A 56902-nucleotide genomic window follows, 5' to 3' on the forward strand; every position below is an offset into this window, starting at 1 on the left:
GACACATCCAACCCCTGCCTCACGGCGCGTGCGACAACACCCCGGCAGGCTCCGACTCCCGCCCTGGCGGGATAGGCCGGTAGTGCGCAGGCGACACATCCAACCCCTGCCTCACGGCGCGTGCGACAACACCCCGGCAGGCTCCGACTCCCGCCCTGGCGGGATAGGCCGGTAGTGCGCAGGCGACACACCAACCCCTGCCTCACGGCGCGTGCGACAACACCCCGGCAGGCTCCGACTCCAGCCCTGCCGGGATAGGCCGGTAGTGCGCAGGCGACACATCCAACCCCTGCCTCACGGCGCCTGCGACAACACCGCAGCAGGCTCCGACTCCCGCCGTGGCCGGACAGTCCGGCAGCGCTCAGGCGGGACACTCCAACTGCTGCTTTCACGGCGCGTGCGACAACACCCCGGCAGACTCCGACTCCCGCCCTGGCGGACAGGCGGGCGGCGCGCAGGCGACACATCCAACCCCTGCCTCACGGCGCGTGCGACAACACCCCGCCAGGCCCCGACTCCCGCCCTCGCGGACAGTCCGGCAGCGCGCGGGCGACAAACTCCAACTGCTTCCCTCACGGCACTTGCGACAACACCCTGGCAGGCTTCCCGCCGCCGCCCAGCCGACCTACGGCGTGACAGCCAGCCCGTACGTGATGCCCGTCGGCGCCGGATCCACGTGATCCAGGTCCGGCGTCCGCTCGTACTCGTCCCACGCCAGCATCCGATCCAGCTCCCGCCGTACCGCCGGCAGCACCTCGGTCACGCTCACGTCCCGCCCGAGTTCCTTGGACAACGTCGTCACGTCCGCGTCCGAGATCCCGCACGGCACGATCCGGTCGAACCAAGCCAGATCGTTGTCGCAGTTCAGCGCGAACCCGTGCATGGTGACGCCCTGCGCCACCCGGATCCCGATCGCCGCGATCTTCCGCTCCCGCCCACGGTCGTCGGCCGGAACCCACACCCCGCTGCGCCCCTTGACCCGCCCGGTCCGTACGCCGAGCTCGGCGCACACCGCGATCAAGGCCTCCTCCAGCCGCCGCACGTAGTCCACCACGTACACGTGCGACGCCAGCTTCACGATCGGGTACCCCACGAGCTGCCCCGGCCCGTGCCACGTGATCTTCCCGCCCCGGTCGACGTCGACCACCGGCGTACCGTCCACCGGCCGCTCGTGCGGCTCGGTCCGCTTGCCGGCCGTGTAGACCGGCGGGTGCTCGAGCAGGATCACCGTGTCCGCGCCGGTGCCCTCGGCAACCGCGGTGTGCAGCCGCCGCTGCTCCTCCCACGCCTGCTCGTAGTCGACCGCCTCGGCGCCGAACCCGGCCTCCACGTACTTGATAGCTCTCACGCCTTCGAGTGTATGTCTCACCCTCACTCCGACGTCGCGCACCATCCACAGCCCCCGACCACCAGGGCTTGCTGTGGATAACTTCGCGGCCGTCGGTGACGATTCGTGCACCCTCTTGGCATGGCACTCGACGACATCGCCGGCTACAGCTTGCGCCGGAAGCTCGGGTCCGGATCGGCCGGCACCGTCTGGCTGGTCCGCGACCTCGCCTCCGGCCGCCACGCCGTGCTCAAACGAATTCCCGCCCCGACCATCACCAACCCGACGGTCTTCGAACGAGACCTCACCACCCTGCTAGCCATCGACCACCCTCACATCGCTCGCCTGATCGAAGTCCGCCAGTCCGAGTCCGACTGGCTCCTCTTCGGCCAGCACGTCCCCGCCGGCAACCTGACAGCCCTCCTCGGCCGGAGAGGCGACCTCGCTCTAGGCGAGCTGGTCACGCTCATCAGCCCACTGGCCGAAGCCCTATCCCTTCTTCACCACAAAGGCCTCCACCACGGCCGCCTGACCCCAGCCAACATCCTCTTCGACGCCGACGGCCGTCCCGTCATCACCGACACAGCCCTCCGCTCCCAAGACCCCACCACCACTCAAGCCGACGACCTGACAGCCCTTGCTGCCCTCACCCAACTTGCCGCCGGCACCACCACCCCGTTCCCCGCGAGCCTCTTCACCGACACCGCGGCCCCAGCCCTCGCCCGCAAGGTGCTGGACCTCTCCCCACCCACCCCTCTCAACCTCGCCTTCCCCGACCACTCCACCTCCGATCCCCAGCCCGCTCGATCCCGCCCCCTTCTCACCCCAAGGCCGGCCCCCGCCCCGACCATCCCCGCCCAGACCATCCCAACCCCGACCATCCCAACCCTGACCGCGCCTGGCCCGACCGCCCAAGCCCCAACCGCCGGTCCCAGCGTGATCCCCACCGTCCATCCCCGCCGCCCGCAGAACCGCCGCAAGCCCCGCCGAGACACGACCCGCCGAGCCCGCCGCGACAACACCACGCGCCTCAACCAGATCCTCGCCAACACCACCCACCGAGCAACCCGCTCGCACCGAACGGCGTACGGAATCCTCGCCGCCTCAGCCCTAGCGGCCTTGGTGGTCACAGCCCTGGCCCTGACCACTCTCGGCATCCTCGACACCCCCACCACCAACCCAGCCGCAGCCGCACCCCCGTCGCCAACCCCCACCAAAGCCACCACCCCAACCCCAGCCAAAGCCGCCACACCAACCCCAGCCGAACCCCCAACCTCAACCCCAGCCGAACCCCCAACCTCAACCCCAGCCCCCACAGCCCCGCCCTCACCCAACTCCAAAGCCTGGCAACAAACCCTCCAAACCCTGGACCAACGTCGAGCCCACGCCTTCTGGACCCTCAACCCCGCCGAACTCGACGCCGTCTACCAACCAGGCAGCCACCCCTGGACAACGGACCGAGCAGCCCTGGCCACCTACCAAGCCCAAAAGATCCGAATCGCCAACCTCCGCTTCCACATCGAGCACCTCACCCAAGAACCCACCCCCGGCCCCACCGTCACCCTCCGAGTCACCGACCGGCTCATCTCCGCCACAGCCCTGACCCCCACCGGCCGAACCCAGCTCCCACCCGGCCCACCCACCACCCGCCGCATCACCCTCGCCCCTACCGGCAAGACGTGGCGCATCACCACCATCACCCCCGCCTGATCCCCTTCAAAACAAGGCTTTTCTCTCAAAACTGTCGGCGCCCTCCAGGAGACTGATCCGTATGCCGTACTGCGACGAGCGACCCCCGTGGTCCATGACCGGCAGCGAACTGCTGTCGGCGCTCGACGCTGCCCAGACCGAGATCACCCGACTGCAGACGTACCGCCTGCAACTCCTAGCGGCCCTGGACACCAACGGTCACGCCGCCGAGATCGGCGCGCGGGACACGATCCAATTGATCTCCGTCCGCCATCGTCTGGACCCCACCGAAGTCCGCCGTGACCTCCGCCTGGCCACCGCCCTGCCGAAGTACTCCGAAGTCCAAGCAGCCCTCAGCACCACCGAACCCTCGAGCCCGGCACTGCACGTGGCCCAAGCCGAATCCATCGTCACCACCCTCGAACGCATCCCTGCCGCGGCGAAGGTCCCCGTCGAGACCCTCCAAGTCGCCGAACACGAACTCGTCAAAGCCGCCCAAACCCTCGCCCCCGCCGACCTGCGCAAACTCGGCAAACATCTCCGTGACACGCTTGACACCGACGGGCCCGAACCCGCAGAAGCCCGCGCTCTCGCCGCAGAAACCCTCTGGCTCAGGCGCGGTGAACTAGGCGTCGAGTTCGGCGGCTACCTGGCCGGCGACAACGCCGAGCTGTTCCACACCTTGATCTTCGCCGGCGCCAAGCCCCACCAGACCCCCGACGGCGCCCGCGACCCCCGCAGCCGCGGCAAACGCCAAGCCGACGCCCTGACCGCCATCCTCACCACCGCAGCAGCCACCGGGACAGCAGCCCCAGCCCACGGCCACATCAAACCCCACATCACCGTCACCATCGCCCTCAACGACCTGACCGCGGGCACCGGCACCGGCACCCTCGCCTCAGGCACCACCCTGTCCACCAGCACCATCCGCCGCCTCGCCTGCGACGCCGGCATCATCCCGATGGTCCTCGGCTCCAACTCCGAACCCCTCGACGTAGGCACCGAACACCGCTTCGTCACCCCAGCCATCCGCCAAACCCTCAACACCCGCGACAAAGGCTGCGTCATCTGCCAGGCCCCCACCGCCATCTGCGACGCCCACCACCTCACCCACTGGGCCGACGGCGGCCCCACCACCGTCACCAACCTCGCCCTCCTCTGCAAAGCCCACCACATCGACGTCCACCAAGGCCACTGGACCATCACCATGCACCAAGGCCATCCCCAACCCACCCGCCCCACCTGGGCCGACAAACCCAAACCCCCGTGACGCAGACAACCCCAACCCCTCGACGAGCGCCCACTCCACCCAGCCCGCTCGAGGGCACTCCATCCTGCCCACCCACCGCTACACCACCCCAGACCCCCGGCCCCCGCCCGTGAGCCATTTCCAGCGCCCCCCAACGCATGCACTGTCTCCCGGCCCCCTAGCCCTGCGCCACCCACGGCAGCAGCACCGCCTCGTCACCAGCCTTGGCTTCTTGGGCCAGCGGGGCGCCTTCTTCGCCGAGAGCTTGCCTCAGGCAACCAATGCGGCACGGTCCGGGCGCCGCTCCCGGACACCGGCAGCAGTCCCCATCAGAATCACCTGCCGATTCCTGTACCGCCCCGGACAGCACCAACCACCGCCCACGCCAGGGGATCAACCTCCGGCATCGGAACCGTCCACGCTAGGGAGCCGCGTCCGGCACGGGCCGCCCACCTCACGGGCGTCACGTTCTGGACGAGCACCACTTCCCCTCTGGTGGCCAGGCCTCGGCACACCTCCGACACCAGAGTCAGCATCGGCGCAGCCTTTCCTGCGGGCATCGCCTATGGCGTCGGCATCAGCCCTGCCACGGTGCAGCCGACGGCATCAGCATCACCTCCAGCACTGGCTGCCTTCATACCACCACCGCCGCGACGCTGCCCACGCGCCGCGGTGGCGCGCTTGGCCAGCAACCGGCGGTCGGTCTGAATGCGGCCAGTCCGATGAGGCCGGCCGTACTGGCGGCACGTCTGGTAGCAGGACGAGCCCCGCGGTCAGCGCGGCGTCCATCTGGTGATGGAGACCGTCCCGACGACCAGCCGAACCACCGGCGTACGGCGAGGAACGTCAGGCGCGCCTCGTCCTGCCCGCTGAGCACCTGCAGGTCGACGTCGCTCTCGGTCCGGACCCGGTCGAACACGGACATCTCGCTCGGTGCCTCGCGCAGCGCGGAGGTCGCGAACGCGAGCACGGACTCGCAGCCCTTGTGCTCGGCCAGCTCGGCCCGGGGTGCCGTCCGCGGCAGCCGCGCTCGGCTGGCAACCGGCGGTCGATCTGCGGCGGGACCAGCGCGACGAGGCCGATCGGCGCTGGTGCCGCGGCCCGCAGCAGCACCGGTCCCGCATCACCTGCGTCGGCTTCCGTACCGACAACGCGCGTCACCCCTCGCACCGATGACCGGTGGTGGACCTGCGCTGCCGGTCACGGGGGCAACTCCGGCGGCCGGCAGCGACGCCACCGCGCCAGCGCGCGGCGCGGGAGGGAAAGGCTGTTAGTGGGTGAGGGCTGCTGCGACGGCTAGTTGCGGCGTTGGGTGGGTGAAGGTGAAGCCGGTGGTTTGGAGGGTGGTGGGGAGGGTTCGTTTGCTGCCCAGGAGTTCCCAGGCGAACTCGCCCAAGAAGGTGGTGAGGGCCTTGGCGGGGACGGGGATCAGGGCGGGGCGGTGGAGTTGGGCGGCCAGGGACTTGGTGAGGGCCTGGTTGGTGATGGGGGTGGGGAGGGTGATGTTGACCGGGCCTTCGACGGTGTCGTTTTCGGCGGTGTGGCGGACGGCTCGGAGCCAGTCGGTGAGGGAGACGACGGGGAAGTACTGGGTGCCGGGGCCCAGGCGGCCGCCGACGCCTAGGCGGAAGGGGAGGGCGAGGAGTTGGAACGCGGGGGCCTGGTGGGCCAGGACTACGCCGGTGCGGAGGGTGGCTACTCGGCAGCCGGCCTCGCGGGCGGGGTCGGCTGCGCCTTCCCAGACTCGAACGACGTCCGCGAGGAAGCCTTCGCCGAGGGGAGACGCTTCGGTGAGGAGGTCGTCGCTGCAGTCCATGCCGTAGCCGCCGATGCCGCTCTGGGTGAGGAAGACGGGCTTGCGGTCGAGCTGGGCGGCTGCTTCGGCAAGGGTCGCGGTGGTGCGGACGCGGCTCTCGCGGATGGTCTTGCGGTACGTCGGGGTCCAGGGGCGGCCGATGTTCGCGCCGGCGAGGTTGATGAGGACGTCGGCGCCGGCGAGGGCCTGGGTGTCGAGGCGGCCGGTGGCGGGGTTCCACTGGAGCTCGTCAGGGGAGGCGGGCGAACGGCGTACCAGGCGGGTGACTTGGTGGCCGTCGGCAACGAGATCGCGGGCGAGCGCCGTACCGAGGAAGCCGGACGCGCCGGCCAGGACGTACTTCACGCGAACCTCCGGGGGAAGCTGAAAGGCGAGGGACAAGGAAAGTCAGGCGGGTGGGGACGAAGCGGTGGCTGCTCAGGTGGGAAGCGCACGTCCGGTACCGGTTCGGGGCCGATGGGCGGCGGTATCGAAGCAGCTGTTCGGTCGGTGGTCGGGCGCGCCCTGGTGGGCCTCGCCGGCGAACCGGTCGAGCTCAACTCGCCTTGGAGCACCCCGCCAGGGCGACTTCGCTGCCGTGAGTGGACCGGCGACCAGGGCCGGCTCGACGATCTCGAGCTCACGACGTACGTCGGCGGGTAGGTGGAGGGGGAAACGCAGCCGACCCGCTGCGGGCTGGGAGGCCCGAGCGGGTCGGCTGTGGTGCTGCTCGCCGGAGCGGATGACGGCTGGTGCCGCTGGACACGTCACCGGCCGCCGTTCAGACGTCGAACTGGGCTCGGCGTCGTCTCTGGATCAGACGTCGAACTGGGCTTCTTCCAGGCGGGTCTTGACTGCCGTCAGGTAGCGGGCGGCGTCGGCGCCGTCGACCAGGCGGTGGTCGTAGGTGAGGGCCAGGTAGACCATCTGGCGGATCGCGATGGTTTCGCCGAGCTCGGGGTGGGTGATGACGACCGGGCGCTTGACGACCGCGCCGGTGCCGAGCATGCCGACCTGGGGCTGGTTCAGGATCGGGGTGTCGAACAGGGCGCCGCGGCTGCCGGTGTTCGTGATCGTGAACGTGCCGCCCGCCATCTCGTCCGGCAGCACCTTGTTGTTGCGGGTGCGGTCGGCGAGGTCGGCAATCTTCTTCGCCAGGCCGGCGATGTTCAGGTCGCCGGCGTTGTGCACGACCGGGACCATCAGGCCCTTCTCGGCGTCGACGGCGATGCCCAGGTGCTCGGCGGCGTGGTACGTGACCTCGCCGGCCTCCTCGTTGATCGAGGCGTTGAGCTTCGGGTACTGCTTCAGCGCGTCGATCGCGGCGAGCGCGAAGAACGGCAGGAAGGACAGCTTCACACCCTCGCGGGCGAAGAACTCGTTCTTCTTGGCGTTGCGCAGCTTGGCGATCTCGGTGACGTCGACCTCGACGACCGTGGTCAGCTGGGCCGAGACCTTCAGCGAGTTCACCATGTGGCTGGCGATCGCCTTGCGGATCCGGCTCATCTTCTCGGTCGTACCGCGCAGCGGGCTGACCGGCGCCTTGGCCGCGGGGGCCGCTGCTGCCGGGGCTGCTGCCGCAGGGGCCGGGGCGGCCTTCGCAGCCTCAGCGGCGGCGATGACGTCCTGCTTGCGGATGCGGCCGCCGACGCCGGTGCCCTGGACGGCGCCGAGGTCGACGTTGTTCTCCGCGGCGAGCTTGCGGACCAGCGGGGTGACGTAGTTCGGGCCCTCGGAGGAGGAGCCGTTGGAGCTGGCGGCCGGAGCCTGGGCTGCTGGAGCCTGCGCGGCCGGGGCCTGGGCGGCGGGCGCCTGGGTCGGCTGCGGGGCGGGGGCTGCCTGGGGGGCCGGGGCCTGAGTGGGGGCCTGGGCCGGCGGGGCCTGCTGCGGGGCCGGGGCCGGGGCCTGGGCAGCCGGCGCCTGGGCGGCGGGAGCCTGAGCCGGGGCGGCCTGCGGGGCGGGGGCCTGGGCGGCCGGGGCCTGCTGGGCCGGGGCCTCTTCCTTCGGGGCTTCCTGCTTCGGGGCCTCGGCCGGGGGGTCCTGCTGCGGGGCTTCCTGGGCGGGGGCCGCGTCGGCGGAACCGACGACGGCGAGCTCGGCGCCGACCTCCACGGTCTCGTCCTCGGCGACCTTGATCTCGAGGAGCTTGCCGGCGACCGGCGACGGGATCTCGGTGTCGACCTTGTCGGTGGATACCTCGAGGAGCGGCTCGTCGACGGCTACGTCGTCGCCGACCTGCTTCAGCCAGCGCGTCACGGTGCCTTCGGTGACGCTCTCGCCGAGGGCCGGCAGGGTGACGGAGGTGCCACCTGAGCTGGGTGCCGATGCGGCCGGGGAGGCCGCGGGGGCTGAGGCCGCTTCGGCCGAGGGAGAGCTGGAGGTGTCGTCGCCCGAGGCCTGCGCCTGCGGCGCGCCCGAGGCCTGCGGCGCGGCCGAGTCGGCCTGCTGCGCGGCCGGGGCCTGCGCCTGCGGCTGGGCCTGCGCCTGGTCTACGGCTGGCGCCTGCTGGCCGGCGGGAGCCTGCGCCTGCGGTGCGGCCTCCTGGGCGGGGGCCTGCTCGGCCGGAGCGGCCTGCTCGGCCGGGGCCTCGGCCTGGGCCGGGGCGGAGTCCGCGGACTCGCCGGAGGTCTCGCCGGCGTCGCCGATGACGGCGAGTTCGGCGCCGACCTCTACGGTCTCGTCCTCGGCGGCCTTGATCTCCAGGAGGGTGCCGGCCACGGGGGAGGGGATCTCGGTGTCGACCTTGTCGGTCGAGACCTCCAGCAGGGGCTCGTCGACGGCAACCGTGTCACCGACCTGCTTGAGCCAGCGGGTGACGGTTCCTTCGGTGACGCTCTCCCCGAGGGCCGGCAGGGATACAGAGGTCGGCATGACGGTCGTTGCTCCTTCGTCGATCGGTCTCGAAGTCAGCCTACGGTGCCGCCGGAACGGGGCGCCGCCGGGTCACGGCGGACACGCCCGTTGCGGCGCACCACCAACTTACTCGTGGAAGTGCAAAGGCTTTCCGGCCAGCGCCAGGTGCGCTTCGCCGAGGGCCTCGTTCTGGGTCGGGTGGGCGTGCACGAGCGGCGCGACGTCGGCCGGGAACGCCTCCCAGTTGTAGATCAGCTGGGCCTCGCCGATCAGTTCGCCGACCCGGGAGCCGACCATGTGCAGGCCGACCACCGCGCCGTCCTTGGCCCGGACCAGCTTCACGAACCCCTGGGTCTTCAGGATCTGGCTCTTGCCGTTCCCGCCCAGGTTGTAGTTCAGGATCTCGACCTCGCCGTACGTCGCGCGCGCCTGCTCCTCGGTCAGGCCGACGGACGCGACCTCCGGCTCGGAGTAGGTGACGCGCGGGATGCCGGCCTCGTCGATCGGGGCCGGGTTCAGCCCGGCGAGGTGCTCGGCGACGAAGATGCCCTGCTGGAAGCCGCGGTGCGCGAGCTGCAGCCCGGGCACGATGTCGCCGACGGCGTACACGCCCGGCACGCTGGTCTGCAGGTTCTCGTCGACGGTGACGAAGCCGCGGTCGAGCGCGACGCCGACCTCCTCGTACCCGAGCCCGGCGGTGTTCGGCCCGCGGCCGACCGCGACCAGCAGCAGCTCGGCCTCGATCACCTCGCCGCCGGCGACGGTCACCCGGACGCCGTTGTCGGTGACCTCGACGGACTCGAACAACGTACCGGTCTTGAAGCCGATCTTGCGCTTGCGGAACGCCCGCTCGAGCGTCTTGCTGCAGTCGGGGTCCTCGGCCGGGACGAGGCGCGGCAGCGCCTCGACGATCGTCACCTTGGTCCCGAACGAGGTCCACGCGCTGGCGAACTCGACGCCGATCACGCCGCCGCCGAGCACCACCGCGGACTCCGGCACCCGGTCCAGCGTCAGCGCGTGCTCGCTGGCGATCACCCGGTGGCCGTCGAGCTCGAGGCCGGGCAGCGAGCGCGAGTACGAGCCGGAGGCGATGATCACGTTCTTGCCCGTGTACGTCGTACCGCCGACCTCGACCGTGGTCGGGGAGGTCAGCCGCCCCTCGCCCTCGATCACGGTGATGCCGCGGGACTTGATCTGCCCCTGCAGGCCCTTGAACAGCCGGTCGACGACGCCGTCCTTGTACTTGTTCACGCCGCCCATGTCGACGCCCTCGAGCGTCGTCCGGACACCGAACTGCTCGCCCTCGCGGGCGGAGTCGGCCACCTCGGCGGCGTGCAGCAGCGCCTTGGTGGGGATGCACCCACGGTGCAGGCAGGTCCCGCCGAGCTTGTCCTTCTCGACGAGGGCGACGGACTTCCCGAGGACGGCGGCGCGCAGCGCGGCGGCGTACCCGCCACTGCCTCCGCCGAGAATCACCAGGTCGTAGGTCTGCGTGCTGTCTGCCGTGGTCGTCACAGGTTCCTCCGTGGGTCAACAGGTCGGCGGGCGGCCCCGGGTCGCGGAGTTCCGGCCCGGCGTCATCTTGTCACCGAGCCGGCGTCACGTCGTGCCCGGGCTCGCCGTACGGCGGCCGGCTGTTTGCGGGGGTGTCCGCTGAGGACGGCGCCCGGTGGGCCGGTGTCCGGCGAGGAGCCGCCGGCCGTTCCGAACTTCTTCGGCAGGCGCCGCGTCGTACTCAGCAGCCCGTACGACGGGCCGTCCGGAGGCGGGGGTCCTCGGGGGACCGGACGGCTCGGGAACCACGTGGCGCCGCGGTCGCGGCCGTCCCCGCCAGGGGACGGCCGGCAGCGAGGGGTGGCCGCGGCGGCGCGTGGTGGGCGGGACCGTTGGATCAGGCACGAATTTGCGGTGATAGGGGACACTTTGTCCATGAAGTGGTTCGGTCGCCGGAACAAGCCCGGCACGTTGCGCAAGTCGGACAGCCCCGACCAGGCGCATCTGCGCGAGTTCGTCCAGACGCGCCAGGGCGTCGAGGGGTTCGTCGAACCGCGCACCGCGGTGACCGAGTACACCTTGCTGCTGGTCGCGGTCGACGGCGAGTGGACCCGTCGCCGGGTGCCCTCGGTCGAGTGGGCGCACACCTTCCTGAACAAGCTGGGCATCCCGTCGTACGACGCCGCCGTGGTCGGGTACCCGCCGCGGATGCGCGAGTACAACGCCCGCCAGAAGAAGAACGGGCTGGCCTGACCGGCTGGTCGAACGCTCCGGCTGACGGATCCCCGAGGTGCTGCTGCGCCTCGCAGGCGCCGTTCGTTCAGCTAGAGCCTGTCGGATCCCGCTAGAGGCCGACGGATCCAGCTAAAGGCTGTCGGATTCAGCTAGAGGATCGGCACGCGCCGGCGGGTCGTCGCGACCAGGTCGGCGTCGACCGTGCCCAGCAGCAGGCCGGTCTCCGAGCCCAGGCGTGCGTTCACCCGTCCCAGTGGGTCAGCCAGCACGCTGCGACCGATGCCCAGTGGATCGGTCCCGGCCGGGGGAGTCCACGCCTGGTCGCACGCCAGCAGCCAGGCCTGCGCGTCCGACGCGCGGGCGCGCGTCAGCAGGTCCCATTGCTCCTCCTTGCCCGGCCCGGCACCCCAGGACGCCGGTACGACGACCAGCTCGGCGCCGAGCCGGCCCAGCGCGCTGAACTGGTCGGCGAACCGCAGGTCGTAACAAGTCGCCAGCCCGACCGTCAGCCCTCGGAGCTCGAACGTCACCAGCTCCTTGCCGGGAGCCACCAGATCCGACTCCCGCGAGCCGAACGCGTCGTACAGGTGGATCTTGCGGTACGACGCCTCCACGCCCGGCCCGGTCGCCAGCAGCGTGTTGAACACCCGTCCGTCGTCAGACGGCTCGAACAGTCCCGCGACGACGACCACGCCGGTCTCCTCGGAGACCTTGCGCAGCGCGTTCGCGAACGGCCCGTCGAGCGGCTCCGCCACTGCGCAGGTCGCTGCCGAACGCCGCCAGCGTGGCCTCCGGCAGCGCGACCAGCTGAGCGCCCGCGTCAGCGGCCCGGCGTACGGCGTCGGTCGCAGTGGCCAGATTGGCGACCGGGTCGGCGCCGGCCAGGAGCTGGGCGGCGGCCACCCGCAGAGGACGTCACAGAACCTCCAAAGCTGTATACGTTGAGTATGCAAGTGCAGCTGATCCACGACGGCACGCTGGCGCCGCTCGCCGCGGCTTGGGATTGAGATGAAGGCCGAGCACGAGTTCTTCGCGGTCGACCAGGTCCCGTGGACCTACGCCGGGAACGGCATCACCCAGCGGGTCCTGAGTGAAGGACCCGAGGACAATCTCACCCGGATCGCCCGCTGGGCTCCGGGCACGACAACCGACGAGGTGATCCGCCACGAGTACTTCGAGGAGGTGTACCTGCTCGAGGGTTCGCTGACGGATCTCACCCTGCGGAAGACTTTCAGCGCCGGTCAGTACGCGGCGCGCAGGCCGGGGATGCCCCACGGCCCGTACAGCACGGAAGAGGGCTGCACCATGCTGGAGATCCGCCACCCGGCCGGGTAGCGGATCTCCAGTCAGCTCAGCTGGCCGCAGCGGCGAGTTCTACCAGGGTGCGGACCGAGTAGCCCGTGCCGCCGGTGGGGGTGTAGCCGGAGGGGCCACCGTCGTTGAAGGCGGGGCCGGCGACGTCGAGGTGGACCCAGTCGATGCCTTCGGCAACGAAGTCGCCGAGGAAGGCGGCGGCGGCCAGGGCGCCGCCCCAGGCCTCGCCGGTGATGTTGGCCAGGTCGGCGACCTTCGAGTGCGAGCGCAGCTTGTCCAGCATCTCGGACGGGATCGGCAGCGGCCACATCGCCTCGCCGGCGGCGAGCGCGGCGTCGACGACCCGCTCGCGGGCGGTGTCGGTGTTCGCGAACGCGCCGGCCACCTTGGTGCCCAGGGCAACGACACAGGCGCCGGTCAGCGTCGCCACGTCGACGATCAGGTCGGGCGCGTCCTCGGAGGCGCGGACCAGCGCGTCGCCCAGCACCAGCCGGCCCTCGGCGTCGGTGTTGAGCACCTCGACGGTCTTGCCGCCGTACATGGTCAGTACGTCGGACGGCCGCGCCGCCGAGCCCGACGGCATGTTCTCGGCCATCGCGGCGTACGTCGTGACCTGCACCGGCAGTCCGAGCCGCGCGATCGCGATCGTCGCGCCGACGACCGCGGCGGCGCCCGCCATGTCGGCCTTCATGCTGATCATGCCGGACGCGGTCTTCAGCGACAGGCCGCCCGAGTCGAACGTGATGCCCTTGCCGACGAAGGCCAGGTGCGTGACCGGCTTCTTCGGCGTGTAGCTGAGCCGGATCAGCCGCGGCGGGTTGTCCGAGCCCTGGCCGACGCCGAGGATGCCGCCGTACCCGCCCTTGGCCAGGGCCTTCTCGTCGAGCACCTCGACCTTGACGCCGTACTCCTTGGCGAGCTTCTGCGTGTGCGCCGCGAACTCGGCCGGGTGCAGGTCCGAGGGCGGCATGTTCACCCAGTCGCGGACCTGGTGGACCGCGTCCGCGACGATCTGCGCGCGCTCCAGCGCGGCCTTGGCGTCCTTGTTGCGCGCCAGGTCGGTGAGCAGCGTCAGGTTGCCCGGGGCGTCGGTCGGGGCCTCGGACTTGTAGGCGTTGAAGGAATAGCGGCCGATCAGCGCGCCCTCGGCGACCGCGCGGACGCAGTCGGCGTCCGGCGTCGGCAGCGCGAAGGCGACCGACTGCGCGGTCTTCGCGGCCCGGACGCCGACACCGGCGGCGGTGCGCAGGTCCTCGGTCTTCAGCGCGCCGTCCGGCGCCGCTCCCAGGCCGACCGCGATCAGCGTCGCTGACTTGCCCGGCTTCGGGCCGGGAACCTTGGTGACCTCGCCGGCCTTGCCGGTGGCTCCGAGCCCGGACAGCACCTCCACCAGCCGGCCGTCGTAGGCGGCGTTCAGCGACTCGGTGCCGGCCGGCAGCGCGACGCCGCCGTCGAGCTTGACGACACCGATGACGACGACGTCGGTCTTGACGCCGGCCGCATCTGACTTGCTCAGGGTGATGGTGCTCACGAAATCCTCAGTCCTCCTTGACCGGATGGCAGGGTGCGCCGGTCGTGACGGTACGTGCGTGCTGCCCCAGCATGCTACGTGGCAGCGGCGCGCGCGACGCGTGCCACACCAGCGAGCCTGCCCCATCGGGCTGTCCCGCGCCGGTGCGCCGGTCAGGTAGGTTCCGCTGCATGACCAGCTTGAAGAAGTCCCCGCTGCACGAGCGGCACGTCGCCCTGGGAGCCAAGTTCGCCGAGTTCGGCGGCTGGGAGATGCCCCTGGAGTACGGCGGGGTGGTGGCCGAGCACACCGCGGTCCGGACCTCGGTCGGCGTCTTCGACGTGAGCCACCTGGGCAAGGCCACGGTCAAGGGACCGGGCGCCGCGGCGTACGTGAACTCCTGCCTGACCAACGACCTGGGCAAGATCGGTCCCGGCCAGGCGCAGTACACACTGTGCTGCGCCGAGGACGGCGGGGTGGTCGACGACCTGATCGCGTACCTGCACGCGGACGACGACGTGTTCCTGATCCCGAACGCGGCGAACACCGCCGAGGTCGTACGGCGGCTGGCCGAGCAGGCGCCGGACGGGGTCGTGGTGACCAACACCCACGACGACTACGCGATCCTCGCCGTCCAGGGCACGCACTCCGACGACGTCGTCGCCGCGATCGGGCTGCCGACCGGGCACGACTACATGGCCTTCGCCGTCGCGGACTTCGCCGGTACGCCGGTGGTGGTGTGCCGGACCGGGTACACGGGTGAGCGCGGGTACGAGCTCGTCGTCCCGAACGACGCCGCCGTCGCGGTGTTCGACGCGTTGCTGGCCGCGGGGGAGCAGTACGGGATCGTGCCGGCCGGACTGGGCGCGCGGGACACGCTGCGGACCGAGATGGGGTACCCGCTGCACGGCCAGGACATCTCGCCGCAGATCACGCCGGTGCAGGCGCGGTCGGGCTGGGCGGTCGGCTGGAAGAAGGAGCACTTCTGGGGCGACGCCGCGCTGCGCGCCGAGAAGGAGGCCGGCCCGAAGCGGGTCCTGCGCGGCCTGCGTGCTGTCGGCCGGGGCATCCCGCGCCCGCACATGACGGTCGCCGGCGCCGACGGTCCCGTGGGTGAGGTCACGTCCGGCACGTTCTCCCCGACCCTGAAGAAGGGCATCGCCCTGGCGCTGCTCGACGCGGCGATCAAGGAAGGCGACCAGGTGACCGTCGACGTCCGCGGCCGCCAGGAGCCGTTCGAGGTCGTCAAGCCGCCGTTCGTCACGGTCAACGTCCGCCAGGACTGAGCAGTACCAGCCGACAGGGCCATCTCCCCGGTCGTACCAGCCGGGGAGAGGTCTGGGGATGCTCGGAAGGCGCAATGACCACTCTCGGTGATCGTCGACCGAGCGGGCGGATTCCTGCACTGTCCGTGACAATCTGGCACAAAATGGCCATTGTCGGTGCTGTGCCGCCGCAATTTGTGGATGATCGGTCGCGGAGCGTGAACATTCGTGCCAAATGTACCGCCCCGGTACTCGTTCCGGTAACGATTTGTACACTGCTGCCGGAACCGGCTGGTTTGGTGTCGGACTGTCGGGCAGGCTAGCGCGCGGTTGTGGCGCAGGTCGTTGTCAAGGCATTTCGGCTGCAGGTTGTTCCACCATCCAGGGCCTGGCCCGGTCTACAGACCGTGGCCGGTCCCGTCCCGGAATCTGGCTGACAGAGCTGACGGAGTTTGCATGAGCATCGGTTCACCCGACTCGACCGTAGGTGTCGAGGACCACCCGTCGTCGGCGGAGCCCGTCCGCGACGCGACTGTGGCGCACGGGAAATCGCCGACGCGGATCGCGATGGACCGGCTCCGCAAGGACCGGGTCGCGATGATCTGCGTGGGCGTGGTGCTGTTCTTCATCCTGATCGCGATCTTCGCGCCGCTTCTGGCCAAGCTCGAGGGCAGCGACATCAGCACGTTCACCCCGGACCTGGTCGACGAGTACGGCTTCCCGACCATCGGCATCACCCCCGACCACTGGTTCGGGGTCGAGCCGAAGACCGGCCGCGACAACTTCGCCCGCTGGGTGTACGGCGCCCGCCCGTCGCTGATCGTGGCGTTCGTCGCGACGCTGTTCGGCACCGTCGTCGGCGTGGTGATGGGCCTGCTGGCCGGCTTCCTCGGCGGCTGGGTGGACCGGCTGATCTCGTGGATCATCGACTTCGTCCTGAGCCTGCCGTACCTGCTGTTCGCGATCGCGATGGTGCCGATCGTGGAGAACATGCGCGGTGGCTCGTTCAACCTGACCCCCGACGAGCAGGCCTCGACCCGGTTCTTCGTGCTGATCTTCGTCCTGTCGTTCTTCGGCTGGGCCGGTCTGGCGCGGATCATCCGCGGTGAGGTGCTGTCGCTTCGCGAGCGCGAGTTCGTGCTGGCGGCGAAGGCGATCGGTGTGCCGACCCGTCAGGTGCTGTTCAAGGAGCTGCTGCCGAACCTGGTCGCGCCGATCGTGATCTCGGCGTCGCTGGCCCTGCCGGCGTACGTCACGGCCGAGGCAGGGCTCTCGTTCCTGGGCGTGGGGCTGATCGAGCCGATCCCGTCGTGGGGTCAGACGATCGCCACCGCGACCAACTGGTTCAAGGCCGACCCGCTGTACCTGTGGCTGCCGGTGCTCGGCATCACGGCCCTCGTACTGGCCCTCGCCCTCCTGGGCGATGCGGTCCGCGACGCCTTCGACCCGAAGACTCGCCGGTAGCCCGGCGTTGCCCCAGCGGCAGAAAAGGAGAAACACAACAATGCAGTGGAAGCGGATCACCGCTGTCGCGGCGACGGTCATGATGGCCGCCGTGGCCTGTGGCACCCCGTCGTCGAACAGCGGGAGCGGTAACGGAAACACGGGCGACGCGGGCAAGGCGCAGGAGAAGGCGACCGACCCGACCCTGAAGGGCCCGGCCCCCGAGGTCGAGGGCGCGAAGAAGGGCGGCACCGCGACGGTGCTGTCCGACGTCACGCCGAGCACCTTCGACCCGACCAACATCTACTACACCGACGGCAACCAGATCGGAAAGCTGATGTACCGGGCGCTGACCCAGTACAAGCTGGACGACAAGACCGGCAAGCCGGTCCTCGTCCCCGACCTCGCCGAGGACCTGGGCACCAAGTCGGCCGACGGCCTGACCTGGACGTTCAAGCTCAAGCAGGGCATCAAGTACATGGACGGCTCGCCGGTCAAGGCCGCCGACTACGCGTACGCGATCAAGCGGTCGTTCGCCCACGACCTGTACGACGCCGGACCGACGTACCAGCTGCAGTTCTTCAAGGACGGCGAGAAGTACAAGGGTCCGTACGCCGACGGTGACAACTACTCCGGCGTCGAGACCCCGGACGAGTCGACCCTGGTCATCCACCTGGCGAAGAAGTTCGACGACCTTCCGTTCTACGCGGCGTTCCCGATGTTCACGCCGATCCCGAAGGCCAAGGACACCAAGCAGTCCTACGACCAGAAGCCGATGGTGACCGGTCCGTACATGGTGGAGGGCTACACCGCCGGGACCGAGCTGAAGCTCACCAAGAACCCGAACTGGGACCCGAACACCGACCCGGTGCGGCACCAGTACGTCGACAAGTGGGACTTCAAGTTCTCGCAGGACCTGCTCAAGGTGCAGCGCCAGGTGCTGGCCAGCAACGGGGCCGACGCGAACGCGCTGAACTACTCCAACCTGGACGCCAGCCTGGTGCCCGAGGTCAAGGACCAGAGCCAGATCATCCGCGGTTACTCGCCCTGCACGATCGTGCTCGGCATGGACACCCGCAAGATCCCGCTCGAGGTCCGCAAGCTGATCGCGCAGGCCTTCCCGTTCGACAGCTGGCGCAAGGTCCGCGGTCTGACCCCGGACAGCGCCATCCCGGCCTCCACCATCCTGCCGCCGGCCGTCCCGGGCTACGAGAAGTTCGAGCTGCCGGGCCTGACCGGAACCGGTAAGGGCGCCGAGGACCCGGCCGTCGCGACGGAGATCAAGGGCAAGCTCAAGGAGCTCGGCAAGGAGAACTTCGAGCTGAGCTACTACTACTCCAACGACGACAAGATCCGTCAGCAGCAGAACCAGCTGTGGACCCAGGTCTTCACCGCGGCCGGGTTCAAGGTCAAGTCGGTCGGTGTGCCGAAGGCCAAGATCCGCAGCCTGACCAACGACATGAACGCTCCGGTCAACATCGGTCAGGGCCCGGCCGGCTGGTGCTCCGACTGGCCGTCCGGAACCAGCTGGTTCCCGGTGCTGTTCCGGTCGGACGCCGTCGCGCTCAACAACAGCATCGGCATGATCCAGGACAAGGCGCTGGACACCGAGATCGACCGGGTCGCGGCGCTGACCCCGGACGAGCAGCTGAAGGAGTGGCCGAAGATCGACAAGAAGATCCTCCAGGACTACCTGCCGGCCGTTCCGCTGTACTACAGCGCGAGCGCGTTCCCGGTCGGCAAGAACATCGGTCACGCCATCAACGACGTGACCCAGGGCATGCCCGAGTTCACCTCGATCTACCTCAAGCAGCCCTGATCCGGCTCGCCGGGCCGTCCAGGCCCGGCGGACCAGCAAGCTCCGGTTCGCCGGAGCACCTAGCAGTCTGATCATCTGATGGTGGGGTGGTGACCGAACCTCGGTTCGGTCACCACCCCGATCGGTGAGGAGAAAACCCCCGTGCTCTACTTCGTGGCGCGCCGGCTGGTGAGCGCGCTCAGCGTGGTACTGGTCACGCTTATCGCGACCTTCACGCTGTTCTTCGTCGCCCCGACCGACCCGGCCGCGGCGATCTGCGGTGAGCGCAACTGCACCCAGGAGCGCTACAACGAGATCAAGGAGAACCTGCACCTCGACAGACCCAAGGTGCAGCAGTTCGCCGAGTACACGGCGGGAATCTTCGCCGGGCGGACCTTCGAGACCGCCGGTGTCGTGCAGAAGTGCAACGCGCCCTGCCTGGGCTTCTCGTTCAAGAACGACCGTCCGGTCACCCAGATGCTGAAGGAGCGGCTGCCGGTCACGGTGTCGCTCGTCGCCGGGTACGCCGTACTGGTCCTGACCATCGGCGTCTTCGTCGGCTCGATGGCCGCGAAGAGACGCGGCAGCGTGGGGGACCGGGTGCTGATGACCAGCACGCTGGTGCTCAGCTCGGTGCCGTACTACATCGTCGCGCTGATGGTCTCGCTCTACCTGACGATCCTCTACCCGATCCTGCCGCGCGGTGGGTACACGCCGCTGACCGACAACCCGGCCAAGTGGTTCCTCGGCCTGCTGACGCCGTGGCTGGTGATCGGGTTCTACAACTGCACGCAGTACGCGCGCTACTCGCGGGGCTCGATGGTCGAGACGCTGAGCGAGGACTTCATCCGGACCGCCCGGGCCAAGGGCCTGTCGGACCGGAAGGTGACCTACAAGCACGCGCTGCGCTCGGGCCTGATCCCCGTCATCACCATCTTCGGTCTGGACATCGCCGGCAGCCTGGCCGGCGCGATCTTCACCGAACGCATCTTCGACCTTCCCGGCCTGGGCAACCTGGTGCTGGAGAGCCTGCAGACCTACGACCTGCCGGTGATCATGGGCACCGTGCTGATCGCGTCGGTGATCCTGGTCGCGATGAACTTCCTGGTCGACGTGGCCTACAGCATCGTCGACCCGCGGGTGAGGCTGTCGTGAGCACACCCACCAACGAACCTGGGCCGACCGGCGACATCGGAAAGGCAGGACCCGCCATGAGCGACAACGCGGCCGACGCCAAGCGCGGGCCGTCGATCGCGACCCGCGAGCGCCGGCAGGCATCGCTCAACCCGAGCGGTGAGACGCCGTACCTCGAGGTCACCGACCTGACGGTCAAGTTCCCGACCGCCGACGGCCTGGTCAGCGCCGTGAACGGCCTGACGTACGCCGTACCGCTGGGCCGGACGCTGGCGATCGTCGGCGAGTCCGGCTCGGGCAAGTCGGTCTCCAGCATGGCCGTGATGGGCCTGCACGACCGCAAGCGGACCCGGATCACCGGCTCGATCAAGCTCGGCGGCGACGAGATCGTCGGCCTGCCCGAGAGCGACCTGATGAAGGTCCGCGGCGACGCCGTCTCGATGGTGTTCCAGGACCCGCAGTCGTCGCTGCACCCGCTCTACACGGTCGGCAACCAGATCGCCGAGGCGTACCTGGTGCACCACAAGGTCTCCAAGGACGTCGCCAAGAAGCGCGCCCTGGAGATGCTCGACCTGGTCGGCATCCCGAACCCGATCCGCCGGTTCAAGCAGTACCCGCACGAGTTCTCCGGTGGTATGCGGCAGCGCGCGATGATCGCGATGGGCCTGGTCAACGACCCGAAGCTGGTGATCGCCGACGAGCCGACCACCGCGCTCGACGTCACCGTGCAGGCGCAGATCCTGGACCTGCTGAACAACCTGCAGAAGGAGTTCGGCTCGGCGATCGTGCTGATCACGCACGACCTCGGCGTGGTCGCCGAGATGGCCGACGACGTCCTGGTCATGTACGCCGGCCGCTGCGTCGAGTACGGCACCGCCGCCGACGTCCTGGCCCAGCCGCGGATGCCCTACACGTGGGGCCTGCTGGAGTCGATCCCGACGGTGTCGGCGGCCGCCGAGCGGCTGCGCCCGATCAAGGGCCTCCCGCCGAGCCTGCTGAACCTGCCCAGCGGCTGCTCGTTCAACCCCCGCTGCCCCTACAAGGACCGGGTCAAGGGCGAGCGCTGCACCACCGAGCTGCCCGAGCTGCTGCCGGTCGACGGCGCCGGCGCGCACACGTCCCGTTGCCACCTGCACGACAAGGCCTCGATCTACGAGGCCGAGGTCGCACCGAGACTGGGCTGAGGAGAGAGATGAGCAACCCCGTGCAGGACGCAAATCCAGGGGCACCGGCCACCACCACGCCGCTGCTGCAGGTCCGCGACCTCAAGATGCACTTCCCGATCAAGGAGGCCGCCGGGCTGGGCCGGACCCGCAAGGTGGTCCAGGCCGTCGACGGCGTCAGCTTCGACCTGGCCCCGGGCGGTAGCCTGGGCCTGGTCGGCGAGTCCGGCTGCGGCAAGTCGACCACCGGGCGGATGATCACCCGGCTGCTGACCCCGACGGCCGGCCAGATCCTGTTCAAGGGCACCGACATCGCCCGGCTGAAGGAGCGCGACCTGCGCCCGTTCCGCCGGGAGCTGCAGATCGTGTTCCAGGACCCGTACAGCTCGCTGAACCCGCGGCAGACGGTCAGCAACATCATCAGTACGCCGTTGCGGGTGCACAACCTGGTGAAGAAGGGCAAGGAGCTCGAGCGCGTCCAGGAGCTCCTGGAGCGGGTCGGCCTGAACCCCGAGCACCACAACCGCTACCCGAACGAGTTCTCCGGCGGTCAGCGCCAGCGGATCGGCATCGCCCGGGCGCTCGCGGTCGAGCCCGAGGTGATCATCGCCGACGAGCCGGTCTCCGCGCTGGACGTGTCGATCCAGGCACAGGTGATGAACCTGATGGAGGACCTGCGCCGCGACCTGGGCATCGCCTTCGTCTTCATCGCGCACGACCTCGGCGTGGTCCGGCACTTCTGCGACACGGTCGCCGTGATGTACCTGGGCAAGATCGTCGAGCAGGGCCCGCGGGAGCAGATCTACACCGCTCCGCAGCACCCGTACACGCAGGCGCTGCTGTCGGCCGCTCCCGACCTCGGCACGATCCGCGGCGTCCCGCCGAAGGAGCGGATCCGGCTGGTCGGGGACGTCCCGTCGCCGATCGACCCGCCGAGCGGCTGCCGGTTCCGTACCCGGTGCTGGAAGGCGGAGGACATCTGCGCCACCCAGGAGCCGCTGCTGGAGATCAAGCCGCGCTCGGCCGGCGGGCAGACGGTCGCCTGCCACTTCGCCGAGCCCAAGGCTGATCTGACCGCAGCCACTGCGTGAGTCTCTGAAGCCCCGGCCTGCCTTCGGCGGCCGGGGCGGCGTGAGTTTCTGAAGCCTCGGCCTCGCCTTCGGCGGCCGGGGCTTCAGTCTTTTTCGGGGCTGGGCCGAGGGCCCGTGAGGTCAGGCCTGGGGCAGCAGCCGCGGAGTGATCACGTGCAGGTAGTCCTGCCCGCCGGTCAGTACCGCGGGCTTTCGGCCGCCGGTGTACGACATGGTGAGCTCTTCCGTGCCGAACGAGTTGATCGCGTCCAGCAGCAGTTGCGCGGTGAAGGCGACCGTCAGCGAGTCGCCTGAGCCGGTGATCGGGAGGGTCTCGGCGCCGGACGCGTCGTCGCCGGAGCCGGCGTACACGCGGACCGAGCCCACGCCGTACTCGAGCCAGATCGGCGTCATCCCGTCGGCGACGACGCTCAGCCGCTTCACCACGTCGCGCAACGCGATCCGGTCGACGGTCGCGCTGATCGGGGTCTCGTCGGGGACGATCCGCCGGTACGGCAGGTAGGGCCCGCTCAGCGTGCGCACCCAGGCCGACCGGTCGTGGTTGCGCAGCAGCAGGGTCTCGTCGGCCAGCGACAGCAGCACCTGCCCGCCGTCGGCGGCGAACGCGCGCGACAACTCGCCCAGCGCTTTCGCGGGCACCAGTACGTCGAACGGCTCGACCGGCGAGGTCAGTCCGACCCGTGCGATCCCGAGCCGGTACCGATCGGTGCTGGCCAGCTCGACGCTCTCCCCGGCGAAGCTGAGGTTAATCCCCGCCAGTGCAGGCACCACATCGTCCCGAGCGGCAGAAACTCCCACCTGTCCCACCGCCAGGGCGAACTCACCAGCATCAACAACCGTCTGATGTTCTTCTTCAGGTGAAGTGCTCGCCGGATACTCGGCCACCGGTAACAAGGGCAGAGAATAAACAGCATCTCCACACCGCACGACGAATCTGTTGTCTGCCGCAGTGAGCGTAACCGGCCCGGGCGGCAGGAGTTTGGTGATCTCGGCGAGCATCCGCCCCGGCACCAAACAGGTGCCCTCGGCATCTACCTGGCAGTTCAGCCTCACCTGCGCAGCCATGGCGTGGTCCGTGCCGGCGACCGTCGTACCGTCCGCGTCGGCACAGAACAACAATCCGAGCAGCACCGGTGTACTGGTGCGGTGGGGGAGTCCTCGGGCGACCCAGCCGATCCCGGCGGCCAACTCCTGCTGGTCTGCTACGAGCTTCACGCGCCGCAGCCTAGGAGCGGCCGCGGCGCGGGAAACCTTCAGCTAGCTCGAATGTCCGTGCCGGAGCTCGTCCCGCTCCCGCGCGAACCGCACCGACTCGAACGCGACCAGCCCGGCCAGCAGCGCCGCCAGTACGCCGACCTGCCCGAGCGCCGGCACCTTCGCCACCGCGAACACCGCGACCACGCACAGCGCGGCCGTGATCAGCCGGCTCCACCCGACCGTGGCCGTCGTCCGGTACTTGAACCCGACGTGGCCCAGCAGGTAGAACACGACGCCGAAGAACAGCGCGTACAACCCGATGCCCTTGAGCGGGTCGTCGAGGTGGTGGTGCTCGGTGTCGCCGACGTACTCGAGCACCTTCTTCAGGCCGAGCGCCAGCAGCACGATCCCGGCGACCATCGGGAAGTGCAGGAACGTGTACGCGTCGCGGGCCAGCTTCGGCCGGGTCTCCGGCGGCTCGTTCGCGAGCGCGTGCTCGCCGTAGTGCACGGTCGCGTCGAAGTAGATCCACCACAGCGCCGCGGAGACGCCGAGCCCGAGCAGGGACGCGATGACGATCGGCCACGAGATCGGCAGGTCGGTGACGCCGACGCCGATCGCGACGATCGACTCGCCCAGCGCGATGATCACGATCAGCCCGTGCCGCTCGGCGAAGTGGGCGGCCGAGCGGAACCGCCAGCCGCGCGCGTCGATCAGGTAGGTGCCGCCGTAGTCCGCGGCCAGCGCCGCCGCCCACAGCAGCGTCTGGGTCCGGCCGTGGAACTGCGACGCGACCAGCAGCAACGCCGTACCGGCCAGCATCGAAGGCGCGAACCGGAGCAGCGTCCGGCGCAGCGTCTTGTCGCCGTCCGCGATCAGCCAGAACAGCACCAGGTGCAGCGCCCGGAACGCGAAGTACGCGATCGCGATCACCACTGGCCCGGGCAGCCCGCCCGGCAGGTCGTGGAACGCTTCCGGGATCGCCAGCGCGATCATGAACATCGCCGCCATCGCCAGCAGCAGCACGGTCCGGACCGAACCCTCGTCGGCCTTCACCAGGTTGCACAGCCAGGAGAAGCCGATCCAGCTCCACCACAGCAACCCGATCAGCAGCACACCCCGAACGACACCGTGCCAGGTCAGGTCGTGTGCCATCAAGGCGGTGATCTGGGTCAGCGCGAAGACGAAGACCAGGTCGAAGAAGAGCTCGAGCGTGGTGACCGACTGGTCCTCGGAGGTGGCCTGCGCCTTGATCGGCGGCCGTCGTGTGCTCATGGCCGCCATTCTGCCTGCGCGGGCGGTTATCGGAAGGCGATAACGCCCCTTCCGGTACGCCGGGCGCGCCGACACCATCGGACCCACCATCGCAGACCCCGAAAGGTTGTGGCCACGGTGAAGGCAGTGCGCGTCCACGAGTACGGCAAACCACCCACCCTCGACGACATCCCCGACCCGGTCGTGCAGGGGCCGCTGGACGTGATCGTGAAGGTCGACGCGGCCGGCGTCTGCCGGACCGACCTGCACATCATCGAAGGCCAGTGGGCCGACAAGTCCGGCGTGGAGCTGCCGTACGTGATCGGTCACGAGAACGCCGGCACCGTGCAGGAGGTCGGCGCCGCGGTGTCGACGGTCGCGCCGGGCGACAAGGTGATCCTCCACCCGCTGGTGACGTGTGGACTGTGCCGCGCCTGCCGGGCCGGCGACGACGTGCACTGCGCGGACTCGCGCTTCCCGGGCATCGACACCGACGGCGGCATGGCCGAGTACCTGCGGACGTCGGTCCGCTCGATCGTGAAGCTCGACGACGGGCTGGCGCCGGCCGACGTCGCCGCGCTCGCCGATGCCGGCCTCACGGCGTACCACGCGGTCCGCAAGGCCGTCCCGCTGCTGCACCCGGCCGACCGGGTCGTGATGATCGGGGCCGGCGGGCTCGGGCACATCGGGCTGCAGTGCCTGGTCGCGATGACGCCGTCGCGGGTGACGGTCGTCGACCGGTCGCAGGAGGTGCTCGACAAGGCGCTCGCGCTCGGCGCGCACGCGACCGTGCTGAGCGACGGCAGCCAGGTCGAGCAGGTACTCGAGCAGACCGGCGGCGAGGGCGCCCAGGTCGTGCTCGACTTCGTCGGCGAGAACGGCACCGAGGCCGACGGCGTCGCGATGACCCGCAACTCCGGCTCGTACTTCGTGATCGGGTACGGCGGCACGATCGACGTCCCGACGATCGACGTGATCTCCCGCGAGATCAACATCGTCGGCAACCTGGTCGGCTCGTACAACGACCTGGCCGACCTGATGGAGCTCGCCGCGCAGGGCCGCGTCCGGCTCGCCACCCAGCAGTACTCCCTGAACGACGCGCTGACCGCGCTGGACGACCTGGACGGCGGCCGGGTCCCCGGCGGCCGCGCCATTCTCACGAGCTGAGGAGCATCCCATGTACAGCAAGGACGGCAACAGCTACTTCATCGTCGACAGCCACGTGCACGCGTGGGACGCGACCCCGGCCAACCAGGCGAACCGGTACGGCGAGGGCTTCATCAACTGCTTCTACGACTACCACCGCAACCTGTCGCCGGCCGACAAGGTGTGGACGCTGGAGGAGTTCCACAAGCAGTCCGAGGAACGGATCGTGAAGGACCTGTTCACTGACGGGTACGTCGACAAGGCGATCTTCCAGCCGACGTACCTGACCGACTTCTACGTCAACGGGTTCAACACGACCGAGCAGGACGGCGTACTGGCTGAGAAGCACCCGGACAAGTTCATCGTCAACGGGGCCTGGGACCCGCGCGACGGCGAGGCCGGTCTGGACAAGCTGGCCGAGCTGTCGGAGCGGTGGAACCTGCGGGGGGTGAAGCTGTACACCGCGGAGTGGAAGGGCGACTCGAAGGGCTGGAAGCTGACCGACCCGTGGTCGTACCGGTACCTGGAGAAGTGCGAGGAGCTCGGGATCCGGAACATCCACATCCACAAGGGCCCGACGATCTACCCGCTGAACCGGGACGCGTTCGACGTCGCGGACGTGGACGACGTCGCGTCGGCGTTCCCCGGGCTGAACTTCATCGTCGAGCACGTCGGCCTGCCCCGGCTCGAGGACTTCTGCTGGATCGCGACGCAGGAGCCCAACGTGTACGGCGGTCTGGCGGTCGCGATGCCGTTCATGCACACCCGGCCGCGGTACTTCGCGCAGATCCTCGGGGAACTGCTCTACTGGATCGGCGAGGACCGGATCACGTTCGCCAGCGACTACGCGATCTGGACGCCGGCCTGGCTGATCGAGCGGTTCGTCGACTTCGGCTACCCCGCGGACCTGACCGAGTACCCGGAGCTGACGGTCCAGGCGAAGAAGAAGATCCTCGGGCTGAACGCGGCCAAGCTGTACGACATCGAGGTCCCCGAGGAGCTCCGGCTGCCCGAGTCCGCGGACGGCGCGGTCGGGTCCGAGCCGGTGCCGGTGGCGTGATGATCGAGGAAGCGCTGGCAACGGTCAGAGATCCGGAGCTCGACGCTCCGATCACCGAGCTCGGCTTCGTCTCCCACATCGCGGAGAACGACGGTGAGGTGGAAGTCGAGCTGCGGTTGCCGACGTACTTCTGCGCGCCGAACTTCGCCTACCTGATGGTCGCCGACGCGTACGACGCGGTGGCGGCCGTGCCCGGGGTGAAGAAGGTGGTGGTCCGGCTCGAGGACCACTTCGCCTCCGACGAGATCAACTCCGGCGTCGCCGCGTCCCGGGGCTTCGAAGGCTCGTTCCCGGGCCTGGCCGACGGTGAGCTGGAAGAACTCCGCCGGACCTTCCGCCGCAAGGCCCACCGAGCCTGCCAGGAACAGGTCGCCAGCCGCCTGCTGAAGGCAGGCTGGACCATGCTCACCCTCGCCGACACCACGCTGGGTGAGGCACGGGCCGCCCTCACTGGCGCAAGGCTGGGGGAGGCGCGGGTGGCCGTGACCGCGACAACGATTGGCGAGGCGGAGGCGGCGCTGACCTCCGTCCGCCCGGCCGGCGAAGCCAGGCCTTCGCCGGGCGCGCTTGCCCCTCCCCCCTCCTCCTCCGGCGCGGCGTCAGCCGCGCCGGAGGAGGAGCAGGCGGAGATCGAGTTCGAGCGTCTGCGGAGGCGGCGAGCCGAGCTCGGGCTGTCCAGCGGACCTGAAGCTGCGCTGCTCGTGCAGGACGACGGGACTCCTATTACTGCGGTGGACCTTCCTCTGCAGCTGCGGATGGCGAAGACGACGCGGATCAGCATCGAGGGGAACTCGGGGCTGTGCCGCGGGCTGCTGAGTGTCCGGTACGGGCTGCCGCGTCCGCCCGGTGTCGACCAGGCGGCCGGGTGACGGCCACTGAGGTGCCGTCCGAGCGTGGTTCCGGCGCTCGGGCGGCACGGCGAGGTAGTGCGACGGCTCTGGTTTCAGGGCAGGCTGTCAGGGTGACCATGCCCGCGCAGCCCTTCGACCCGCCCGCGGTGGCCGCCACGCCCGCGGCCGGGACCGTGCAGTCGGTGTCGCGGGCGCTGAAGGCGATGGAGTTCGTGGCCGCCAGCCGCGACGGTGTCACCGCCAAGGAGATCGCCGCGCACCTCCAGCTCGCGCTGCCCTCGGCGTACCACCTGCTGGCGACGCTGACCGAGTCCGGCTACCTGGTGCACCTGGCGCAGGACCACCGCTACGGCCTCGGCTACCGGGTCCGCCTGCTTGAGCAGGGGCTGGAGCGGCAGCTCGAGGTCCCGCCGCTGATCGCGTCCGCCGTACGCCGCCTGCACCTGGAGGCCGACGCGGCGGCGTACTACGCGGTCTACCGCGAGGTCGACGTCGTGATCGCCCACGTCGTCGACTCCGAACGGCGCCCGCGCGTGCAGGTCCTCGACATCGGCTTCCACGAGGCGACCCACGCGACCGCGTTCGGCAAGGTGATGCTCGCCGCGATGACCGAGCAGGCCCGCAACGCCTACCTCGACCGGGTCGGCCTGCGGCAGTGCACCACCAGCACGATGACGGACCGGCCGACCCTCGAGACCCATCTCGACAAGGTCCGCCGCTCCGGCGTGGCGCTGGAGATCGGCGAGTTCCAGGACGGCCTGTCCTGCCTGGCCGCGCCGGTCCGCTCGTCGGCGGGCGCCGTCCTGGCCTCGGTCGCCATCTCGCTCCCGTCGGCCGACTTCGCCGCCCGCCGCTGGGCGCTGGAGCGCGCCGTTCGGCGTGGTGCGCTGGTGGCGACCCGGGCGGTCAACGCCCTCTAGCGCGGGGCACGGGCGCTCGGCGTACAGGGAGCGGGCGGCGGCGCCCGGCGTACAGGCGACGGGTGGTGGCACCGGCGTACAGGCGACGGGCGGCGGCACCCGCCGTACAAAGGAAACCGACCGCGACTCCCGGGCGGGGGAGTCGCGGTCGGTTCGTTGGAACGGCGGGCTGCTGCCGATGCAGGGGATTCAGACAGCAGCCCACCGGGTCACTAGGCCCGGCCGTGCGCCTGACGGCTGCGGCGGCTGAGCGAGTCGATCGTCACCGCGACCAGGAGCACGCCGGCGGTGACCATGTAGCGGACGCTGGAGTCCAGGCTGAGCAGCGCCAGGCCGTTGGAGATCGACATGATCACCAGCGCGCCGAGCAGTGCCGAGTACGCCGAACCGCGGCCGCCGAACAGGCTGGTCCCGCCGATGACGGCGGCGGCGATCGCGTTCAGGTTCGTGTCGCCACCACCGCTGCTCTGGTTCACCGCGACCAGCCGGGCCGCGGCGAGCAGCCCGCCGACGGCGGCGAAGGTCGAGCAGGCGGCGAACACCGACAGGTAGATGAACCGGACGTTGATACCGGCCCGGCGAGCGGCTTCGACGTTGCCGCCGACGGCCATCACCGAGCGGCCCCAGCGGGTCTTGCGGATCGCGAAGTCCGTCGCCATCACCAGGGCGAGGAACAGCACGAACATCGACGAGACGCCGCGGTCGCCGTTCAGCACCAGGACCGGGACCAGCAGCACCAGCGCGAGGGCGCCGGCCTTGATCGCGATCATCGACGTCGGTGCGGCCGACAGGCCGGCCGCGGCGCGGGCGCCTCGGGCGCGCAGCCGGGTCAGCACGTACACGGCGACGACGACCGCGACCAGGCCGTAGGCCAGCGCCGGGGACAGGAAGCTCCGGGTCGCGAACCCGACGATCGCGGAGTCGAAGGGCAGGTTGAGCGAGCCCTCCTTGCCCAGGACCAGCAGCTGCAGACCGAGGAACCCGAGCAGGCCGGCCAGCGTGATGACGAAGCTGGGCACCCCGAACCGGTTGTACAGCGCGCCGTAGAACAACCCGATCACCAGGCCGAGCACGGCTCCCGCGATCAGCGACAGGATCAGCGGCCATCCCTCGTTGACGAAGGTGACACCCAGGACGGCGGCCGCCAGACCGCTCACCGAACCGACCGACAGGTCGATCTCGCCGAGCAGCAGGACCAGCACGATGCCGATCGCGATCACGCCGACCGAGGTGGTCTGCAGGGTCAGGTTGACCAGGTTGCGGCTGGACAGGAAGTTGCTGTTCGAGATCTGGAAGACCGCCCAGATGATGATCAGGCCGACCACGACCGGGACCGAGCCGAGATCACCGGTGCGCAGCCGCGCGGTGAAGGCCGAGACCGCCCCGCTGAAGCCGTGGCTGGCGATCAGCCGCTCGTCCTGCAGGTCGGCCGGCAGGGCGGCGGAACCGTTCGTTGCCTCGGGCACGGTGTCCTGCACGGGCGCCTTCGAACCGTCGACCGGGGTGGTCATGATGCCGTACCTTCCTCGCGGGTCCGGCGCGCCGCGCGCTCGGAGACCGCGTTGTCAGTCGCGCCGGTGATGGCGGCGATGATGTCCTGGGTCTTGGTCTCGCTGACCGTGAAGACGCCGTTGTTGCGGCCGAGGCGCAGGACGGCGACCCGGTCGGCCACCGCCATCACGTCGGCCATGTTGTGACTGATCAGGATGACCGCGAGGCCGCGTTCGCGCAGCCGCTCGACCAGGTTCAGCACCTCGGCGGTCTGGGCCACGCCGAGGGCCGCGGTCGGCTCGTCCAGCATCACGACCTTGGGCTGGCCGAGCAGGCTGCGGGCGATCGCGACCGTCTGCCGCTGGCCGCCGGACAGGCTGGCCACGGGGATCCGGACGCTCGGGATCTTCGCGGACAGCTGGCGGAGCAGCTCCCAGGAGGAGCGTTCCATCTCGACCTCGTCGAGCACCGTGCCCTTGCGCAGCTCGCGGCCGAGGTACAGGTTCGCGACCACGTCGAGGTTGTCGCACAGCGCGAGGTCCTGGAACACGGTGGCGATGCCGAGCTGCTGCGCCTCGGCCGGGCTGCCGACCCGGACCTCCTGGCCGTCGAAGACCATCGTGCCGTCGTCGGCGGTGTAGACGCCGGCGATGGTCTTGACCAGCGTCGACTTGCCGGCGCCGTTGTCGCCGACCAGGGCGAGCACCTCGCCGGCCCGGACGTCCAGCTCGATGTTCTTCAAGGCCTGGACCGCGCCGAAGCGCTTGGAGACGCCCCGCAGCGCCAGCACGGTGCCGGTGGCGACGGGGGTGGGTGTGACAGTCATCGATTCAGCTCCTGAGAGGTTCGTTCACGACCGAGCCCCGGCGGCACCCCCGGCCTCCTCAGAGCCGGGGGTGCCACCGGGGTGGGCTGCCTTACTTGAGGCCGGCGGCCGTGCAGGCGGTCGCGAACGACGCGGTGCAGATGTCGGTCACCTTGTAGATGCCGTCCTTCACCACAGTGTCGTTGATGTTGGCCTTGGTGACCGCGATCGGGTCGAGAATGGTGGACTTCACGCCCTTGAAGTCACCGGTCGCCTCGGGCTGACCGCCACCAGCCAGCGCCACGGCGGCCTTCGCGGCGGCCTCGGCCTGCGGCTTGACGGCCTTGTAGATGGTCATCGACTGGTCGCCGGCGACGATCCGCTGGATCGCGGCGAGCTCGGAGTCCTGACCGGTGACCGGCGGAAGGGGCTTCACGCCGCCACCCTTGAGGGCCGCGATCGCACCGCCCGCGGTGCCGTCGTTGGCGGCGTACACGCCGACCAGGCCGTTCTTGATCGCGCTCAGCTGGCCTTCCATCCAGGCCTGGGCCTTGTCCGGGCTCCAGTCCGGGGTGTCGAACTCGGCCGCGATCTTGTAGCCGCTGGTGTCGAGCACGCTGTGCGCGCCCTTCTTGAAGTCGGCGGCGTTCGGGTCGGTCGGCGCGCCGTTGATCATCGCCAGGTTGCCGCTGGTCTTGCCGGCCGCCTTCAGGGTGTCGACCAGGGTCTGCGCCTGCAGCTTGCCGACGGTCTCGTTGTCGAACGAGACGTAGTAGTTCGCGCCCTCGATGAACCGGTCGTACGCGATCACCGGCACGTTCTGGCCCTTGGCGGAGGCGACGACCGCGGCGGCGGCCTTGCCGTCGACCGGGTCGAGCACCAGCACGTTGGCGCCCTGGGTCAGCGCGGCCTCGGCCTGGGTCTGCTGCTTGGCGGCGTCCTGGTCGGCGTTGCTGTAGATCAGCTCGCAGTCCGCGCAGGCGGCCTTCAGCGCCTCGGTGAACAGCGGCCGGTCGAGCGCCTCGTACCGGGTGGTCTTGGACTCGGGGAGCAGCAGGGCGATCTTCTTGCCGCCCGAGCCGCTGGCGGAGTCGGAGCCGCCGTCATCCGATCCACAGGCGACCAGCGACACAGCCAGGGCCGACACGGCGATACCGAGGCCGACGAGACGAGTTGGTGAAACGGACATCTGGTGACTCCTTGACGTGAGGGCCCGAGTAGGCCTGATCGAAGTCAAGCTCGCCCGAGGCTTGACGTCAAGCCTTGAATTCAAGAAATAGAAATATCGTTGTCACAGAGATGCACTACGGCGTGAGAGCGCTCGCCTTACGAGGGGGCTGGTGTCCCGCTGCGTTACGCGCGGGCTACGCGGGTGCACTCAGGCGGCGAGTGGTGCCGGCGTGCTGGGGTCATTGCGGGCTGCGCGGGTGCGCTCGGGCGGCGGTGGTGCCGGGTGTGCTGCGGCCAGGGGCGGCTAGGCGGGTGCGCTCAGGCGGTGGGTGGTGCTGGTGTGCTGTGGTCGGGCGGAGTGGCATGTGGCTGAGGCCCGGTGGCGATGCGCGGGCTACGCGGGTGTGCTCAGGGTGGTGCCGGTGTCCTGCAGTCGGGCGCGGGGCTCCGCGGGTGCGCTCAGGCGCGGTGGTGCTCGTGTGCTGCGGTCAGGCGCGGGCTACGCGGGTGTGGCTGAGGACCGAGGCGAGTTCGATGGCGCCGAGGACGTCGGCGGCGTCGCCGAGCTCGGCGGGGCGGAGCTCGACGGTGGCGGCGGCGCTGGGGATGGCGCAGCGGTCGAGGGCTTCGCGCATCGGGATGAGGATCAGGTCGCCGGCTTCGGCCATCTTGCCGCCGACGACGATCACCTCGGGGTTGAACAGGTTGACCAGGCCCGCGACGGCGACGCCGACGCGGCGGCCGGCGTCCTCGATCACGCGGCGGCAGCCGAGGTCGTCGGCCAGGGCGCGGGTGATGATGTCACGCAGGCGTAGCGGGCCGTGCGAGGCGGCGAGCGAGTTGAGCAGCGCGCGGGAGCCGACGAACGTGTCCAGGCAGCCGCGGTTGCCGCAGCGGCAGATCGGGCCGTTCTCGTCGATGGTCAGGTGGCCGATCTCGCCCGCCGTACCGGCCGAGCCGCGGAACACCTCACCGCCGAGCACGATCCCCGCGCCCACGCCGTACGAGAACTTGATGTAGCACCCGTGCTGGACGTCGCGCAGCGCGCCGGAGCGGAGCTCGCCGAGCGCGGCCAGGTTGGCGGTGTTGTCGAGCGCGACCGGGGCCCGCAGGTACCCGGCCATCGCCGCAGCGACGTTCACGCCGCGCCAACCCGGCAGGACCGCGTCGGAGCCGGCCTCGCCGCTGACCGAGTCGACCGGCGTCGGCAGGCCGAACCCGATCGCGCCGATGTCCTCGACGCCCTGCCCGACGGTCTCGGCGAGGTCGGCGAGCAGGCGCGCGGCGCGTTCCATGCCGTCGTCGGCGACGTGGTCGGCCTGCAGCGGCATCGACTGCTCGGCGAGGATCTCCCGGCTCTCGGACGCGATCGCGACCCGGACGTCCCGCTCGCCGAACGCGACCCCGGCGAGCAGGCCGCCGCCGGAGGCCAGCGAGACCAGTACGGCGCGGCGGCCGTTGCGGATGCTCGGGGACACCCCGACCAGGCCCGCCTGGTCGAGCTCCTTGACCATGTTGGACACGGTGGCGGCGGACAGTCCGGAGGCGGCGGCGATCTCGACCTGGGTGAGCGGACCGTGCTGCCGGACAACCCCCAGAACACGCTCACGGTTGGCTTCGCGCAGCGAAGCCTGTGAGCCTGGTGCCGGGCGGGTTGCGTTCATTACATAAAGATAACGGATTGAAGGCATTCCGTCGCCGGAATGCAGCCCGTCGGCCCGACCGTGATCGCCATGTGTCCTCGCCGTTACGCGTAGTCCTGCCCGTCAGAACATCCGCCGTGACACTAATGCACCACCAGTCCCCGCACCGCCGGACGCTCGGCACGCGGCTGGAGCACCACGAAGGGTGCTCGATCGGCTGCGCTCTGTTCTGGAATCGGGGGAGTGACCACCGATGACGCCGAGGCGAGGCAGGCGGCACCCGGGCTGGAAGTGCCGTCTTGTGAAGTGCTGGGGGAGGGCGGGGGTGGTGCGTGGCTGGAGGGGCGGTGCGGCGGTGAGTGGGCGGTGGGGTGGTGAGGGGCGGACGTGGTGAGCGGGCGGTGGGGTGGTGAGGGGCGGACGTGGTGAGCGGGCGGTGCGGCGGCGGGAGGGGCGGTGCGGTGGTGGGAGGGGGCGGTGCGGCGGTGAGACGGCCGTGCGGCGGTGAGAGGGGCGGTGAGCTGGTCAGACGGCCAGGGCGAGGGTCAGGAGGGCCACCGGGAGTGCTAGTTCGACGGTGGCGCCCAGGGTGTCGCCGGTGATGCCGCCGAGGGCGGTGCGGGCTCGGCGGGTGGCGACCAGGGCCAGGGCAGTGGTGAGGAGGATGGCCAGGGCGGTGCCGATCAAGGCGGGCCAGAGGGCGACAGAGGGGGCGGCAGGGTTGTCCGTCAGGGAGATGGGGATGGCGGATGCTGCGTGATCGATGCCTATGAAGGCGCTCTCGGGGATGGGGGCTGACAGGAGGGCTGTGAGCCAGGCGAGGGCCAGGAGTAGCGTGAGAGCAGCCAGAGTGACGAGGGCGGCGGCGTACGGGCGGACGGTGGCGGCGACCATGGCGCCCAGCCCGTCGGGGCGGGCGGATGGGACGCCGGTACGGCAGGACCAGGGGAGAGTGAGGCGGCTGGCGACTGTGGCGACGAAGATCGCTTGCCAGCCGAAGCCGGCTTGGATGCAGGTGGTGAGGGCCGCTACGTCGACGAGCAGTACGGCGGCGATCGCGACGACGCCGAACGGGCCGATGTCGCTCTGCTTCATGATGCGGAGCTTGGTCTCGCGGTCGCGGCGGCTGCCGAAGGCGTCGGCGGTGTCGGCCAGGCCGTCGAGGTGGAGGGCGCCCGAGAGCACGCACAAGGTGACGACGCCGAGCACTGCAGCCAGTAGGTCTGCGTCCGGCTGAACGGCCTGTACGGCGGCAACGACCGCAGCTGAAAGGCCGCCGATCACCACCCCGGCCACCGGTGCCAGCAGCATGGCGCCGCCGGCCGTCACCCGGTTGACTTGCCGGGGAGCGGGAGTAGGCAGCACCGTCAAGGTCCCGAACGCCAACCGCAGGCCGTCGAGTCTCACGCTGCGCCTTTCACCGGGCGGTTGTCCTCCCGGCCGTGCACGCTCACAGCGCGACCGTTCGGCCGGCTACGCACCACAGGACGGTGTCGGACTCTCGGGAGATCGTGGCGTTCAGGCGGCCCATCAGGTCGCGGAACAGGCGGGTGCCGGCGTCGGCCGGGACGACGCCGGAGCCGACCTCGTTGCTTACAGCAACTACCAGGCGCGGGGTGGTCGACCAGGCGGCGGCCAGCGCGTCGATTCGCTGCTCGACCTGGCCGAGGTTCTCCTGGTGGTCCCAGATGTCGCACGAGTCCATGGTGCGCGCGAGCCAGAGGGTCAGGCAGTCGATCAGGAGCGGTGGGCCGTCGGACTCGAGCAGGGGGACGAGCTCGATGGTCTCGGCCAGGCCCCACGACGCTGGGCGGCGGGCGCGGTGCTTGGCGATGCGGTCGGCCCACTCGGGGTCCGTCGAGCCGTCGCCGCCGGTGGCGACGTACAGGGTGTCAGGGGTGTCGGCCAGCAGGCGCTCGGCCTCGGTGGACTTGCCGGAGCGGGCGCCACCGAGGATCAGGGTTCTCCGAGAGATATCCCGAACCCCGGTCGCATCTGCTGCACCCGCCTCTGCATCTCGGCTGGTCCAGGACACCTGGTCGCCGGCCGGAGTCAGTACGTCGTACCGAAGGCCGGCGGCTGTCCGCGCGACGGACACCTGGTACCCCTCGACGGCGGTAAAGCCATCGGCAGTCAGCTCGAGTACGCCGTCGACCGTCGCGCCGGCGGCCGTGGTGACCAGTTCAGCCATTGAGCAGCGCCAGACCCGCGCGCAAGAACGAGCCGGCGGCAACGTCCGCCTCGCCCAGGTATCCGGCGACCATCGCGCCGTCGCGCAGCACCATCAGGTCGTCGCCGGTGTGCGCGGGCAGGCCGAGCGGGGCGACCAGGTCCTCGAACGACTTCTTCCACCAGGCGCGATGGGAGTCGACGATCCGGCGTACCGGGCTCTCGGCGTCCGGGTACTCCGCGGCGGCGTTGATGAACGGGCAGCCACGGAAGCCAGGCGCGCACGCCATCTGACCGAGTCCCTCGGACATCATCCGCAGCGCTGCCTCGGCGTTACCGCCGGCCGCGGCGATCACGGCCTCGACGCCCGCGCGTTCCGCGGCGGCGCGGCGTTCCAGGTAGGCCACGACGAGGTCGTCCTTGGTCCGGAAGTGCCGGTAGAAGGTCACCTTCGTGGTGCCCACCCGGTCGATGATCTTGTCCGCGCTCACCGCGCGCAGGCCGTACGCGTAGAAGAGTTCGTCGGCGGCCGCGAGCAGTCGTTCTCGCACCGGCTCGGTCATGGTCGGCATCGTACGTGGCCCCCGTTCCGCTTGCGCCGACCGGCCCGGACGGTGCATGATCGCTAGTAGAGTTACTAGTCAGTCTACCTGTTGACCCACTGATCGACGACACCTCCGAGAACGGACGAACCCCTCGTGACCACAACCACCTCCACCACGCCCACCAGCGTCCCCGCGGCACTGCGCCGCCTGTACTTCGTCCGCTTCGGCTTCGCCCTCGTCTGGGCGGTCCTCCTGCTGGTCAGCGCCGACAGGCTCGGCCCGCTGAGCGTGACGCTGCTGATCGTCTACCCGCTGTTCGACGTCGCCGCGGCCGTCGTCGACTTCCGCAACTCCAAGACCCCGACCCTGGTCGCGAACATCGTCATCAGCGCCCTGGCGGGCATCGGCCTGGCGATCGCCGCCACCTCCGGCATCCCGGCCGTGCTGCGCGTGTGGGGTGCGTGGGCGATCGTCGCCGGCCTCGTCCAGCTCGTCGTCGCCGTCCGCCGCCGCGCACTCGGCGGCCAGTGGCCGATGATCCTCAGCGGCGGCATCTCGGTGCTCGCCGGTACGTCGTTCGTCCTGTCGGCCTCCGCGAAGGACCCGAAGCTGACCAGCCTCGGCGGCTACGCGCTGCTCGGCGGCATCTTCTTCCTGGTCTCCGCCATCCGCCTGCGGGCCGGCGCTAACGCTCGAAGCTGACCGGTACGTCGAACGCGGCCTTCCGCGCCGTCCGGCGGAAGGCCTTCAGGACCGGGCGCCCGAGCCCGAGCACCAGGGCGGCGCACAGGATGCCGCGCGGGATGTCCCAGCCGAGCGACGTGGCGACGACGAACAGCCAGTAGCGGTGCAGGTTCTCGGCCAGGCCGTCGCCGGGGATGAACGAGAAGTCGCTGCCGAAGGTCGCGTACGGCCAGAACCAGAGGTTCATCACGACGCCGTACAGGACGCCGGCCACCAGCGAGTACGCCGCCAGCAGGAGCAGCTCGAGCCGGCCACCGACTCGCGGCAGCAGGCCGGCCAGGCAGCCGACCCAGGCGCAGGCGAGCATCTGGAACGGCATCCACGGGCCGACGCCGCCGCTGATCAGCGCGCCGGCCAGGAGCGACACAGCGCCCAGCACGAAGCCGAAGCCCGCACCGAAGGCTCGCCCCGCCAGGATGAGCAGAAAGAACCCTGGCTCCAGCCCGGCCGTGCCCGGGCCCAGTGCGCGCAGTGCGGCGCCGACCGCGGCGAGCATGCCCAGCAGGGAGATGACCTTGGCGTCGATGCCCGACTCGGCGAGCTCAGCCAGTACGACGGCCACCAGCAGCGGCAGCAGCAGGACGAACAGCCAGGGCGCGTCAGTGGTGTGACCGAGCGCCGAGGCGCCCGCCTGGTCGGTCTGCCAGATCAGGGGCCAGCCGAAGGCCAGTACGCCGACCGCCGACGCCAGCAGCAACGTCGCGGTACTGCGTGGCTTCAGCCGGACAAGTCTCGGGCTGGAGGTCACGAAGCCCGCTCCAACGCCGTCGCGACCTCGCCGACGGTCAGGAACGGCAGCGGCGCCAGGATCTTGGCCACCTGCGGCGCGAACGCCGGGGAGCCGGCGATGACCGTGGCGGTGTCGCCGTCGCTGACCAGCTCGCCGTCGGCCAGCACCAGGACCCGAGTGGCGACCTCGGCGACCATCTCTACGTCGTGGGTGGACAGCACGACCGCATGCCCGGCCGCCGCCAGCTCGCGCAGGATCTCGACCAGCCGCCGCTTCGCGCCGTAGTCCAGCCCGCGCGTCGGCTCGTCGAGCAGCAGCAGGGGAGGAGCGCCACACAGTACGACGGCCAGCGCCAGGCAGAGCCGCTGTCCCTCGGACAGGTCCCGCGGGTGCATCTGGTCGTCGATGTCCGGCGCCAGCCGCTCCAGCAACGCGCGACAGCTGCCAGCTGCCACCCGGAAGTCGCTGTCGGCTCCGGCGCACTCCTCGGCCACAGTCGGCGCGTAGAGCAGGTCAGCCGGCTCCTGCGGCACCAGCCCGACGGCCTTGACCAGCTGCTTGGGCTTCGTACGCCGTGGGTCGATCCCGGCGGCCACCACACTGCCCGAGCGCGGCTGGACCAGCCCCACCAGGGCGTTGAGCAGCGTGGACTTGCCGGCGCCGTTGCGGCCCATCAGTGCGACCACCTCACCGGCCCGCAACGTCAGCGAGACGCCACGCAGCGCCGGCACGCTCCCGTAACTGACCACCAGGTCGTTGCACTGGGCAAGCTCCTTGCCGATCGCCAGGACCCGCGGGGCCGGCCGGTGATCGCCCAGCCGCTCCCGCAGTACGCCGGCCGCCCGGCGAGCGTCCCGCACCGACAGCGGCAGCGGCGACCACCCGGCCAGCCGGCCCAGCTCCACCACCGGTGGTGCGACGGGCGCAGTCACCATCACGTCCGCCGGAAGGCCGGTCGTCACAGCACCCGCCAGACCGTTGGACCCAGCACCCGCCCCCGCGACGACCGGGAGACCGCTCGACCCAGCGCCCGGCACCCCACCGAGCGCCGCAGCCGAGATCTCGACCACCCGGTCGGCGTACTGGATCACTCGCTCGAGCCTGTGCTCGGCCATCACCACCGTCACGCCCAGGTCGTGCACCAGCCGCTGCAGCGCGGCCAGCACCTCCTCGGCCGCCTGCGGGTCCAGCGCCGACGTCGGCTCGTCCAGTACGAGCACAGCCGGGTGCGACGTCAGCGCAGCGCCGATCGCCGTCCGCTGCCGCTGCCCGCCCGACAGTGCGGTCAGCGGGCGATCCCGTACGTCGGCCAGCCCGAGCAGGTCGAGCGTCTCCTCGACCCGGCGCCGCATCACGTCCGGGGCGACGCCGAGCGACTCCATGCTGTACGCCAGCTCGTCCTCGACCGTGTCGGTGACGAACCCGGCCATCGGGTCCTGCCCGACGATGCCGACCACGTCCGCCAGGTCGCGCGGCCGGTAGTCCTTGGTGTCGCGGCCGTTGACCAGGACGCGGCCCGACAGCGTGCCGCCGGTGAAGTGCGGGACCAGCCCGTTGATCGCCCGGAGCAGCGTGGACTTGCCGGAACCGGTCCGGCCGATCACCAGCGCCAGCTCGCCCTCGGGGACGGTGAAGCTGACATCCCGAAGCGCCGGCTCGGTAGCACCGTCGTACGTGACGGTGACCCGGTCGAACTCGATCATGCCGCCACCAGCTCACGTCGTCGGGTCAGGGGAGGAGCAGCAACAGCAGGGGCCAGGCCGATCAGGATGCCGATGACAGGGAGCAGCGGGACCGGCGGCACGACCAGCGGGCCGGGCAGGATCAGTCCTTCGACGCCACGGGCCGCTGCGATGACCAGCGCCGCGGCAGCGAGCGCACCGGACCCGATGACGAGCCACTCCGGCAGGGCCCACGGGTCCGGCCGGTAGCGGGTGCGCGTCACTCGCTGCCGCCCGACAGCCATCGCGCCGGTCGCCAGCAGTACGCCGAACGCCAGCGCCCCGCCCGCGGCCGGTGCGGCCATCGCATCGGTGAGCAGGGAGTAGACGCCGAGCATGATGCCCAGCAGCCCGAGCAGGACCGACGCACCGGTGATCTGGCGTTGGCGGCGCGGCACGTGCGCCGTACGGCCGTAGCCGCGGGAGTCCATGGCCGCGGCCAGTTCGACCGAGCGGTCCAGTGCGCCTTCCAGGACCGGCATGGCCGTCGTACGGAACGAGCCGCGGGCTCGGCCGCGCAGGCGGCGGGCGCCGCGGATCCGGCGGGCGTCGGTGACCAGCTGCGGCGCGAAGGTCAGTGCGACCACGCAGGCGACGCCCATCTCGTAGAGGGCCCCAGGCAACGACTTGAGCAGGCGGCGCGGGCTGGCCAGGGCGTTGGCGGCGCCGATGCAGCACAGCATCACGGCCAGCTGGCCGCCGTCGTACAGGGCGGTGACCAGCGCCTCGGCCGTCACCTCACCGCCGAGCTTCACGCCGCTGGCCCAGTCCGGCAGGGGGATCTGCGGCAGGGTGAAGAGCAGGGTGTTGCCCTGCGAGCGGGTCGACAGGAGTGCTTGCAGTACGACGCGGACGCCGATCACGACCAGGCCGAGCTTGAGGAAGGCCAGGTAGCTGTTGGCCCAGGGGGCGTCGCTGCGGCGCGCGGCCACGACGAAGCCGGCGACCGCCAGGATCAGGACCAGCAGCACAGGGTTGCGGGTCCTGCTGGCGGCGACGGCGAGGCCGAGTGCCCACAACCACCAAGCCCCCGGGTGCAGAGCCCGGGGGAGAGTCAGGTGGTGGACCGCGCGCACCTGATCAGCTCTGCGCGCGTCGGCGAGCCAGCACGAAGCCACCGCCGGCCAGCAGCAGTACGACGACCGCGGCGACGACGATGCCGGTCACTGGAGCGCCGCCGTCGTCCTCGGCGGTGGTCGGGGGCTGGGCGGCGTTGGTCGGGTTCGACGCCGGGGTCGGGGAGGCGGCCGAGCCGACGGCCGGACCGATCTCCAGGCTGACCGGCGCGTCGGTGGCCGGGACCTTGATGTTCTTCACGGGGCTGCCACAGCCGGTGGCCGGGTACCCGTCGATGCCGCAGGTCAGGCCCTTCTCGATCCGTACCGGACCGGTCGCGGCCAGCACCTTGGCGCCGGTCGCCTTCGCGTCGGTGACGACGCAGGTGCCGGTGGCGGGCGGCGGGGCCACGCCGGACTCGGAGTCGGCCGGCGTACCGGGGTCGACGACGAGGGCGACGCGCTTCTTGCCGGTCTCGGCCGGAGTGGCGCCGCAGATCGCCTCGAAGTCACCGGCCGCGCGCGGGACCCGCGGCTTGGTGCCACCGAGCGCGTACCGCCAGCCCTCGACCGCACCATCGGCCGGGACCACCTGGTCCGAACCCTTCTGCGCGAACGCCCATTGGCCGTTGGCCCACTGGTAGTAGCCCCAGAACCGGTAGCCGTCCTCACTGGTGGTGCTGACGCTGGTGCTGGTGGCTTGGGCAGTACTGATGGTGACGGTCCCCGCCAGCAGGAGACCCGCCAGCAGGCTGAGGACCAGTCGCAGGGTCCGGTGTGCAGTCATCTCGTGTCCTCGCTCGGGCCGGGGCCTGACAGGAGGAGAGCGCACCGCCGGGAACACGGGGCCGGCTCCTCCCGCGGTCCTCGGCGGGTCGGTGAGCCTGCTGCCTGGACGCAGTGTTCCGGCTCACCGCCGCCCGGTGTCCCGGGTGCGGCCTACGGTTGCGGGTCAGCGCCGGCTTCGGACCGGCTTCCCTGCGGCACAGCAGTGGTTCGGCCGCAGCTTACCGCCGGGCGCGCCGAGCCGCGGGGCCGCCGTACGCCGAACGTGCGGCACCCCACACGTGCGAGAGCCCGTGGCCGACCGGTCCCGGACGTGCGAGAGCCCGTACGGCGAGCGCGGTGGACCACCTGCTCGCCGTACGGGCTCCTGGAAGTGCTGCCTACTCCTGTGCGGCCAGGCTCATCGGGCCGTAGACCTCGCGGCCGTCCTCGAGCAGGTAGACCTGGGCGACGCCCTGGTCGGCCAGCTCGCGCCAGATCTCGCCGAGCCAGCTCTCCGCGTCGCCCTGGGCGGAGAAGTCCGCCGTACCCAGGTCACCCGGGTCGGCCGGCTCACCGGCGGCGGTCTCGAACCGCCAGGTCCAGCTCACGAGCCCGGCCGGGTCTGCGGCGCGTTCTGCGCCGTCTTGGCCGGGTCGGTCTCGATCGCGTTGCCGAGCGACTCGTCGATCCGCTTCAGCAGCGCGTCCTCGAGCTTCACGCCGGCCGCCTTGACGTTCTCGGTGACCTGCTCGGGGCGGGAGGCGCCGATGATCGCCGAGGAGACGTTCCGGTTCTGCAGGACCCAGGCGATGGCCAGCTGGGACAGGCTCAGCCCGGCCTCGTCGGCGATCGGCTGCAGCTCCTGGACGCGCTCGAGCACGTCGTCCTTGAGCCAGCGGCTGATCATGTCCGCGCCGCCCTTGGCGTCGGTCGCGCGGGAACCCTCCGGCGGCTGCTGGCCCGGCTTGTACTTGCCGGTCAGCACACCCTGCGCGATCGGCGAGAACACGACCTGGCCGATGCCGAGCTCCTCCGAGGCCGGGACGACCTCGGCCTCGATGACGCGCCAGAGCATGTTGTACTGCGGCTGGTTGGAGACCAGCGGCACGCGCAGCTCACGGGCCAGCCGGTGGCCCTCGCGCAGCTGGTCGGCGGTCCACTCCGACGTCCCGATGTAGAGCGCCTTGCCCTGGCGGACGACGTCGGCGAAGGCCTCCATCGTCTCCTCCAGCGGCGTTTCGGTGTCGAACCGGTGCGCCTGGTAGACGTCGACGTAGTCGGTCTTGAGCCGCTTCAGCGAGCCGTTGATCGACTCGTGGATGTGCTTGCGGGACAGGCCGACGTCGTTCGGCCCGCCCGGCCCGGTCGGCCAGTACACCTTGGTGAGGATCTCCAGCGACTCCCGCCGCTGTCCCTCCAGGGCCTCGCCGAGCACGGTCTCCGCCGCGGTGTTCGCGTACACGTCCGCGGTGTCGAACGTGGTGATCCCGGCCTCGAGCGCCGCCTTCACGCAGGCCTTGGCCTGCTCGTTCTCCACCTGCGACCCGTGGGTCAGCCAGTTCCCGTAGGAGATCTCGCTGACCTTCAGTCCACTGTTTCCGAGATACCGAAAGTCCATACCCCCGACCCTACTTCCACCCGCGGACACCCGCCCGTCGACGCCCTGCCTACGGACAGCCCGTCAGCTGACTTCGATGCTCAGGGTGTGGTGGCCGGTCAGGGTGGCCGGCACGGAGGTGACCGGTTGGCCGTCGAGCCGCACCTGCGCGGTGCTGCCTGTGCCGGTGAGGGTCAGATCGAGGGTGGCTGCCCGGTACGGGAGGCCAAGCAGGTGGAGGTCTCCCAGGCCCTCCGGGACCGTCGGGCGGATGCTGATGCCGTCGGGGGTGAAGTGGAGGCCGAAGAGGGACTCGTGGATCAGGCGGAGGTACGCCGTGGCCGACCAGGTCTGGTGGGGGAGGGACTCCCACTGGCGGCCGACCTGCCAGCCGCCGTCCACCGCGCCGGTCACCGCGTTGTAGAGCTCGAACAGCTCGTCACCGGAGCCGTGGAAGAGGCGGGCCAGGTCGTCGAGGGTCTGGCCGAACACCTCCACGTCACCGGCGGAGGCGGCGGCCGCGCCCCACAGGCCCATCACCATGGGCCAGCAGATCGCGTTGTGCCGGCCGGGGCGCTCCGCGTCGTACCGGTCGAAGTGCGGCCAGACGTTGACCATCCCGTACGGCTCGCGGTGCGCGGCCGCGAGGATCTGACGGGTGCGCGCAGGCCCGGCGATGCCGAAGTCGATGGCCAGGGCGAGCCCGGCGGTCTCCTGGTGGCGGTCGAGCCCGTCCGGGCCCAGGTAGTACCCGTACAGGCCGGTCGACGCGTCCCACAGGTGCAGGTTGATCGCGTCGGTCAGCACGTCGGCCCGGCGGTCGAACAGCGGCTCACCGCCCAGCAGCGCCAGACAGCGCAGCGCCCGGACGTACACCGCGTTGGTCGACAGGCACCGCAGCTCGGCCGTCCCCGGGTAGTCCAGCACGAACGACGTGCCGACTTCCTCGTACGACGGGAGCCCACTGATCCCGTCCTGCATCAGCGCCGGCCCGGCGTACAGCCCGGTCGCCGGGTCGAAGCGCTCCCGGTCGAGGATCGCCAGCGACGCCCGGCCGATCTCGTACGCCGTGGCGGCGAACTCCGTGTCGCCGGTGACGGCCACGTGCTCCCACGCGCCGATCACCCAGATGATCTGGTCCCACCACTGGTTGTCCTGGGCGACCACTCCCCGGTCCAGGTCGCAGACCTTCAGCAGCGTCGCCCGGGCCACGTCGGGCGCGAGCAGGCTGGCGGCGTTCCAGCAGTTGATCGCTGCGTCGCGCGTCCACGGGTCGTCGTAGCCACCGCCGGCCCGGACGAATCCGGCGGCGGTGACGTTGACGTCCAGCAGGTTGTGCAGCGCCGCGTCGTACAGGGCGGTCAGCCCGGCCGGTCCCTCGAGTTTCGGCCGCATGAAGCAGTCAGGCCGGCTTCTCGCCGCGGGCGACCATCGGCTTGGGCAGCCGCCAGCGCCGCATCTGCATCGTCCGGCGGACGGCGTAGAACCCGATCCCGCGCGTCGACTCGTTCGGGAACTTCTTCGCGATCGCCCGCTTCAGCCCGCCGGACAGGAAGAACCAGTCGGCGCCGATGCACGCGATCATCACCAGGAACAGCAGGTTCACCAGCCCGGGCAGCCAGGTGAACACGCCCGAGAAGACCACGCCGAGCAGCGAGATCACCAGCAGCACCGGCAGCGCGAACTCCATCACCGACCAGCGGGCGTCGACGTAGTCGCGGGCGAACCGGCGCACCGGGCCCTTGTCGGCGGCCGGCAGGTACCGGTCGTCGCCGGTCTTCATCGCGTCCTGCATCTTGGCCCGCTCGGTGCGCATCTTCTCCCGCCGGTACGCCGCCGCCTCCTTGCGGTTGCGCGGCTTCTTCAGCGAGGCCTTGCGCGCCTGCTCGGCCTCGCGCCGGGTCGGGGTCGGCCGGCCCTTGCCCCCGGTCTTGCCCTGGGGCTCCGCCGCGGCGGCTTCGGACGGTGTCTCGGACTTGCTACGACGGAACACGGGAGCTGGACCTCATTCGGGCTGCGCAGTCGATCACTCGGGGTCGTCCCCGGAGGATCGGGCCAGTTTATCGGGGCCGGTCCTGATGGTGTCGTGACCCATCGGGACATAGGGTGGATGACACGCACGCCGGGTCCACTCTCCGGCACAGAAGGGGTACGGATATCGATGAGCATCTTCAGGCGGATGTCGACGATCTTCAAGGCCAAGGCGAACACCGCCTTGGACAAGGCCGAGGATCCTCGCGAAACTCTTGACTACTCGTATCAGAAGCAGCTCGAGCTGCTGCAGAAGGTACGCCGTGGCGTGGCCGACGTGGCCACCAGCCGGAAGCGGGTGGAGCTGCAGGCTTCGCAGCTGCAGTCCCAGTCGTCCAAGCTGCAGGAGCAGGCGCAGAAGGCGCTCTCGATGGGCCGTGAGGACCTCGCCCGGGAGGCACTGACCCGCAAGTCCGGCCTGCAGGGCCAGATCGACGACCTGACGGCCCAGCACGCCCAGCTCCAGGGCGAGGAGGAGAAGCTCACGCTGGCCTCCCAGCGGCTGCAGGCCAAGGTCGAGTCGTTCCGGACGCGCAAGGAGACCATCAAGGCCACCTACACCGCGGCCGAGGCGCAGACCCGGATCAACGAGGCCTTCTCCGGCATCTCCGAGGAGATGAGCGACGTCGGTCTGGCGGTCCAGCGGGCCGAGGACAAGACCCAGCAGATGCAGGCCCGCGCGGGCGCGATCGACGAGCTGCTGGCCTCCGGCGCGCTCGACGACGCCTCCGGCAGCAGCAAGGACAGCATCACGCTCGAGCTCGAGCGGATGTCGTCCAACTCCGACGTGGAGAGCGAACTGGCCGCGATGAAGGCGCAGATCGGCGGCTCGGAGGCGCCGAAGCAGCTGTCCCAGGACGCCCCCGGCGGGGCGCAGCCGGCCCAGCAGCCGGTGCAGCAGGCCGAGCCGGTTCGACCGCAGGACGGAGACGTTCGATGATCGTTCGCATCATGGGTGAGGGTCAGTACAAGCTTGCCGACGAGAAACTCGACCAGCTGAACGCGGTCGACGGCGACCTGGAGAAGGCCGTCTCGGCCGGCGACGAGGACGCGTTCAAGACCGCCTTCGCCGCGCTGCTGACGTTCGTCCGCAACGGCGACCGCGTCCCGGACGACGAGCTGCACGACTCCGACGCGATCCTGCCGCCGGGCGACAGCACGCTGGCCGAGATGCGCGAGCTGATCAGCGGCGACGGCCTGATCGCCGGCTGATCACTTAAAGTAGTCGTTTGAGAAACCCCCGGCCCGGTAGGGCTGGGGGTTTTCGCGTGTCACGCCTCGACAGGCTCCGGATTCCGGACCAAGGAAACCCGCAATGGCTACTGTCGGATACCGGTTCGGCGTAGTAGCCTCTGGGCATCGCCGTTGTGGGGGCGGCGCTTCATCGATAGTCCGTGACGGGGTGTGTAGCGGGTCGCGGGCATCGATTCACCTGTGGGGGGTGGCTGTGCGTGACTGATATTGTCGTGTCCGAAAGTCTGTCCGAACCGGTGGACGGACGTCCGGTGCAGGGGGATCGTCGGGGCCCGGTCTGGGTCGTTCCCGCCGTGGTGCCTGCGGTCGTGCCGCGGTCGGCGCGGTTCACCGAGGCCAGCTGGGTCGCGAGGTACCGCCGGATCGCGGTGGGCGGCGACCTCGCCGTTGCGCTGCTGGGCGTCTCGGCGGCGCTGGTGACACGCTTCGGCGGCCAGATCAGCCTGGGCTACTTCGTGCTCGGCGCCGTGCTGCCGATCGCCTGGCTGGCCTGTGTGGCCCTGGAACGCGGGTACGAGAGCCGGTACTTCGGTACCGGACCGGAAGAGTTCAGGTCGGTGCTGCGGGCCACGGTGGCACTGACCGCCCTGGTCGCGGTCACGTCGTACGCGACGAAGAGCCAAGTGGCCCGAGGTTTCGTCGTGCTCGCGGTGCCGTTGACCTGTCTGGGCGCGATGACGCTCCGCTGGCTGCTGCACCGCGCCATCGCGAACCGCCGCTTCGTGGGTCGTTGCATGCGGCGTGTCCTGGTCGTCGGGCACGACGAACAGGTGACCACGCTCAAGCGGCACCTGGAGGAGCGACCGGCCGACGGGTACGTCGTCGTCGCGACCTGCCTGCCGCGTGGCGTCGCCGCACCGGAGCCCGATCCGGACTCGGAACGGCTGGGCCGCGCCGAGGTCGACATCCTCGCGGCCGTCGACCTGTACGGCGTCGACGTGGTGGCCGTGGCCGCCGATCCGGAGCTGGCCGGGCACTCGCTCCGCCGGTTGTCCTGGGCACTGGAGCAGCGCGGTGTCGAGCTGATCGTGTCGCCGGGCATCGTCGAGGTGGCCGGTCCGCGGATCTCGATCCGCCCGGTCGCCGGACTGTCGCTGCTGCACCTGGAACGGCCGTCGGTGAGCGGCGGGCCGCACCTGCTGAAGAACATCTTCGACCGGGTGGTCGGTGGGGGACTGTTGCTGATGGCAACTCCGCTGCTCCTGGCGGTCGCGCTCGTGGTGCGACTGACCAGCCGCGGCCCGGTGCTGTTCCGGCAGACCAGGGTCGGTCGGGCGGGTGCGGAGTTCACGATGCTGAAGTTCCGGACCATGGGGGTCGACGCCGAGGAACGCAAGGCCGAGCTGCACGCGGTCGACGAGGGCAACGGAGTGCTGTTCAAGGTCCGCGACGACCCACGGGTGACCAGGGTCGGCCGGCACCTGCGGCGGTTCTCGCTGGACGAGCTGCCGCAGCTGGTGAACGTGCTCCGGGGGGAGATGTCACTGGTCGGGCCGCGGCCGCCGCTACCGGCCGAGGTGGCCAGGTACGCCATCGACGACGCACGGCGGATGCTCGTGAAGCCCGGCCTGACCGGTCTGTGGCAGGTCAGCGGGCGCAGCGACCTGACCTGGGAAGAGTCGATGCGGCTCGACCTGCGGTACGCCGACAACTGGTCCATCGCCCTGGATCTGCTCATTTTGTGGAAGACCGCGCGCGCGGTCCTCGGCAGCGCAGGAGCCTACTGACCCGTCGCCCGTCGGCGGGTCGTCACTGACGTCTTCGAGCACCAGGAAGGCGTCGAGCACAGCAGTGTTCCCAAGGGGGGAATCCATGCCATACCTCAGTGTTCCGGGCGACATCGACGAGAAGGAGTCGACCGCCCGGTCCGAGGCCGCACACCTGGTCGCGCTGGCCGCCCAAGGCGACCAGGTCGCCTGGGGCCGGGTGGTCGATCACTACGCCCGGCTCGTCTGGGCGGTCACCCACAGCTTCCGTCTCACCGACAGCGACGCGTCCGACGTCTCGCAGGTGGTGTGGTTGCGGTTGCTGGAGCACATCGACCGGGTGGACCCGGTCCGGGTCGGCGCCTGGCTGGTCGTCACCACCCGTCGCGAATGCCTGCGGGTGCTGGCGTTCCGCAAGCGGGTGCTGCTGACCTACGAGCCCGATGCCTTCGACGTCGTCGCGGTGGACCAACCCGAGCCGGACGCCGAGCTCCTCGCCGATGAGCGGGCGGTCGACGTACGCCGGGCACTGGAGAGCTTGCCGGACCGCTGGCAGCAGATGCTCGCCATGCTGATGGCCGATCCGCCCGCGCCGTACGCCCAGATCTCCGAGCAGCTGAACATCCCGATCGGCAGCATCGGACCGATCCGGGGGCGCTGTCTGGACAAGCTCAGGGTGTTGCTCGCTTCCTGAGCGGCACGGCTGAGCCGACGACCTGGGCAGCCCCCCGCCCAGAGCCGGCGGCCGGTCCCCGCCCGCTGGATCAGAGCATGATCCACGCGGTCCGGACCGGCCGCCGTGCGGTGCCCGGCCACCGGAGCAGGAAGCTGACCAGCCGTTGCGCCGCGGGACCGTCGGTGTCCGCGGCGCGAGCCTCGACCACGACCGGTCCCGGTGGGTGCAGCCGCAGATCCACCGTCAGGTGTTCCTGGCCGTGGACGTCGACCTCGAGGGCCCAGTTCAGGTCGGCGAACCGCAGCCGTCGTACCGTGCTGGTGCCCTCGTCCAGCGGATCCACGAGGCTGTCGTACACCAGGTCCAGCACCTCCAGGTCGCGTTCGTGCTGGCCGAACGCCGCGTACCCGACCGAACGCAGCAGTTCCAGCTGTGTGCTCGCAGCGCGCTCCGGTCGCCAGCTCATCGTTCTCAGCGCGTCCCTTGAACCTTGATCACGCTGTCGCGGTCCTGCAGGTACGGCGCGCCCTGCCAGGCCGACCAGTTCACCCCGTTGCCCTGTTCGTGCACGATGAAGTTCCACGGGCCGCGGTAGGTGTTGGCGTAGAACCGGTTCTTCTGGTCGAAGGTGATCGCATCCTGGATCGCCCGCTGCCGGTACGGCGACCAGGCGGGGAACGTGCCCCAGTTGGAGAACAGGCCGTTGTAGCCGCAGCCGGTGCGGAACGCGCAGGACTTGCCGATCTTGTCGGGATCGAGCGAGAACGTGTTGTCGTGCACGCTCACGTTCTGGGTCTTCCAGCGGCAGTCGCCGAGGTAGGGCTGACGGCCGATGGTGGTCGCGTTGCAGGTCTTGTTGGTGACCGTCGACGGGTTGACCAGCGTGCTGGAGCCCGTGCTCGTGTTGGCCGGCGAGCCGGCGAACCGGTCCGCGTTCTCCCACAGGATCACGCCGGCCCAGTTGTCGGTGAACACGTTGCCCGCGACCTCGAACGTCTCGTTGAACGGCCCGGCCACCCGCGGGTCGCTGCCGGACTCCGAGATGTACACCGCCGAGGTCGGGAAGCCGCCGTTGCCCGGGCCCTTGCCCAGACCGTTGCGGACGAAGGTGTTGCCCCTGATGCTCGCGTTGTAGCTCGTCTCGTAGATGATGCCTTCGGCGCTGTTGTCGGAGAAGTAGTTGCCCTCGATCCGGAAGCCGGTGTTGTTGGTGTCGGCCCACAGGCCGGTACTGCGGTTGTGGTGCACCCAGTTGCCGCGCACCACCGCGCCGGTCACCTCCCAGAACTTGCCGCCGCCGGTGCAACCGCAGCCGGGCTTGAGGGCTTCCCAGTCGTCGGTGTTGTTGCCGGCGATCTCGTTGTTCTCGATGACGATGTCGGCCACCTTCTTGGGGTTGTAGGCGTTGAAGCCGTACTGGCCGTTGTCCTGCAGGCAGTTGCCGCGCAGCACGTTGCGGCTGCCGACCATCACCGCGGCGCCCGCGTTGTGGCGAATCGTGTTGGCGGTGACCGCCCAGCCGGACGCGGAGTTGTGGTTCACCACTCCTTCGTCGCTGTTGGTCCTCGGAGCACCGAAGTTCTGGATGGTGAGGTTCTTGACGGTCACCCCGGTGACGTAACCGGTGAACGCGTAGCGGTTGACGCGCCGGCCGTCGAGGACGGCCCCCGGCGCACCCAGATAGGTGTTGCCCTCCTTGGGAATCACCTGGCTGAACTCGCCGGCGGCCAGGGTGTGGGTGCCGGGCGTCAACCAGAACGTCGTCCCGGGTGGACTGGCCTTGGTGAGGTCGTTGAGATCCTGCTTGGTGCTGACGGTGACGGCGCCGGCCGGTGCGGTGGCCGGTCCGGCCAACGCAGCAGTGCTCCCGCAGACGCGGGCGGTCGGCGCGGCGGGGGCGGTGACCGGAGGCGAGGGGGGCGGTTGGGTCAGGTCGGCCGGGGCCTGGTCCGCGGCCGGCTTGTCGTCGTCGGCGACCGTCACCGCCACCAGGACACCGGTCAGGAGCAGCAGACCCGCGGCAACGGGGACGAGCCGGCGGTACCAGGCGGATCCACGACCGGACCGGGCCGCAGCGCGTTGTTCCATGACACTTCCTTCGGGGGCAGCGTTTCGCGGCTAGCGAGAGGCCGAGACGGACTGGCTGATCGCGAACCGGTAGATGTCGAGCAGTTGACGGACGTTGTGCCCCGGATCGTGGCGGCGTTCGTAGGTCTCCCGGGCGCGGCGGCCGTACTCCTGGTAGCGCCGGGGGTCGGTGTCGACGTCGGCCAGCAGCTTCGCCAGTGAGTCCGGCTGTCCTGGCTCGAACAGCGCGCCGTCGACGCCGTCGCCGATCAGGTCCGGGAACGATCCGTGGTTGGCCGCGAGCGGTGGCACCCCGACGGCCATCGCCTCCACCACCACGAGACCGAACGTCTCCTCCCACTCCGAGGGCAGCACCACCGCACGGCACCGGGCGATCAGCTCGAAGCACTGTTGCTTGGTCAGTTGCCCCGTGAGCTCGACCGACGGCCGGGTCGCGGCCCATTCGGTCACCTCGGGCAGCAGCGGACCGGCGCCGGCGATCAGCAGGCGGAGCGCGTCGTCGCCGGCCAGCGCGCGATAGGCGTCCCAGCCCCTCATCAGCAGCGACGCACCCTTGGGAGCGTCCAGCCGCCCGACGTAGGCGACCTGCCGTTGCCGGTCACCGCCGACCGGACCGTCGTACGGGACGAGGTTGGGTTTGACGTAGGTCCGCTCCGGCTGGAACCCGAGGGCCGCGAGCAGCCGGCGCTGGGAGTCGGAGATGAAGATGTACGCCGAGACGAGGTCGCGCCAGCTGCGGCGGTGCACGCGGGCAGCCAGGACCGTCGGCCCGGTCGCCAGCGCCGACCCGCGGTAGCAACGGTGCACGACCGCGGGGATCGGATTGCCTCCGGCACAGTCGTGGCAGACGGCGCCGTCGCGGAAGAAGTCGCCACTCGCACAGAGCAGCTTGTAGTTGTGCAGCGTCGCGACGACGGGGACCTTCGCGTCCCGGCACGCGTACAGCACGGACGGGCTCAGCAGGGGGAACGTGTTGTGAACGTGCACGACGTCCGGCCGGAACCGGGCCAGGGCGGCCGCCAGATCCCGCTTGCTGGTGGGGTTCCAGATCACTCGGCCCGGCAGCGTCGCCTTCTGCCAGGCCGGCCAGTCCTCGATCTCGTCGCTGAGCCGGCCGAAGGTCTCGACCTCGTGGCCGTCGGCGGTCAGCGCCTCGGCCTCCTGCTCGACGACCCGGTTCTCCCCGCTGGGCGCGGTCGACCGGTACGTGTTGTGCACGAGCAGGATCTTCATCGCACTCCTTCTCGGAAGGTACTTCCGGAGTACACCAGCGACGCCGCCAGCGTGAGTTCGAGCAGGTACGGCGACGCGTCGCTGAGACCGCTCTCGGTGAAGGAGGCGACGACGCAGTACGCGACGAGGAACAGTGCCAGCGCACGGCGTGGTCCGTCGGGCTGGAACCAGGCGGCCGTCAGCACGAACAGCACCATCGCCACGACGATCGCCACCCCGGCCAGCCCGATGTCGTAGTACGTGCCCAGCCAGTTGCTGTCGATCGGCAGTCCGTTGAAGGACTTGTTCGACAACCCGAGGCCGAAGACCGTTTCGAAGGTGGAGCGAGGTGCGGCCACGATGGACTCCCAGACCGCCCGGCGGCCGGTCAGCGCGGCGACTTCCTCGGTGTCCTGGCCGCGGGCCAGCCAGGTGGTGACCACCGAGCCGAGGGTGAGGGCTCCGAGGGTGAAGAAGGCGGCGCCGATCGCGAACGACTTGCGGACCCGCGACCGGGTGGTGAACAAGCTCAGTCCGGCGATCAGAACGCCCGCCAGTACGGCGATCAGCGCGGTGCGCGTGTGCGTCAGCAGCAGGACCGGCACAGCCAGCAGGACACTGATGAGCGCCAGTTCACGTCGCAGCAGACCGGACAGCCAGAGCACGGTGGTGAGACCGGTGACCACGGCGGCGTAGTGGCCGACCTGGGTGGGCGGGATGGGCCACAGGGCTCCTCCCAGCCGGCTGTCGGTGAGGGCGACACCGGGAGCGGCCAGCAGGCCGAGCAGGACGGAACCGAGGATGACCCACAAGAACATCAGGTGGGTTCTCAGCAGCAGGAGGTCGCGCCGCGTCCACCACGGCGTCAGCAGCCACAGCACCGTGGCGAACAGCAGCAGCCGGGCCGCCCGGAAGAGCGCGCCGAACAGGAACTCGGCGCCGATGCTGGCGAGCAGCGACTCCGCCGCCAGCAGCACCAGCAGGAAGACGAAGACACTGGGCCGGATCCGCGCCGGCCGGTTCGCGCTGAGCGCCAGCAGCAGGGCGCCCCCGAGCGAGGCCTGGGTGACCAGCTTGCCGACGACGCCCGGGATCGGCAGGATGTGCGGCGCGCCGGGGAAGAACGTCAGTACGTTGACCACCAGCAGACCCCAGGCGGCCTGGACCCGCCGGCGACGCCGGCGTTGCGGTGTGACGACTCGTCGGCCCCCGTGGTCGCCCGCGAGCCGTGCGCCGATCGTGGCGATCGCGGTCATCGGGCGAACATCTCCAGGTCGGTGTCCGGCCCGCCGGTGGTCTCCACGACCCCGACGCCCTCGTCGGTGCGATCCGCGTTCAGCACCACGGCCGTGTCGATCGACAGACCGGCCAGCCGCAGCATGTCTCCGGTGGCGTGGATCTTGGTGGCCGTGGAGCGTCCCGCGGTCACCACGACCGCGGCCCGGGAGGCCCAGGTGGCCAGGTGGTCCGCGCCCAGCATCGGCGTGAGGGTGGAAAGGGTGAGCACCAGGCCGGCGGAGTCCCAGGAGGCGTCCAGAGCGATGTCGCCCGAGCCGGCCAGCCGGCCGTCGTCGTTGCGCCGCAGGTGGCACCCCTGTGCGGGTCCGCCATCGGGCTCGGGAAGGAAGACGTCGATGCGGTGGCGGGACTCGCTGAAGTGCGACTCGTGCGTGCCCGTCGTGGTGACGCCCAGGAGACCGGCGAGAACGCCCGATCCGGTCAGGTCCGCGACCAGGACGTGCTTGCCCTCCGCAGCCACCGCCACGGCCAGCGAGGCCGTGGCGAGAGCGCAGGCACGCTCGTCGTCGACACTGACCACGGCCAGGGTGGGGGTCGCGGACTTCGCCCAGGTGATCTGCCGGTGGAGGTGCTGGACCAGGTGGCGGATCTCCGGGTGCTGACGCTGCGACTTGCGCAGGTACCTGGGGAACGGCCACCAGCGCAGGCGCGGTGGCCGGCCGGTGCTGAGCCGGATCCGGGACCCCAGCGACCGGGCGATGTCCTGCCGCTTCCACAGCCGGTCCGACAGCAGCGCGCGGACGACCACGAAGCCGAGACCGAGGAAGAGCCCGGCCACCAGTCCGGTGCCGGCGCTGATGGCGAGAGTCCGCTTCATCGAGGCCGGTACCGGTGCGGCCTGGTCGAGCAGCCGGCTGCTGTTCATCCGCGCGGCCTGGACCTCGTGCTCGGTCACCTGCGTCTGGATGATGTCACGGGCCTGACGGGCAGCGGTCAGCGCGATGGCCTGCGGACTGTTGGTTCGCTTCGGCTCACGGGGGTCGTCGCCGGCGGTCCGCACCGCTGCCTCGGCCGCTCGAACCTTCTCCTGCGCGGTGACGAGATCCGCCCGCAGCGGGGCGTCCACCTGCGCGATCTGCTCCTTGCGGAAGGCCAGGTACGTCTGTGCCAGCACGGTGGCCAGCCGCGTGGCCTCCGCACTGGTCTTCGCGGCGACCGCGATCTCCAGCACCCGGTCGGTCAACGCCGTCGCGGTGTACTGCTTGAGCAGGTCGTCGGGAGTCTCGGTCAGCTTGAGCCGGTCGATCACCCGCTGCGCGACGGTGTGGGTCGTCACCAGGCTCACGTCGGTGGCGACCGCCCGCGCCGGGTCGTCGCCCTCGCGGTGGGTCAGCACCAACCGGGCCGACGACACGCTCGGCGGCGGCAGCACGCTGGGCATCGCCAGCCCGGCGGTCAGCCCGGCGACCGCGAGGACCAGCCAGATCCGCAGGTGCCGCTTGACCGCGTCGCGGAGGAAGCGCAAGGTGACCAGGCTGTCCGGCGGGAACGCCGTCGACGGCTCGTCGGCGAACAGGTCGTCGTCGTCCTCCCAGGAGGACTCGGCGCGCGACGGCTCGGCGTACGGCTGGTTGCTCATCGGCTCGTCCTCTTGGCCGTGCCGCTGAGCAACGTGGGCAGTCGCGCACCGATCCGCCGGGTGGACTGCGAGACGCGGCCGATGGTGCGGTCGGTGGGATCGGGATCGGTCACGACCAGGCCGTCGATGTCGCGGTCGTCCGCCGCGGCGGCCACCGCGAGCCGGGCCAGTTCTTCGGCCGTCACGCTGCCGGCCGACAGGGCGACGATCGTGGCGGTGGTGCGATCGGCCTCGGTCAGCTGCGGCGTGTCCCGGCCGACCACGACGACATGGATGCTGAGGGCAACCTTTCCGGGCGGCTCCTGGTGGTTGTCGACGACGATCGCGGTGGACAGGCCGATCGAGGTCGCGAACGCCGCCAGCTGCGGACCGAGCGGCCGGGCCTTGTCGTCGCCGGCGAACGAGATCACGCTCAGCGAGACGTCCGGACCCCCCTTCGCGTCCAGGCCGAGGTGGTGGAGCGTCTTGCGCAGGTTCCACGCCTCGACGGCGGTCGGCGTGTAGTGCTCGAGCAGGTTGGCCCAGTCCTCGACGTCCTTGGCCCGGTACGACGCGACCGAGGCGAGCACCGGCAGCCCGACGGCGTCCGCGATCTCGTCCCGCAGCCGCAGCCGGCGGTCACCACGCACCACGGCCAGCAGCCCGATCGAGCCGGCCACGGCACCGAGCAACGCGCCCAGGAAGCCGAAGATCGCCAGGTGGATCGCCATGTTCCCGCCGCGAGCGGTCGTCGCTTCTTCCAGCATTCGAGCCCCCGTCTTCTTCCCCAGATCGCCCGGCAGCTTCTGGTCGGTGGTGACGAAGACCAGGTAGACCTCCGCGACCGCGTTCGCCAGTTGCATCGCCTGCCGCGCCGACGTTCCCCGGGCGTCGATCTCGATCACGTCCTGGGTGACCGCGACGACGTCGACCCGGTCGCGGACCGCGTCGGTCTCCAGTGCCGGAGTCAGGTTCTGACCGGCGCTCTTCAGCACCGGCTCGCTGCCCGCGATGAACACCTGCGTCTCGATGCTCTGGGTGCCGGCCGCTTTCTCCGCGTCGGTCGCGGGCGGCGGCGGCAGCACCACGAGCGACGTGGCGGTGTGCATCGGCGGCTCGAGCAGCGCGTAGCCGATGCCGGCCAGCAGCCCCAGCGCGGCCACGGCCGCGACCACGCGCCGGTGCCTCCGGATCGCGCGCCAGGACTTCTTGACGTCCAGCTCCTGTGTGCTCACAGGCCCCTCCAGTCGAACGCCGTCGGTTGGTTCGCTGTAATAGAGGGCGCCGAACCGGGACTGATACAGCCAGGTCGATCAGTGACGGAAGCGGAACCGGCTGACCAAGGCCGAATCCGCGGCCGGCCGGCCGGTGCCGATCAGCGTCGTGCTCTCCACCCGGTGGCCGAACCTCGGGGAGTACCAGCCGAGGATCGGCGCCGTCTGCCCGCGATGCGCGACCCACGTCAGCTCCGCCGGCAGTTCGGCGGTCGCCGTACCGGTCGGCCAGTGCAACCGGGCGACGGGTCCGTCGAGCTCGACGCGCACCTCCGGGCCGAGGTGCCAAGCCAGCCGAATGGGTACTGCCGCGTCCACCCTGTCCTCGACGCGCAGGACACCGGTGCGATGGTCCAGCACGACCGAACGGCGGTGTGTGGCCGACGGTTCGGAGGCTTGGTAGCCGTCGTGCTCGGCGCTCCACACCGACTCGTCGTCGTCGGCCGAGAACCGCTGCCCGTGCCCGGCGGCTCCCCGCAGCCACAGGAACGGCCCGCCCTGCACCGACTGCTCGGCGCCCGCGACCTCGACGGTGTTGTGCCCGATCGTCGAGCGGAAGTAGTTCCGCCAGGACTCCTCGCCGTGGTAGCAGTACGTCCCCGGGTCGGCGAGGACGTCCGTGCCGCCGACGCGCACCTCCAGCGACAGTGCGTCGGCATGGGCGTGGGCCGCGATCGAGAGGAATCCGTGCGGGCCGGCGTCGGCGCGGCACCAGATCTCCGGGCCGGGGTCGCGGCTGTGCAGGATGGTGATGCCCGCGTCGGCGAAGTGCTCCGGCCGCTGCTCCGGCCGGTCGGGCTGAGGATGCCGCCCGACCAGGGATCCGGCCAGTACGGCGGCCGTGGTGTCCGCGACCGACGGCCACCACGGGGCACGGCCGACCAGCGCGGAACCGAGCGAGAGGAAGGCCGACCAGTTCGTCAGGTCGGGCGGATCGAGCACCAGGACCTGACCCTCGTCGTCGTCGCCCTGACGCGGCGGGCGCAAGGTCTCGTCGACGACCGCAGCGGCCACGTCGAGCATCCTGGTCAGCAGCGCCCAGGTCCGCGCCGGCAACGGGTGGCCGGCCGCGTCGGCC

50 protein-coding genes and 1 pseudogene (1 of these 51 running past the window's edge) are annotated in these 56902 nt (G+C 70.4%); 20 read left to right on the forward strand and 31 right to left on the reverse strand.

Annotated elements, in window-relative coordinates; genetic code table 11:
- Positions 1-625: 625 nt before the first annotated feature.
- Positions 626-1348, reverse strand: a complete 723-nt coding sequence (gene lipB, locus ABD235_RS02870; protein WP_344168856.1) for a lipoyl(octanoyl) transferase LipB — start codon at positions 1346-1348, stop codon at positions 626-628.
- A gap of 120 nt (positions 1349-1468) precedes the next feature.
- Here lipB and ABD235_RS02875 point away from each other — a divergent pair, with 120 nt between their 5' ends.
- Both ABD235_RS02875 and ABD235_RS02880 read left to right on the forward strand, forming a co-directional pair.
- Complete coding sequence (locus ABD235_RS02875; RefSeq protein WP_344168859.1) at positions 1469-3037, forward strand: protein kinase domain-containing protein; 1569 nt, start codon at positions 1469-1471, stop codon at positions 3035-3037.
- Between the two features lie 94 nt (positions 3038-3131).
- Positions 3132-4286, forward strand: coding sequence for an HNH endonuclease signature motif containing protein (locus tag ABD235_RS02880; RefSeq protein WP_344168862.1), 1155 nt, complete (start codon positions 3132-3134; stop codon positions 4284-4286).
- Positions 4287-4899: 613 nt separating this feature from the next.
- Here the strand turns inward: ABD235_RS02880 and ABD235_RS02885 are convergent.
- The gene (locus tag ABD235_RS02885; protein ID WP_344173634.1) at positions 4900-5289 is read right to left on the reverse strand and encodes a Ppx/GppA phosphatase family protein; all 390 of its coding nucleotides are present in this window, start codon (positions 5287-5289) and stop codon (positions 4900-4902) included.
- Positions 5290-5535: 246 nt separating this feature from the next.
- The gene (locus ABD235_RS02890) at positions 5536-6426 is read right to left on the reverse strand and encodes a TIGR01777 family oxidoreductase (protein ID WP_344168865.1); all 891 of its coding nucleotides are present in this window, start codon (positions 6424-6426) and stop codon (positions 5536-5538) included.
- Positions 6427-6570: 144 nt separating this feature from the next.
- Between ABD235_RS02890 and ABD235_RS02895 the strand changes: the two genes are divergently transcribed.
- Positions 6571-6723 (forward strand): hypothetical protein, encoded by a 153-nt coding sequence (locus tag ABD235_RS02895; RefSeq protein ID WP_344168868.1) that lies wholly within the window; start codon positions 6571-6573, stop codon positions 6721-6723.
- A 153-nt stretch (positions 6724-6876) separates the two neighbouring features.
- Here ABD235_RS02895 and sucB read toward each other — a convergent pair whose 3' ends face one another.
- Positions 6877-8931, reverse strand: a complete 2055-nt coding sequence (gene sucB, locus ABD235_RS02900; RefSeq protein WP_344168874.1) for a 2-oxoglutarate dehydrogenase, E2 component, dihydrolipoamide succinyltransferase — start codon at positions 8929-8931, stop codon at positions 6877-6879.
- 108 nt (positions 8932-9039) lie between these two features.
- The gene (gene lpdA, locus ABD235_RS02905) at positions 9040-10428 is read right to left on the reverse strand and encodes a dihydrolipoyl dehydrogenase (RefSeq protein WP_344168876.1); all 1389 of its coding nucleotides are present in this window, start codon (positions 10426-10428) and stop codon (positions 9040-9042) included.
- 414 nt (positions 10429-10842) lie between these two features.
- Between lpdA and ABD235_RS02910 the strand changes: the two genes are divergently transcribed.
- The gene (locus ABD235_RS02910) at positions 10843-11160 is read left to right on the forward strand and encodes a hypothetical protein (protein WP_344168878.1); all 318 of its coding nucleotides are present in this window, start codon (positions 10843-10845) and stop codon (positions 11158-11160) included.
- Positions 11161-11291: 131 nt separating this feature from the next.
- Here the strand turns inward: ABD235_RS02910 and ABD235_RS02915 are convergent.
- Positions 11292-12045, reverse strand: a pseudogene (locus tag ABD235_RS02915) (carbon-nitrogen hydrolase family protein).
- Between the two features lie 105 nt (positions 12046-12150).
- Between ABD235_RS02915 and ABD235_RS02925 the strand changes: the two are divergent.
- Positions 12151-12477 carry a cupin domain-containing protein gene (locus ABD235_RS02925; RefSeq protein ID WP_344168886.1) on the forward strand — a complete coding sequence of 109 codons (327 nt, stop codon included), beginning with the start codon at positions 12151-12153 and terminating at the stop codon, positions 12475-12477.
- 16 nt (positions 12478-12493) lie between these two features.
- Here the strand turns inward: ABD235_RS02925 and ABD235_RS02930 are convergent, their stop codons facing one another.
- Entirely contained in the window at positions 12494-13987 is a 1494-nt protein-coding gene (locus ABD235_RS02930) for a leucyl aminopeptidase (RefSeq protein WP_344168889.1), read from the reverse strand.
- A 170-nt stretch (positions 13988-14157) separates the two neighbouring features.
- On the opposite strand from ABD235_RS02930, the gene gcvT reads away from it, so the two are divergent.
- The 6 genes from gcvT (at position 14158) to ABD235_RS02960 (ending at position 21860) form a co-directional block, all read left to right on the forward strand.
- The gene (gene gcvT, locus ABD235_RS02935; protein ID WP_344168892.1) at positions 14158-15252 is read left to right on the forward strand and encodes a glycine cleavage system aminomethyltransferase GcvT; all 1095 of its coding nucleotides are present in this window, start codon (positions 14158-14160) and stop codon (positions 15250-15252) included.
- Between the two features lie 435 nt (positions 15253-15687).
- A complete protein-coding gene (locus ABD235_RS02940) occupies positions 15688-16695 on the forward strand; it encodes an ABC transporter permease (protein WP_344168895.1) in 1008 nt (335 codons plus the stop codon).
- A gap of 40 nt (positions 16696-16735) precedes the next feature.
- On the forward strand, positions 16736-18493 hold the full coding sequence (locus tag ABD235_RS02945; RefSeq protein WP_344168898.1) for an ABC transporter substrate-binding protein: 1758 nt from the start codon (positions 16736-16738) through the stop codon (positions 18491-18493).
- Between the two features lie 141 nt (positions 18494-18634).
- On the forward strand, positions 18635-19627 hold the full coding sequence (locus ABD235_RS02950) for an ABC transporter permease (protein WP_344168901.1): 993 nt from the start codon (positions 18635-18637) through the stop codon (positions 19625-19627).
- A 56-nt stretch (positions 19628-19683) separates the two neighbouring features.
- Entirely contained in the window at positions 19684-20790 is a 1107-nt protein-coding gene (locus ABD235_RS02955; protein ID WP_344168904.1) for an ABC transporter ATP-binding protein, read from the forward strand.
- 8 nt (positions 20791-20798) lie between these two features.
- Positions 20799-21860 (forward strand): ABC transporter ATP-binding protein, encoded by a 1062-nt coding sequence (locus ABD235_RS02960; RefSeq protein WP_344168907.1) that lies wholly within the window; start codon positions 20799-20801, stop codon positions 21858-21860.
- Between the two features lie 120 nt (positions 21861-21980).
- On the opposite strand, the gene dnaN is transcribed toward ABD235_RS02960, so the two are convergent.
- Positions 21981-23075: a DNA polymerase III subunit beta gene (gene dnaN / locus ABD235_RS02965; RefSeq protein WP_344168910.1), complete on the reverse strand. Its 1095-nt coding sequence runs from the start codon at positions 23073-23075 to the stop codon at positions 21981-21983.
- A 42-nt stretch (positions 23076-23117) separates the two neighbouring features.
- A complete protein-coding gene (locus tag ABD235_RS02970) occupies positions 23118-24332 on the reverse strand; it encodes a low temperature requirement protein A (RefSeq protein WP_344168913.1) in 1215 nt (404 codons plus the stop codon).
- Between the two features lie 117 nt (positions 24333-24449).
- On the opposite strand from ABD235_RS02970, the gene ABD235_RS02975 reads away from it, so the two are divergent.
- The 4 genes from ABD235_RS02975 (at position 24450) to ABD235_RS02990 (ending at position 28288) form a co-directional block, all read left to right on the forward strand.
- Positions 24450-25478 carry an NAD(P)-dependent alcohol dehydrogenase gene (locus ABD235_RS02975; protein WP_344168916.1) on the forward strand — a complete coding sequence of 343 codons (1029 nt, stop codon included), beginning with the start codon at positions 24450-24452 and terminating at the stop codon, positions 25476-25478.
- A gap of 10 nt (positions 25479-25488) precedes the next feature.
- Positions 25489-26517: an amidohydrolase family protein gene (locus tag ABD235_RS02980; protein WP_344168919.1), complete on the forward strand. Its 1029-nt coding sequence runs from the start codon at positions 25489-25491 to the stop codon at positions 26515-26517.
- The gene (locus ABD235_RS02985; RefSeq protein WP_344168922.1) at positions 26517-27386 is read left to right on the forward strand and encodes an iron-sulfur cluster assembly protein; all 870 of its coding nucleotides are present in this window, start codon (positions 26517-26519) and stop codon (positions 27384-27386) included. The genes ABD235_RS02980 and ABD235_RS02985 overlap by 1 nt, the downstream gene beginning before the upstream one ends.
- A 98-nt stretch (positions 27387-27484) precedes the next feature.
- Positions 27485-28288, forward strand: a complete 804-nt coding sequence (locus ABD235_RS02990) for an IclR family transcriptional regulator (RefSeq protein WP_344173636.1) — start codon at positions 27485-27487, stop codon at positions 28286-28288.
- 212 nt (positions 28289-28500) lie between these two features.
- Here ABD235_RS02990 and ABD235_RS02995 read toward each other — a convergent pair whose 3' ends face one another.
- The 7 genes from ABD235_RS02995 to ABD235_RS03025 form a co-directional block, all read right to left on the reverse strand.
- The gene (locus ABD235_RS02995) at positions 28501-29799 is read right to left on the reverse strand and encodes a sugar ABC transporter permease (protein ID WP_344168925.1); all 1299 of its coding nucleotides are present in this window, start codon (positions 29797-29799) and stop codon (positions 28501-28503) included.
- Positions 29796-30605: an ATP-binding cassette domain-containing protein gene (locus tag ABD235_RS03000; RefSeq protein ID WP_344168928.1), complete on the reverse strand. Its 810-nt coding sequence runs from the start codon at positions 30603-30605 to the stop codon at positions 29796-29798. Before ABD235_RS03000 ends, ABD235_RS02995 begins: the two co-directional genes overlap by 4 nt.
- 91 nt (positions 30606-30696) lie before the next feature.
- The gene (locus tag ABD235_RS03005) at positions 30697-31773 is read right to left on the reverse strand and encodes an ABC transporter substrate-binding protein (protein ID WP_344168931.1); all 1077 of its coding nucleotides are present in this window, start codon (positions 31771-31773) and stop codon (positions 30697-30699) included.
- A gap of 469 nt (positions 31774-32242) precedes the next feature.
- The gene (locus tag ABD235_RS03010) at positions 32243-33418 is read right to left on the reverse strand and encodes an ROK family transcriptional regulator (protein ID WP_344168934.1); all 1176 of its coding nucleotides are present in this window, start codon (positions 33416-33418) and stop codon (positions 32243-32245) included.
- Between the two features lie 504 nt (positions 33419-33922).
- Positions 33923-34804: an adenosylcobinamide-GDP ribazoletransferase gene (locus tag ABD235_RS03015; protein WP_344168937.1), complete on the reverse strand. Its 882-nt coding sequence runs from the start codon at positions 34802-34804 to the stop codon at positions 33923-33925.
- A gap of 43 nt (positions 34805-34847) precedes the next feature.
- Entirely contained in the window at positions 34848-35588 is a 741-nt protein-coding gene (locus ABD235_RS03020; protein ID WP_344168940.1) for a bifunctional adenosylcobinamide kinase/adenosylcobinamide-phosphate guanylyltransferase, read from the reverse strand.
- A complete protein-coding gene (locus tag ABD235_RS03025; protein WP_344168943.1) occupies positions 35581-36129 on the reverse strand; it encodes a TetR/AcrR family transcriptional regulator in 549 nt (182 codons plus the stop codon). Before ABD235_RS03025 ends, ABD235_RS03020 begins: the two co-directional genes overlap by 8 nt.
- 135 nt (positions 36130-36264) lie before the next feature.
- Between ABD235_RS03025 and ABD235_RS03030 the strand changes: the two genes are divergently transcribed.
- On the forward strand, positions 36265-36813 hold the full coding sequence (locus tag ABD235_RS03030) for a hypothetical protein (protein ID WP_344168946.1): 549 nt from the start codon (positions 36265-36267) through the stop codon (positions 36811-36813).
- Here the strand turns inward: ABD235_RS03030 and ABD235_RS03035 are convergent.
- The 8 genes from ABD235_RS03035 to ABD235_RS03070 form a co-directional block, all read right to left on the reverse strand.
- Complete coding sequence (locus ABD235_RS03035) at positions 36797-37603, reverse strand: ECF transporter S component (RefSeq protein ID WP_344168949.1); 807 nt, start codon at positions 37601-37603, stop codon at positions 36797-36799. The two genes, ABD235_RS03030 and ABD235_RS03035, sit on opposite strands and share 17 nt — an antisense overlap.
- Positions 37600-39288 (reverse strand): ABC transporter ATP-binding protein, encoded by a 1689-nt coding sequence (locus ABD235_RS03040; protein ID WP_344168952.1) that lies wholly within the window; start codon positions 39286-39288, stop codon positions 37600-37602. The genes ABD235_RS03035 and ABD235_RS03040 overlap by 4 nt, the downstream gene beginning before the upstream one ends.
- The gene (locus ABD235_RS03045; RefSeq protein WP_344168955.1) at positions 39285-40382 is read right to left on the reverse strand and encodes an energy-coupling factor transporter transmembrane component T; all 1098 of its coding nucleotides are present in this window, start codon (positions 40380-40382) and stop codon (positions 39285-39287) included. The genes ABD235_RS03040 and ABD235_RS03045 overlap by 4 nt, the downstream gene beginning before the upstream one ends.
- A 4-nt stretch (positions 40383-40386) precedes the next feature.
- Complete coding sequence (locus tag ABD235_RS03050) at positions 40387-41148, reverse strand: SCO2322 family protein (RefSeq protein ID WP_344168959.1); 762 nt, start codon at positions 41146-41148, stop codon at positions 40387-40389.
- 379 nt (positions 41149-41527) lie between these two features.
- Positions 41528-41737 carry a hypothetical protein gene (locus tag ABD235_RS03055; RefSeq protein WP_344168962.1) on the reverse strand — a complete coding sequence of 70 codons (210 nt, stop codon included), beginning with the start codon at positions 41735-41737 and terminating at the stop codon, positions 41528-41530.
- The gene (locus ABD235_RS03060; protein ID WP_344168964.1) at positions 41734-42747 is read right to left on the reverse strand and encodes an aldo/keto reductase family protein; all 1014 of its coding nucleotides are present in this window, start codon (positions 42745-42747) and stop codon (positions 41734-41736) included. The genes ABD235_RS03055 and ABD235_RS03060 overlap by 4 nt, the downstream gene beginning before the upstream one ends.
- A gap of 63 nt (positions 42748-42810) precedes the next feature.
- On the reverse strand, positions 42811-44121 hold the full coding sequence (locus ABD235_RS03065; RefSeq protein WP_344168967.1) for an MGH1-like glycoside hydrolase domain-containing protein: 1311 nt from the start codon (positions 44119-44121) through the stop codon (positions 42811-42813).
- 7 nt (positions 44122-44128) lie between these two features.
- The gene (locus ABD235_RS03070; RefSeq protein WP_344168970.1) at positions 44129-44719 is read right to left on the reverse strand and encodes a DUF3043 domain-containing protein; all 591 of its coding nucleotides are present in this window, start codon (positions 44717-44719) and stop codon (positions 44129-44131) included.
- A gap of 168 nt (positions 44720-44887) precedes the next feature.
- Between ABD235_RS03070 and ABD235_RS03075 the strand changes: the two genes are divergently transcribed.
- The 4 genes from ABD235_RS03075 to ABD235_RS03090 all read left to right on the forward strand — a co-directional run bounded on the left by ABD235_RS03075 (position 44888) and on the right by ABD235_RS03090 (position 48411).
- Positions 44888-45697, forward strand: a complete 810-nt coding sequence (locus ABD235_RS03075; protein ID WP_344168973.1) for a PspA/IM30 family protein — start codon at positions 44888-44890, stop codon at positions 45695-45697.
- Positions 45694-45969, forward strand: coding sequence for a PspA-associated protein PspAA (pspAA, locus tag ABD235_RS03080; RefSeq protein WP_344168976.1), 276 nt, complete (start codon positions 45694-45696; stop codon positions 45967-45969). The genes ABD235_RS03075 and pspAA overlap by 4 nt, the downstream gene beginning before the upstream one ends.
- A 293-nt stretch (positions 45970-46262) precedes the next feature.
- On the forward strand, positions 46263-47738 hold the full coding sequence (locus ABD235_RS03085) for a sugar transferase (RefSeq protein ID WP_344168979.1): 1476 nt from the start codon (positions 46263-46265) through the stop codon (positions 47736-47738).
- 85 nt (positions 47739-47823) lie between these two features.
- Complete coding sequence (locus ABD235_RS03090) at positions 47824-48411, forward strand: RNA polymerase sigma factor (protein ID WP_344168982.1); 588 nt, start codon at positions 47824-47826, stop codon at positions 48409-48411.
- Positions 48412-48481: 70 nt separating this feature from the next.
- Here ABD235_RS03090 and ABD235_RS03095 read toward each other — a convergent pair whose 3' ends face one another.
- The 7 genes from ABD235_RS03095 to ABD235_RS03125 all read right to left on the reverse strand — a co-directional run.
- Positions 48482-48859 carry a hypothetical protein gene (locus ABD235_RS03095; RefSeq protein ID WP_344168985.1) on the reverse strand — a complete coding sequence of 126 codons (378 nt, stop codon included), beginning with the start codon at positions 48857-48859 and terminating at the stop codon, positions 48482-48484.
- A gap of 5 nt (positions 48860-48864) precedes the next feature.
- Positions 48865-50481, reverse strand: coding sequence for a right-handed parallel beta-helix repeat-containing protein (locus ABD235_RS03100; protein WP_344168988.1), 1617 nt, complete (start codon positions 50479-50481; stop codon positions 48865-48867).
- Positions 50482-50511: 30 nt separating this feature from the next.
- On the reverse strand, positions 50512-51714 hold the full coding sequence (locus tag ABD235_RS03105; RefSeq protein WP_344168991.1) for a glycosyltransferase: 1203 nt from the start codon (positions 51712-51714) through the stop codon (positions 50512-50514).
- A complete protein-coding gene (locus ABD235_RS03110; RefSeq protein WP_344168994.1) occupies positions 51711-52949 on the reverse strand; it encodes a hypothetical protein in 1239 nt (412 codons plus the stop codon). Before ABD235_RS03110 ends, ABD235_RS03105 begins: the two co-directional genes overlap by 4 nt.
- Positions 52946-54571: a YveK family protein gene (locus tag ABD235_RS03115; RefSeq protein WP_344168997.1), complete on the reverse strand. Its 1626-nt coding sequence runs from the start codon at positions 54569-54571 to the stop codon at positions 52946-52948. The genes ABD235_RS03110 and ABD235_RS03115 overlap by 4 nt, the downstream gene beginning before the upstream one ends.
- Positions 54568-55785: a Wzz/FepE/Etk N-terminal domain-containing protein gene (locus ABD235_RS03120; RefSeq protein ID WP_344169000.1), complete on the reverse strand. Its 1218-nt coding sequence runs from the start codon at positions 55783-55785 to the stop codon at positions 54568-54570. Before ABD235_RS03120 ends, ABD235_RS03115 begins: the two co-directional genes overlap by 4 nt.
- Positions 55786-55863: 78 nt before the next feature.
- Positions 55864-56902 carry the 3' portion of a heparinase II/III family protein gene (locus tag ABD235_RS03125; RefSeq protein ID WP_344169003.1) on the reverse strand. 887 nt of this gene lie beyond the right edge of the window, so 1039 of the gene's 1926 nt are visible here — the last part of the coding sequence; the start codon falls outside the window, past its right edge — the gene reads right to left on this strand; the stop codon is at positions 55864-55866.

This window comes from Kribbella lupini (assembly GCF_039529595.1).
Lineage (GTDB): Bacteria > Actinomycetota > Actinomycetes > Propionibacteriales > Kribbellaceae > Kribbella > Kribbella lupini.

What these genes read in the sequence shown, in the direction of transcription:
- ABD235_RS02875 (WP_344168859.1), top strand. Translation starts at nt 1,469, where the DNA reads ATGGCACTCGACGACATCGCCGGCTACAGCTTGCGCCGGAAGCTCGGG.
- ABD235_RS02880 (WP_344168862.1), top strand. Translation starts at nt 3,132, where the DNA reads ATGACCGGCAGCGAACTGCTGTCGGCGCTCGACGCTGCCCAGACCGAG.
- sucB (WP_344168874.1), bottom strand. Translation starts at nt 8,931, where the DNA reads ATGCCGACCTCTGTATCCCTGCCGGCCCTCGGGGAGAGCGTCACCGAA.
- ABD235_RS02910 (WP_344168878.1), top strand. Translation starts at nt 10,843, where the DNA reads ATGAAGTGGTTCGGTCGCCGGAACAAGCCCGGCACGTTGCGCAAGTCG.
- ABD235_RS02925 (WP_344168886.1), top strand. Translation starts at nt 12,151, where the DNA reads ATGAAGGCCGAGCACGAGTTCTTCGCGGTCGACCAGGTCCCGTGGACC.
- gcvT (WP_344168892.1), top strand. Translation starts at nt 14,158, where the DNA reads ATGACCAGCTTGAAGAAGTCCCCGCTGCACGAGCGGCACGTCGCCCTG.
- ABD235_RS02940 (WP_344168895.1), top strand. Translation starts at nt 15,688, where the DNA reads ATGAGCATCGGTTCACCCGACTCGACCGTAGGTGTCGAGGACCACCCG.
- ABD235_RS02945 (WP_344168898.1), top strand. Translation starts at nt 16,736, where the DNA reads ATGCAGTGGAAGCGGATCACCGCTGTCGCGGCGACGGTCATGATGGCC.
- ABD235_RS02955 (WP_344168904.1), top strand. Translation starts at nt 19,684, where the DNA reads ATGAGCGACAACGCGGCCGACGCCAAGCGCGGGCCGTCGATCGCGACC.
- ABD235_RS02960 (WP_344168907.1), top strand. Translation starts at nt 20,799, where the DNA reads ATGAGCAACCCCGTGCAGGACGCAAATCCAGGGGCACCGGCCACCACC.
- ABD235_RS02970 (WP_344168913.1), bottom strand. Translation starts at nt 24,332, where the DNA reads ATGAGCACACGACGGCCGCCGATCAAGGCGCAGGCCACCTCCGAGGAC.
- ABD235_RS02980 (WP_344168919.1), top strand. Translation starts at nt 25,489, where the DNA reads ATGTACAGCAAGGACGGCAACAGCTACTTCATCGTCGACAGCCACGTG.
- ABD235_RS02985 (WP_344168922.1), top strand. Translation starts at nt 26,517, where the DNA reads ATGATCGAGGAAGCGCTGGCAACGGTCAGAGATCCGGAGCTCGACGCT.
- ABD235_RS02990 (WP_344173636.1), top strand. Translation starts at nt 27,485, where the DNA reads ATGCCCGCGCAGCCCTTCGACCCGCCCGCGGTGGCCGCCACGCCCGCG.
- ABD235_RS02995 (WP_344168925.1), bottom strand. Translation starts at nt 29,799, where the DNA reads ATGACCACCCCGGTCGACGGTTCGAAGGCGCCCGTGCAGGACACCGTG.
- ABD235_RS03000 (WP_344168928.1), bottom strand. Translation starts at nt 30,605, where the DNA reads ATGACTGTCACACCCACCCCCGTCGCCACCGGCACCGTGCTGGCGCTG.
- ABD235_RS03005 (WP_344168931.1), bottom strand. Translation starts at nt 31,773, where the DNA reads ATGTCCGTTTCACCAACTCGTCTCGTCGGCCTCGGTATCGCCGTGTCG.
- ABD235_RS03010 (WP_344168934.1), bottom strand. Translation starts at nt 33,418, where the DNA reads ATGAACGCAACCCGCCCGGCACCAGGCTCACAGGCTTCGCTGCGCGAA.
- ABD235_RS03020 (WP_344168940.1), bottom strand. Translation starts at nt 35,588, where the DNA reads ATGGCTGAACTGGTCACCACGGCCGCCGGCGCGACGGTCGACGGCGTA.
- ABD235_RS03025 (WP_344168943.1), bottom strand. Translation starts at nt 36,129, where the DNA reads ATGACCGAGCCGGTGCGAGAACGACTGCTCGCGGCCGCCGACGAACTC.
- ABD235_RS03040 (WP_344168952.1), bottom strand. Translation starts at nt 39,288, where the DNA reads ATGATCGAGTTCGACCGGGTCACCGTCACGTACGACGGTGCTACCGAG.
- ABD235_RS03050 (WP_344168959.1), bottom strand. Translation starts at nt 41,148, where the DNA reads ATGACTGCACACCGGACCCTGCGACTGGTCCTCAGCCTGCTGGCGGGT.
- ABD235_RS03060 (WP_344168964.1), bottom strand. Translation starts at nt 42,747, where the DNA reads ATGGACTTTCGGTATCTCGGAAACAGTGGACTGAAGGTCAGCGAGATC.
- ABD235_RS03065 (WP_344168967.1), bottom strand. Translation starts at nt 44,121, where the DNA reads ATGCGGCCGAAACTCGAGGGACCGGCCGGGCTGACCGCCCTGTACGAC.
- ABD235_RS03075 (WP_344168973.1), top strand. Translation starts at nt 44,888, where the DNA reads ATGAGCATCTTCAGGCGGATGTCGACGATCTTCAAGGCCAAGGCGAAC.
- pspAA (WP_344168976.1), top strand. Translation starts at nt 45,694, where the DNA reads ATGATCGTTCGCATCATGGGTGAGGGTCAGTACAAGCTTGCCGACGAG.
- ABD235_RS03090 (WP_344168982.1), top strand. Translation starts at nt 47,824, where the DNA reads ATGCCATACCTCAGTGTTCCGGGCGACATCGACGAGAAGGAGTCGACC.
- ABD235_RS03095 (WP_344168985.1), bottom strand. Translation starts at nt 48,859, where the DNA reads ATGAGCTGGCGACCGGAGCGCGCTGCGAGCACACAGCTGGAACTGCTG.
- ABD235_RS03100 (WP_344168988.1), bottom strand. Translation starts at nt 50,481, where the DNA reads ATGGAACAACGCGCTGCGGCCCGGTCCGGTCGTGGATCCGCCTGGTAC.
- ABD235_RS03105 (WP_344168991.1), bottom strand. Translation starts at nt 51,714, where the DNA reads ATGAAGATCCTGCTCGTGCACAACACGTACCGGTCGACCGCGCCCAGC.
- ABD235_RS03110 (WP_344168994.1), bottom strand. Translation starts at nt 52,949, where the DNA reads ATGACCGCGATCGCCACGATCGGCGCACGGCTCGCGGGCGACCACGGG.
- ABD235_RS03115 (WP_344168997.1), bottom strand. Translation starts at nt 54,571, where the DNA reads ATGAGCAACCAGCCGTACGCCGAGCCGTCGCGCGCCGAGTCCTCCTGG.